General features: G+C 71.9%; 52 protein-coding genes, 1 tRNA gene and 1 pseudogene (2 of these 54 only partly in view). 18 read left to right on the top strand and 36 right to left on the bottom strand.

Annotated elements, in window-relative coordinates:
• Positions 1-219 carry the final stretch of a DUF2786 domain-containing protein gene (locus DV20_RS14695; protein ID WP_043780450.1) on the top strand. It extends 936 nt beyond the left edge of the window, so only the last 219 of its 1,155 coding nucleotides appear in the window; the start codon falls outside the window, past its left edge; its stop codon occupies positions 217-219.
• A gap of 3 nt (positions 220-222) precedes the next feature.
• Here the strand turns inward: DV20_RS14695 and DV20_RS14700 are convergent, their stop codons facing one another.
• Entirely contained in the window at positions 223-1,410 is a 1,188-nt protein-coding gene (locus tag DV20_RS14700; protein WP_043780451.1) for a DUF6986 family protein, read from the bottom strand.
• Positions 1,410-2,987 (bottom strand): malate synthase A, encoded by a 1,578-nt coding sequence (aceB, locus tag DV20_RS14705; protein WP_043780452.1) that lies wholly within the window; start codon positions 2,985-2,987, stop codon positions 1,410-1,412. Before aceB ends, DV20_RS14700 begins: the two co-directional genes overlap by 1 nt.
• Positions 2,988-3,099: 112 nt before the next feature.
• Between aceB and DV20_RS14710 the strand changes: the two genes are divergently transcribed.
• Complete coding sequence (locus DV20_RS14710) at positions 3,100-3,876, top strand: IclR family transcriptional regulator (RefSeq protein WP_043780453.1); 777 nt, start codon at positions 3,100-3,102, stop codon at positions 3,874-3,876.
• 73 nt (positions 3,877-3,949) lie between these two features.
• Positions 3,950-4,270, top strand: a complete 321-nt coding sequence (locus DV20_RS14715; protein ID WP_043780455.1) for a hypothetical protein — start codon at positions 3,950-3,952, stop codon at positions 4,268-4,270.
• A gap of 4 nt (positions 4,271-4,274) precedes the next feature.
• Here DV20_RS14715 and DV20_RS14720 read toward each other — a convergent pair whose 3' ends face one another.
• Entirely contained in the window at positions 4,275-4,775 is a 501-nt protein-coding gene (locus DV20_RS14720) for a GNAT family N-acetyltransferase (protein ID WP_043780456.1), read from the bottom strand.
• Between the two features lie 136 nt (positions 4,776-4,911).
• On the opposite strand from DV20_RS14720, the gene DV20_RS14725 reads away from it, so the two are divergent.
• Complete coding sequence (locus tag DV20_RS14725; protein WP_043780458.1) at positions 4,912-5,385, top strand: hypothetical protein; 474 nt, start codon at positions 4,912-4,914, stop codon at positions 5,383-5,385.
• On the opposite strand, the gene ftsY is transcribed toward DV20_RS14725, so the two are convergent.
• Positions 5,382-6,674 (bottom strand): signal recognition particle-docking protein FtsY, encoded by a 1,293-nt coding sequence (gene ftsY / locus DV20_RS14730; RefSeq protein WP_043780460.1) that lies wholly within the window; start codon positions 6,672-6,674, stop codon positions 5,382-5,384. The genes DV20_RS14725 and ftsY overlap by 4 nt on opposite strands.
• Positions 6,675-6,813: 139 nt before the next feature.
• Here ftsY and DV20_RS14735 point away from each other — a divergent pair, with 139 nt between their 5' ends.
• The 4 genes from DV20_RS14735 to DV20_RS14750 all read left to right on the top strand — a co-directional run bounded on the left by DV20_RS14735 (position 6,814) and on the right by DV20_RS14750 (position 10,506).
• Entirely contained in the window at positions 6,814-8,034 is a 1,221-nt protein-coding gene (locus DV20_RS14735) for an anhydro-N-acetylmuramic acid kinase (protein ID WP_043780462.1), read from the top strand.
• 39 nt (positions 8,035-8,073) lie between these two features.
• Positions 8,074-9,639, top strand: coding sequence for a sodium:solute symporter (locus DV20_RS14740; protein WP_043780465.1), 1,566 nt, complete (start codon positions 8,074-8,076; stop codon positions 9,637-9,639).
• Between the two features lie 86 nt (positions 9,640-9,725).
• Complete coding sequence (locus tag DV20_RS14745) at positions 9,726-10,226, top strand: DUF3455 domain-containing protein (RefSeq protein WP_043780468.1); 501 nt, start codon at positions 9,726-9,728, stop codon at positions 10,224-10,226.
• Positions 10,227-10,278: 52 nt separating this feature from the next.
• Positions 10,279-10,506, top strand: a complete 228-nt coding sequence (locus DV20_RS14750) for a hypothetical protein (RefSeq protein ID WP_043780470.1) — start codon at positions 10,279-10,281, stop codon at positions 10,504-10,506.
• On the opposite strand, the gene smc is transcribed toward DV20_RS14750, so the two are convergent.
• The 9 genes from smc to kdpF all read right to left on the bottom strand — a co-directional run bounded on the left by smc (position 10,499) and on the right by kdpF (position 23,010).
• The gene (smc, locus tag DV20_RS14755) at positions 10,499-14,101 is read right to left on the bottom strand and encodes a chromosome segregation protein SMC (protein WP_043780472.1); all 3,603 of its coding nucleotides are present in this window, start codon (positions 14,099-14,101) and stop codon (positions 10,499-10,501) included. The genes DV20_RS14750 and smc overlap by 8 nt on opposite strands.
• A 181-nt stretch (positions 14,102-14,282) precedes the next feature.
• Complete coding sequence (locus DV20_RS14760; RefSeq protein ID WP_043780943.1) at positions 14,283-14,570, bottom strand: acylphosphatase; 288 nt, start codon at positions 14,568-14,570, stop codon at positions 14,283-14,285.
• Between the two features lie 53 nt (positions 14,571-14,623).
• Positions 14,624-15,349: a hypothetical protein gene (locus DV20_RS14765; protein WP_051736008.1), complete on the bottom strand. Its 726-nt coding sequence runs from the start codon at positions 15,347-15,349 to the stop codon at positions 14,624-14,626.
• Positions 15,350-15,362: 13 nt separating this feature from the next.
• Positions 15,363-16,061 (bottom strand): response regulator, encoded by a 699-nt coding sequence (locus DV20_RS14770; protein WP_043780473.1) that lies wholly within the window; start codon positions 16,059-16,061, stop codon positions 15,363-15,365.
• Positions 16,058-18,601: a sensor histidine kinase gene (locus DV20_RS14775; RefSeq protein ID WP_043780476.1), complete on the bottom strand. Its 2,544-nt coding sequence runs from the start codon at positions 18,599-18,601 to the stop codon at positions 16,058-16,060. Before DV20_RS14775 ends, DV20_RS14770 begins: the two co-directional genes overlap by 4 nt.
• 4 nt (positions 18,602-18,605) lie before the next feature.
• Positions 18,606-19,196, bottom strand: a complete 591-nt coding sequence (locus tag DV20_RS14780; protein WP_043780477.1) for a potassium-transporting ATPase subunit C — start codon at positions 19,194-19,196, stop codon at positions 18,606-18,608.
• A gap of 6 nt (positions 19,197-19,202) precedes the next feature.
• A complete protein-coding gene (gene kdpB, locus DV20_RS14785; RefSeq protein WP_043780480.1) occupies positions 19,203-21,251 on the bottom strand; it encodes a potassium-transporting ATPase subunit KdpB in 2,049 nt (682 codons plus the stop codon).
• A complete protein-coding gene (gene kdpA / locus DV20_RS14790; RefSeq protein ID WP_043780482.1) occupies positions 21,248-22,909 on the bottom strand; it encodes a potassium-transporting ATPase subunit KdpA in 1,662 nt (553 codons plus the stop codon). The genes kdpB and kdpA overlap by 4 nt, the downstream gene beginning before the upstream one ends.
• The gene (gene kdpF / locus DV20_RS14795; protein ID WP_043780483.1) at positions 22,909-23,010 is read right to left on the bottom strand and encodes a K(+)-transporting ATPase subunit F; all 102 of its coding nucleotides are present in this window, start codon (positions 23,008-23,010) and stop codon (positions 22,909-22,911) included. Before kdpF ends, kdpA begins: the two co-directional genes overlap by 1 nt.
• A 402-nt stretch (positions 23,011-23,412) precedes the next feature.
• Between kdpF and asnB the strand changes: the two genes are divergently transcribed.
• Positions 23,413-25,254, top strand: a complete 1,842-nt coding sequence (gene asnB, locus DV20_RS14800) for an asparagine synthase (glutamine-hydrolyzing) (RefSeq protein ID WP_043780486.1) — start codon at positions 23,413-23,415, stop codon at positions 25,252-25,254.
• Positions 25,255-25,288: 34 nt separating this feature from the next.
• On the top strand, positions 25,289-25,624 hold the full coding sequence (locus DV20_RS44925) for a hypothetical protein (protein WP_152603724.1): 336 nt from the start codon (positions 25,289-25,291) through the stop codon (positions 25,622-25,624).
• Here the strand turns inward: DV20_RS44925 and DV20_RS14810 are convergent.
• Together DV20_RS14810 and DV20_RS14815 are read right to left on the bottom strand one after the other, a co-directional pair.
• A complete protein-coding gene (locus tag DV20_RS14810; protein ID WP_043780490.1) occupies positions 25,575-26,054 on the bottom strand; it encodes a GNAT family N-acetyltransferase in 480 nt (159 codons plus the stop codon). The genes DV20_RS44925 and DV20_RS14810 overlap by 50 nt on opposite strands.
• A complete protein-coding gene (locus tag DV20_RS14815; RefSeq protein ID WP_043780491.1) occupies positions 26,051-26,554 on the bottom strand; it encodes a hypothetical protein in 504 nt (167 codons plus the stop codon). The genes DV20_RS14810 and DV20_RS14815 overlap by 4 nt, the downstream gene beginning before the upstream one ends.
• A 62-nt stretch (positions 26,555-26,616) precedes the next feature.
• Between DV20_RS14815 and DV20_RS14820 the strand changes: the two genes are divergently transcribed.
• Entirely contained in the window at positions 26,617-27,198 is a 582-nt protein-coding gene (locus DV20_RS14820) for a TetR/AcrR family transcriptional regulator (RefSeq protein WP_043780492.1), read from the top strand.
• A 1-nt stretch (position 27,199) separates the two neighbouring features.
• Here DV20_RS14820 and DV20_RS14825 read toward each other — a convergent pair whose 3' ends face one another.
• Positions 27,200-28,198 (bottom strand): Gfo/Idh/MocA family protein, encoded by a 999-nt coding sequence (locus DV20_RS14825; RefSeq protein ID WP_200876426.1) that lies wholly within the window; start codon positions 28,196-28,198, stop codon positions 27,200-27,202.
• Positions 28,195-29,214, bottom strand: coding sequence for a LacI family DNA-binding transcriptional regulator (locus tag DV20_RS14830; RefSeq protein WP_043780948.1), 1,020 nt, complete (start codon positions 29,212-29,214; stop codon positions 28,195-28,197). The genes DV20_RS14825 and DV20_RS14830 overlap by 4 nt, the downstream gene beginning before the upstream one ends.
• Positions 29,215-29,327: 113 nt before the next feature.
• On the opposite strand from DV20_RS14830, the gene DV20_RS14835 reads away from it, so the two are divergent.
• From DV20_RS14835 to iolD, 7 genes are read left to right on the top strand one after another with little or no spacing between them, the layout of a single operon-like run.
• A complete protein-coding gene (locus DV20_RS14835) occupies positions 29,328-30,206 on the top strand; it encodes a TIM barrel protein (protein ID WP_043780493.1) in 879 nt (292 codons plus the stop codon).
• Between the two features lie 26 nt (positions 30,207-30,232).
• Positions 30,233-31,246, top strand: a complete 1,014-nt coding sequence (locus DV20_RS14840; protein WP_043780951.1) for a sugar ABC transporter substrate-binding protein — start codon at positions 30,233-30,235, stop codon at positions 31,244-31,246.
• Complete coding sequence (locus DV20_RS14845) at positions 31,243-32,286, top strand: ABC transporter permease (RefSeq protein WP_043780494.1); 1,044 nt, start codon at positions 31,243-31,245, stop codon at positions 32,284-32,286. The genes DV20_RS14840 and DV20_RS14845 overlap by 4 nt, the downstream gene beginning before the upstream one ends.
• Entirely contained in the window at positions 32,283-33,062 is a 780-nt protein-coding gene (locus DV20_RS14850) for an ATP-binding cassette domain-containing protein (protein ID WP_043780495.1), read from the top strand. The genes DV20_RS14845 and DV20_RS14850 overlap by 4 nt, the downstream gene beginning before the upstream one ends.
• Entirely contained in the window at positions 33,059-33,988 is a 930-nt protein-coding gene (gene iolC / locus DV20_RS14855; protein WP_043780497.1) for a 5-dehydro-2-deoxygluconokinase, read from the top strand. The genes DV20_RS14850 and iolC overlap by 4 nt, the downstream gene beginning before the upstream one ends.
• The gene (gene iolB, locus DV20_RS14860) at positions 33,985-34,875 is read left to right on the top strand and encodes a 5-deoxy-glucuronate isomerase (RefSeq protein WP_043780498.1); all 891 of its coding nucleotides are present in this window, start codon (positions 33,985-33,987) and stop codon (positions 34,873-34,875) included. Before iolC ends, iolB begins: the two co-directional genes overlap by 4 nt.
• Before the next feature lie 38 nt (positions 34,876-34,913).
• A complete protein-coding gene (gene iolD / locus DV20_RS14865; protein WP_043780499.1) occupies positions 34,914-36,776 on the top strand; it encodes a 3D-(3,5/4)-trihydroxycyclohexane-1,2-dione acylhydrolase (decyclizing) in 1,863 nt (620 codons plus the stop codon).
• Here iolD and DV20_RS14870 read toward each other — a convergent pair.
• The 19 genes and pseudogenes from DV20_RS14870 to pcaG form a co-directional block, all read right to left on the bottom strand.
• Positions 36,761-37,714 (bottom strand): PD40 domain-containing protein, encoded by a 954-nt coding sequence (locus tag DV20_RS14870; RefSeq protein ID WP_043780500.1) that lies wholly within the window; start codon positions 37,712-37,714, stop codon positions 36,761-36,763. The genes iolD and DV20_RS14870 overlap by 16 nt on opposite strands.
• Positions 37,711-38,940, bottom strand: a complete 1,230-nt coding sequence (locus DV20_RS14875) for an MFS transporter (RefSeq protein ID WP_043780501.1) — start codon at positions 38,938-38,940, stop codon at positions 37,711-37,713. Before DV20_RS14875 ends, DV20_RS14870 begins: the two co-directional genes overlap by 4 nt.
• Positions 38,941-38,948: 8 nt before the next feature.
• On the bottom strand, positions 38,949-40,505 hold the full coding sequence (locus DV20_RS14880) for a discoidin domain-containing protein (RefSeq protein ID WP_043780503.1): 1,557 nt from the start codon (positions 40,503-40,505) through the stop codon (positions 38,949-38,951).
• A gap of 433 nt (positions 40,506-40,938) precedes the next feature.
• Complete coding sequence (locus DV20_RS14885; RefSeq protein WP_043780505.1) at positions 40,939-42,006, bottom strand: NAD(P)-binding domain-containing protein; 1,068 nt, start codon at positions 42,004-42,006, stop codon at positions 40,939-40,941.
• Positions 42,007-42,336: 330 nt separating this feature from the next.
• Positions 42,337-43,560, bottom strand: a complete 1,224-nt coding sequence (locus tag DV20_RS14890) for a GGDEF domain-containing protein (RefSeq protein WP_043780507.1) — start codon at positions 43,558-43,560, stop codon at positions 42,337-42,339.
• 1,018 nt (positions 43,561-44,578) lie between these two features.
• Positions 44,579-45,029 (bottom strand): annotated as a pseudogene (locus DV20_RS45875) (SRPBCC family protein); the annotation flags it as partial.
• Positions 45,030-45,117: 88 nt separating this feature from the next.
• Positions 45,118-45,972, bottom strand: a complete 855-nt coding sequence (locus DV20_RS14900) for an FAD binding domain-containing protein (protein WP_043780511.1) — start codon at positions 45,970-45,972, stop codon at positions 45,118-45,120.
• The gene (locus tag DV20_RS14905; RefSeq protein ID WP_043780512.1) at positions 45,969-48,410 is read right to left on the bottom strand and encodes a xanthine dehydrogenase family protein molybdopterin-binding subunit; all 2,442 of its coding nucleotides are present in this window, start codon (positions 48,408-48,410) and stop codon (positions 45,969-45,971) included. Before DV20_RS14905 ends, DV20_RS14900 begins: the two co-directional genes overlap by 4 nt.
• Positions 48,410-48,934, bottom strand: a complete 525-nt coding sequence (locus tag DV20_RS14910; protein ID WP_043780514.1) for a (2Fe-2S)-binding protein — start codon at positions 48,932-48,934, stop codon at positions 48,410-48,412. Before DV20_RS14910 ends, DV20_RS14905 begins: the two co-directional genes overlap by 1 nt.
• Before the next feature lie 265 nt (positions 48,935-49,199).
• Positions 49,200-50,312 carry an XdhC family protein gene (locus tag DV20_RS14915; RefSeq protein ID WP_043780516.1) on the bottom strand — a complete coding sequence of 371 codons (1,113 nt, stop codon included), beginning with the start codon at positions 50,310-50,312 and terminating at the stop codon, positions 49,200-49,202.
• A complete protein-coding gene (locus DV20_RS14920) occupies positions 50,305-51,417 on the bottom strand; it encodes a vWA domain-containing protein (protein ID WP_043780518.1) in 1,113 nt (370 codons plus the stop codon). The genes DV20_RS14915 and DV20_RS14920 overlap by 8 nt, the downstream gene beginning before the upstream one ends.
• 36 nt (positions 51,418-51,453) lie before the next feature.
• Positions 51,454-51,527 (bottom strand) — tRNA-Arg (locus tag DV20_RS14925).
• A gap of 313 nt (positions 51,528-51,840) precedes the next feature.
• Positions 51,841-53,610 carry a hypothetical protein gene (locus tag DV20_RS14930; protein WP_043780519.1) on the bottom strand — a complete coding sequence of 590 codons (1,770 nt, stop codon included), beginning with the start codon at positions 53,608-53,610 and terminating at the stop codon, positions 51,841-51,843.
• 49 nt (positions 53,611-53,659) lie between these two features.
• A complete protein-coding gene (locus DV20_RS14935; protein ID WP_043780522.1) occupies positions 53,660-54,529 on the bottom strand; it encodes an AAA family ATPase in 870 nt (289 codons plus the stop codon).
• Between the two features lie 18 nt (positions 54,530-54,547).
• Positions 54,548-55,132, bottom strand: coding sequence for a nucleotidyltransferase family protein (locus tag DV20_RS14940; protein WP_043780523.1), 585 nt, complete (start codon positions 55,130-55,132; stop codon positions 54,548-54,550).
• Between the two features lie 372 nt (positions 55,133-55,504).
• Positions 55,505-56,338: an IclR family transcriptional regulator domain-containing protein gene (locus tag DV20_RS14945; RefSeq protein ID WP_043780954.1), complete on the bottom strand. Its 834-nt coding sequence runs from the start codon at positions 56,336-56,338 to the stop codon at positions 55,505-55,507.
• Between the two features lie 10 nt (positions 56,339-56,348).
• Complete coding sequence (gene pcaC / locus DV20_RS14950; protein WP_043780524.1) at positions 56,349-56,750, bottom strand: 4-carboxymuconolactone decarboxylase; 402 nt, start codon at positions 56,748-56,750, stop codon at positions 56,349-56,351.
• Complete coding sequence (gene pcaD / locus DV20_RS14955) at positions 56,747-57,523, bottom strand: 3-oxoadipate enol-lactonase (protein WP_043780526.1); 777 nt, start codon at positions 57,521-57,523, stop codon at positions 56,747-56,749. The genes pcaC and pcaD overlap by 4 nt, the downstream gene beginning before the upstream one ends.
• Before the next feature lie 4 nt (positions 57,524-57,527).
• On the bottom strand, positions 57,528-57,671 hold the final stretch of the coding sequence (gene pcaG / locus DV20_RS14960; protein ID WP_043780528.1) for a protocatechuate 3,4-dioxygenase subunit alpha. It continues 411 nt past the right edge of the window; 144 of the gene's 555 nt are visible here — the last part of the coding sequence; its start codon lies beyond the right edge, outside the window; the stop codon is at positions 57,528-57,530.

A 57,671-nucleotide genomic window follows, 5' to 3' on the forward strand; every position in this document is an offset into this window, starting at 1 on the left:
TACGCCACCCGCATCGGCGAGCGGCTCGAGCAGGCGACGGAAGCGACGATCGCGCAGGCGCCGGAGCTGCTGCCGGTGCTGGCTTCGCACGAGAAGAACGTGGCTGCGGCCTTTAGCACGCTCTTTCCCGAAGTGGTGAACAAATCGGTGACCGTGCGCAGCCACGAAGGCTGGGGCGCGGGCCGGGAAGCCGCCGACCGCGCCCGCCTCGGTGAGTGACCCTCATCCTTCGCGCCTGGCGTACTTCTCCAGCTCCGGCCGCCCGAACGGCAACTCGCCCTCGTCGAGTGCCCCGCAGTCGAGCCCGCGCAGCAGATACACCGCCAACGCCTGCGCGGTCGCCGGTTCGTCCAGCACTCCCCCGGCCTGCTTGTCCGCGTACGCGCGCAACCGCTCCGCCGCCGCCGGGAAACCCGATCGGTAGAACGTGTACGTCGCCGCGAAGCGGGTCGGCAGCTGGTGGGGGTGCAGGTCCCAGCCCTGGTAGAAGCCGCGTTCCAACGACCTGCGCACCAGGCGCAGGTGCTCGGCCCACGCCGTGGGCAGCGCGTCGCCGATCGGGAGCCTGTTCGTCGAGCCGTCCGAGAGGCGGAGGCCGGTTCCCGCCGCCGCGATCTGCATGAGGCCCTTGGCCAGGTCGGCCGCCGGGTGCTCCATGCTCTGGTACGCGGCCGCGATGCCGAGGCCCGCGCTGTAGTCGTACGTCCCGTAGTGCAGGCCCGTGCACCGGCCCGCCGCGGCCTGGACGATCCGCGCCACCGACAGCGTGCCGTCGAGGTCCACAATGGACTGGGACGTCTCGATCTGCACCTCGAAGCGCAGCGTCCCCTCAGCGAGCTCGTACGCGGATTCCAGCCGCGCCAGGACTTCCGCGGCCACCGAGACCTGCTCGACCGCCGTCACCTTCGGCAGCGTGACGACGAAGCCGGGCGGCAGCGGCCCGTTGTCGAGCAGCGCACCGAGGAACACGTCCAGGGTGCGGATGCCCCGCCGGCGCGTCGCCGCTTCGAAGCTCTTGAAGCGGATGCCGCAGAACGGTGTCCCGCCGGTTGTCGCCAGGGTCTGGCCGGCCGCGCGGGCGGCGGCGTCCTCGACGTCGTCCGGTACGCGGCCGAAGCCGTCCTCGAAGTCGATCCGCAGATCCTCGATCGGCTCGGTCAGCAGCTTCGCGCGGACACGCTCGTAGACGTCCGCGTCGGCACCGAGGAGGTCGCCGTGCTCGATGAAGACCCGCATCGCCTGCTTGCCCCAGTCGGCGACCAGGCGTGTCTTGTACCGCGACGCCGGGACGTAGACCGTGTGCACGGGCTGGCGTCCCGGCCGCTCCCCCGGGTACGACGCCGCGACGCGCGCGTCGGCCGCGGCCAGGCGCGCGTCGGCGGCGTCGTAGACGTCCTCGGGCAGCCGCACTACTTGATCTTCTCGTACGCGGGCAGCGTCAGGAAGTCCGGGAACTCCTCGGCCAGCGCGACCTGCTCGAACAGCTCCACGGCCGGCTCCAGCAGCTCCGGCTTGAGCTCGGCCGCCAGCTGGCCGCGGACGTCGGCCAGCACCCCGCGCACCAGCTCCGCCGTCACGGTGTCCCCGCTGTCCAAAGTGGTCCCGTTCTTGACCCACTGCCAGATCTGCGAGCGCGAGATCTCGGCGGTGGCGGCGTCCTCCATCAGGTTGTGGATGGCCGCCGCGCCGTTGCCGCCCAGCCAGGAGGCGATGTAGCGGACGCCGACGTCGACCGCGGCGCGCAGGCCCGCCGCCGTCGCCCCGCCCGGCGTCGAAGCGACGTCGAGCAGCTGGTCGGCGGTGACGCTCACCTCGTCGCGGGTCCGGTCGAGCTGGTTCGGCTTCTCACCGAGGACCTTGTCGAACTCCTCCTTGCACAGCTCGACCATGCCCGGGTGCGCGACCCAGGAGCCGTCGAAGCCGTCGCCGGCCTCGCGCGACTTGTCCGCGTGGACCTTCTCGAAGGCACCCTTGTTGACCTCGGGGTCCTTGCTCGGGATGAACGCGGCCATGCCGCCGATCGCGAAGGCGCCGCGCTTGTGGCAGGTGCGCACGAGCAGCTCGGTGTAGGCGCGCATGAACGGCGCGGTCATGGTGACGGAGTTGCGGTCCGGCAGCACGAACTTCTCACCCGCGTCGCGGAAGTACTTGATGACGCTGAACAGGTAGTCCCAGCGGCCGGCGTTGAGGCCCGAGGCGTGCTCGCGCAGCTCGTAGAGGATCTCCTCCATCTCGAACGCGGCCGGGATGGTCTCGATCAGCACGGTCGCGCGGACGGTGCCGTGCTCGATGCCGAGCGTCTTCTCGGCGTGGGTGAAGACGTCGTTCCAGAGCCGCGCTTCGAGGTGGCTCTCCATCTTCGGCAGGTAGTAGTACGGGCCCTTGCCGCGCTTCAGCAGCTCGGCCGCGTTGTGGAAGAAGTGCAGGCCGAAGTCGACGAGCGCGCCGACGCCCTCGCGGTCGCCGAACTTCAGGTGGCTCTCGGGCAGGTGCCAGCCGCGCGGGCGGACCACGATCGTCGCGTGCTCGACGTCGTCCTTCAGCGCGTAGCTCTTGCCGCCGCTTTCCAGGGTGATCGTCTCGCGGATGGCGTCGTAGAGGTTGACCTGGCCGGAGACGACGTTCTTCCAGTGCGGGGTGTTGGCGTCCTCGAGGTCGGCGAGCCACACCTTCGCGCCGGAGTTGAGCGCGTTGATGGTCATCTTGCGGTCGGTCGGCCCGGTGATCTCCACGCGGCGGTCCCGCAGCGCGGGCGGCGCGCCGGCGACCTGCCAGTCGCCTTCGCGGATCTCCTTGGTCTCCGGCAGGAAGTCGAGCCGGCCGGTGGTCCGGGCCTCCTCGCGGCGCTTGCTCCGCGCCTGGAGCAGCTCGTCGCGGCGGCCGGCGAAGGCGTCGTGCAGGCCGGCGAGGAAGGCGAGCGCCTCCGGCGTGAGGATCTCGTCGCCGCGCTCGACCGGGTCGCCCAGCACCTGGACTTCAGAAGACATGGGGAAACACCTCGAGGGTTCGGATCTTTGGATAACGGCCCTACGGTTTTCTACCAGCCGGACTATAGTTTCTGCATAGCGGAAGCTCAACGCCGACGTAAGGAGGGCCACCGTGCCGGCGGAGAAGAACGGTCGCGACGGCGGCGTCCAGTCCCTGCAGCGCGCCTTCGAGCTGCTGGAACACCTCGCGGACACCGGCGGCGAAGCGAGCCTGTCCGAGCTGGCGACGCTGTCCGGGCTGCCGATGCCGACCATCCACCGGCTCATCCGCACCCTGGTCGACCTGGGGTACGTCCGCCAGAACACGAACCGCCGCTACGCGCTGGGCGCCCGGCTCATCAGGCTGGGCGAGAACGCGAGCATGCAGTTCGGCGCCTGGGCCCGGCCGCTGCTGGCGGAGCTCGTCGAGGAGGTGGGCGAGACGGCCAACCTGGCGGTCCTGGAGCGCGACGAAGTCGTGTACGTGGCGCAGGTGCCTTCGAAGCACTCGATGCGGATGTTCACCGAGGTCGGGCGGCGATTGCTGCCGCACGGGACCGGCGTGGGCAAGGCGATGCTGGCGCACCTGCCCGCGTCGGAGGTGCGTTCGCTGCTGGAGCGGACCGGGATGCCGGCGTACACCGAGCACACGTTCACGGACCCGGACGCGCTGGCGGTCGAGCTCTCGCGGATCGCTTCGCAGGGGTACGCGCTCGACGAGGCGGAGCAGGAGCTGGGCGTGCGGTGCGTGGCGGTCGCGGTGCCGGGGGCGCCGGTGCCGGCGGCAGTGTCGGTGTCCGGGCCGTCCGGGCGGCTGACCGCCGAGGCGGTGGCACACATCGCCCCGGCGGTGCAGCGGGTGGCGGACGCCCTGGGGGCCAGCCTGTCCCGGACGCCGCTATCAGTATGACTGAGAGTGATAGTCGATGACGGAAAGTGACCCTGCTGCGGAGGGCTCAGCGGCCGCCGGTAAAGTACGCGGCATGGCCAGCCTCGAAGACCTCGAAGCCCGCGTGACCGCGTTGGAGGAACAGGTGCGACACACCCGGCAGGACGCCGCGGCCGCCCGCGTGCTCGCCGGCACGGCGGACCGCGACGTCTCCGAGTTCAAGCAGACCCTCAACGGGCACACCAAGGTGCTGAACGCCGTGCGTGAAACGCAAATCGAGCACGGTCAAGACATCTCGGGGCTCAAGACCGAGGTCGCCGACCTCAGGGCCGAGATGCGCAGCGGGTTCACCAAGGTGAACATCGGCCTCGAGCAGATGAGCCGGTTGCTTCAGCAGGTCATCGACAAGAGCTGACCGCTCAGCTCAGCTCCCCCGCCAGCAGGTCCATCAGCAACCCGTCGTGCCAGGTGCCGTCCGGGGCGCGTTCGTAGTTGCGCAGCACCCCGACCGGCCGGAAACCCACCTTCGTGTACACCCCGATCGCGGTCTCGTTCGACGCCGCCGGGTCGATCGTCAGCCGGTGGTGGCCCTGGGCGAACAGGTGCCGGGCCAGCGCCCGGATCGCGTCCGTGCCGATGCCGCGGCCGTGGAAGGCCGGGTGCACCGAGATGTCGATGCCCGCGTGGCGGTACTGCGGGTCCGGCTCCTCGCAGCTCTGGATCAGGCCGACGACTCCGCCGTCGAACTCGATCACGTAGACGGAGCGTCCCTCCTCGACCTCGTACAGGCCTTCGGTCTCGCGATCCGGGTCGCCCCACCAGCGGGCGACCTCCGGAGTGGCCAGGATTTCGCGCACCCGCGTGCGGTCCGCTGGTCCGATCGGGCGCAGCCGCACCCGATCGCCGTGGATGGCGGTCATGATGGGTCCTCTCTCGTAGCGAATGACGGCTTCGGGGCGTCTGTCACGAGGAGGGGCGCGCGTACGTCAACCGGGCATGCCCGGATTCTGCGCCGGCGCGCGGCCGCCCGTCATCCGAATATCGCCGGAGGGCCGCATGGACCCGTACCCCGGCGGCGCACTGAACTGGCTCGCTCAGGGCGCCGCTTCGAACCTGCTGGACCGGCTCGTGGACCGCGCGCTCGACGGCTCGCCGCAACCACCCACGTGGCCGCGTCCGGCGAAGACCGCGCCGGGAACGGTCGAAATCACGGTTCGCCACCACACCGTCGCGAAGGTGCGGACGCCGGTGATCCTGACGCTGCAGGAAGACGGCAGCCGGACGGGCACGGCGTTCTCGGTGGTGCTGGGCCACACGGCCCGCATCGCCGTCCCGGGCGGCCGCTACTTCGGCGCGGCGATGGTGGTGGACCCGGCCCGGCGCACGCTCCAGGGGATCGGCTGGTCCCGGCTCACGGTGGCGGCCCGCGGAACGTCCCCGTGCCTCATCCCGGCCGGACGGCCGTCGGAGCCGGTGATGCTGCAGCTGGGCCTGCGCAGGCCCGACGGGACGCCGCTGTTCCGGATCTAGCCCAGCAGGGCGTCCACGAAGGCGCCCGGCTCGAACGGCGCCAGGTCGTCCGGCCCCTCGCCCAGCCCGACCAGCTTCACCGGGACGCCCAGCTCCTTCTGGACCTGGAACACGATGCCGCCCTTGGCCGTGCCGTCCAGCTTCGTCAGCACGATGCCCGTCACGTCGATGACCTCGGCGAACACCCGGGCCTGCATGAGCCCGTTCTGGCCCGTCGTCGCGTCCAGCACGAGGAGCACCTCGTCGACCTTCGCCTGCTTCTCGACGACGCGCTTGACCTTGCCCAGCTCGTCCATCAGGCCGGTCTTCGTGTGCAGGCGGCCCGCCGTGTCGACCAGGACCGCGTCCACGCCCGTGTCCACGCCGCGCTTGACCGCGTCGAACGCCACCGCCGCCGGGTCCGCGCCTTCCTTGCCGCGGACGACCTCCGCGCCCACGCGCTCGGCCCACGTCTGCAGCTGGTCGGCCGCCGCCGCGCGGAACGTGTCCGCCGCGCCCAGCAGCACGGTGCCGCCCTGGGCCACCAGGACGCGGGCGAGCTTGCCCGTGGTCGTCGTCTTGCCCGTGCCGTTGACGCCCGCCACCAGCACCACCGCGGGCTGCTTCTTGCCGTCCACGGTGTGCGGCAGCGCCCGGACCGCGCGGTGGCCGTCGGTGGACAGCTGCGCCGTCAGCACCTCGTGCAGCACTTCGCGCGCCTCGGCCGACGACCGCACCGCGCGCCGGGAAAGCTCGTCGCGAAGGCGCTCGACGATCTGGTTCGTGGTGGCCGCACCGAGGTCGGCCATCAGCAGCGTGTCTTCGACGTCCTGCCAGGAGTCCTCGTCGAGGTCGCCGGCCCCGAGCAGGCCCAGCAGGCTCGTCCCGAACACCGAGCGCGACTTCGACAGCCGGCCGCGCAGCCGCTCCATGCGGCCGGTCGCCGGGTCGATCTCCTCGACGACCGGAGCTTCCGGCGGCGCTTCGGGCAGCTTGACGTCGCGGACCGTGCGCTGGGGCGAGTCGCGCGGCACCGCCGCGTCGTCGCCCACCGCGGGCTGGCCGTCGGTCTCCGGCCGGTCCTCGACCGGGTGCTCGACGGGGGCCTCTTCCACCGGGGCCGCCGTGCCGCCGGGCGCGAGCGCGATGCCCCCGCTGGCGGCGTACGAACCGCCCTTCGGTTTCTCCTCGACCTCGCGCCGGGCGTCCAGGCTGATCCGCCGCCTGCGGGCGACCAGCAGGCCGGTCACCAGCAGGGCGACCAGCACGACGACGGCGACGACTACGAACAGGAACCAGGTGCTCGACACGGGCCCATCCTTTCATCCGCGCTCCGGGGCACCGGACACCCCGTCCGCACAGCCAATTCATCACAACCTGGGTCCCGATTGGGCCAAGACTTCACCACGTGGGTTGCGTCACCCGGAACGCTCCACTAAACCCCTCCGGATGGGGAGAAAAGGCAGCCACGGCTTCCGGGTGATCGGCCTGATTTCGGGCACCTCGATCGACGGGATCGACGTGGCCGCCGCGGACCTGCACGCCGAAGACGGCACGGTGGTGCTGACGCCGCTCGGCGAGCTCGACGTCCCCTACCCCGAACCGCTGCGCGAGGCCCTGCTCGCCGCACTTCCGCCGAACCCGTGCACCGCCGGCGAGCTGACGAAGCTGGACACCGGCGTCGGCCGGGCGTTCGCCGACGCGGCCGCGCGCGGAGCCGGGGAGCTCGCCGGCGGCCGCGCGGACCTCGTCGCGTCGCTGGGCCAGACGATCTACCACTGGGTCGACGACGGCCACGTCCGCGGCAGCCTCCAGCTCGGCCAGCCCGCCTGGATCGCCGAAGCCACCGGGCTGCCCGTGTGCGCCGACCTGCGCGCCCGCGACGTCGCCGCGGGCGGCCACGGCGCACCCCTGGCGAGCACCCTCGACCGGCTGTGGCTGCGCGGCCTGGCCGAGGACACCGGCCGTCCGGTCGCCGCGCTGAACCTCGGCGGCATCGCGAACATCACCGTCGTCGCCGAGGGCGAACCGCTGATCGCCTACGACACCGGGCCGGCCAACGCCCTGCTCGACCTCGCCGCCCACCGCGTCTCGGGGCAGCGCAGCGACGTCGACGGCCGGCTCGCCCTCACCGGGTCGGTGCGCGCCGACCTGCTCGGCCGGCTCCTGGCCGACCCGTACTTCGCCGCCCCGCCGCCGAAGTCCACCGGCAAGGAGCACTTCAACGCGGACTACCTCGACGCCGCGCTGGCCGGCCTGGACCCGGTCGGCGCCGGTGACCTGCTCGCGACGCTGACCGAGCTGACCGCCGTCACCGTGGCCGGGGCGTGCCGCCGCCACGGCGTCACGACCGTGATCGCCTCCGGCGGTGGCGTCGCGAACCCGGCGCTGATGACGGCGCTGATGACGGCGCTGACCCGCGCCGTGGGTTCGGCGGTGCTCAAGACCAGCGACGACCTCGGCCTGCCCGGTGCCGGCAAGGAGGCGTACCTGACGGCGTTGCTGGGCTGGCTCACCTGGTGCGGCGTGCCCGGTACGGTGCCGTCGGCGACCGGCGCCCGCGGGCCGCGCCTGCTCGGCGCGCTGGTCCCGGGCCGTGACCCCCTGATCCTTCCCGCCCCGCTGGGGGGCGCCGTGACGCGGTTGCGAGTCGCGGAGAAGGCCGGATGACCGAGGCCGGACGACAAGGCCCACGAGTAGGAGTGATCCATGCGCGGTGTTGACCTCGCCATCATCGTGATCTACCTGGCGGCGATGCCGCTGATCGGCGTGCTCGTCGGCCGGAGACAACGGTCGGCGGCCGACTACTTCGTCGGCGAGCGCAGCCTCCCGTGGGGTGCGGTGATGCTGTCCGTGGTGGCCACGGAGACCTCGACGCTGACCGTGATCAGCACGCCCGGGCTGGTCTTCGGCAACGCGTTCCTGTTCCTGCAGCTGGCCTTCGGCTACATCATCGGCCGGACGATCGCCGCGTTCGTGCTGCTGCCGCGGTACTTCCGGGGCAACCTCGTGAGCGCGTACGCGTTCCTCGGGAAGCGGTTCGGCTCGGGGCTGCAGGGCACCGCGTCGGTGACGTTCGTGATCACGCGGCTGCTCGCCGAGGGGGTGCGCCTGTTCGCCGGCGCCATCCCGATCAAGGTGATCCTGGCGCACTACGGCATCCAGCTGGACTACTGGGTGATCGTCGTCATCCTCACCGCGCTGACGCTGGTCTACGCCTACATCGGCGGGATCAAGGCCGTCGTCTGGGTCGACGTCATCCAGCTCTCGCTGTACCTCGGCGGCGCCGCGGTGGCCGCGATCGTGCTGCTGAACAAGCTGCCGGCCGACTGGGCGTCGCAGGCGTCCGCGGACGGCAAGTTCATGCTCGTCGACTTCACGAAGAACCTGCTGACCAGCCCGTACGCCTTCGTGACGGCGGTGCTCGGCGGCGCGGCGCTGTCGATGGCCTCGCACGGCGCCGACCAGCTGATCGCGCAGCGGCTGCTGGCCACGCGCAGCCTGCGCGACGGCCAGAAGGCGCTCATCGGCAGCGGCGTCATCGTCACCGTGCAGTTCGCGCTGTTCCTGCTGGTCGGGGCGATGCTGTGGGTGTTCAACGGGCGGAAGTCCGTGGCGCAGCTGGGCCTGCAGAGCCCGGACGACGTGTTCTCGCGGTTCATCATCGACGACCTGCCGGTCGGCGTGTCCGGCCTGCTCATCGCCGGGGTGCTGGCCTCGACGATGGGCGCGCTCGCCTCGGCGCTCAACGCGCTTTCGACGTCCACTGTGGCCGATCTGTACCAGCGGTTCACCAAGCGTTCGCCGGAGGACTCGAAGCTGCTGCGGCACGGTCGCATGTGGACGTTGATCTGGGCGGTGGTGTTCGCGGTGTTCGCCTCGCTGTTCTCCACCACGAAGAACTCGGTGATCGAGCTGGGTCTCGCGATCACCGGGTACACCTACGGCGCGCTGCTGGGGTCGTTCCTGCTCGGCCTGCTGGTCAAGAAGGCGCGGCAGGTGGACGCGATCGTCGCGTTCGTCGTCACGGTCGTGGTGATGGCGTTCGTCATCCTCGGGGTGAAGTTCAACGCGAAGACCGGCGGCCTGATCGGTGTCGACTTCAGCAAGGCGGCCGGGGACAAGGTGGCGCTCGCCTACCCGTGGTACACGCTGATGGGCGTGGTCATCACGCTGGTCGTCGGCGGATTGCTCTCGCTGCGCCACCGGACGCCGGACCCGAAGGCGGCCGAGGCCGAAGCGGCCGGCGAGGCGGAAGAAGAAGTCGCCGCCTGATCCTTCTGAACCGTTTCCGGCGGGCGCCCGTGTCGAAAGGCGGGAGCCCGCCGAGAAGCGGCGGGAGGATTTCGAAGGTGGATTCCATGAAGCGGATGACGGTGGCGCTCGCGATCGGTGCCCTCCTGGTCGGCGGCGCGGCGACGGCTTCGGCCACCCCGGCGCACTCGACGGTGCCGGACGCGATCAAGGTGCCGGCGGGCAACCGGGCACTGGCCACTTACCCGGCCGACGGCGTGCAGATCTACGGCTGCACCAACGGCGCCTGGGCGCTGATCCAGCCCGCCGCGGTGCTGTCGAAGCACGGGAAGCCGGTGGCGCTGCACAGCAAGGGCCCGGTCTGGACGTCCATCGTGGACGGCAGCACGGTCGGCGCGGCGGCGGCGGCCAACGCCCCGCGGGACGGCGCGATCCCGGAGCTGCTGCTCAAGGCGAACCTCAACACCGGCGACGGCGTCTTCGGCGAGGTGACCTACATCCAGCGCCTGAACACCCGCGGCGGCGTCGCCCCGGCCGGCGGGTGCGCCGACGGCGCCCAGACGGCGGTCCGCTACTCGGCCGACTACGCCTTCTGGGTCGCCGGATAAGCGGATGTGGCGCCCTCCCCGCTCCCGTACGCTGGGCGCGGGGAGGGATCACATGGGGTTCTTCATCGGGATCGGCGCTGTCCTGGCCGTCGTGCTCGTCATCGCGCTGGTCATGGACCGGTCCGACCGCAAGCGCGGGGTCAAGCGCGGCATGCTCACCCCGCGCGGGCGCCGGCCGCGGATCGGCGACGCGCAGTGGATGGGCAGCGACCTCAGGCACTACGAGCCGCGGGTGCGCGGCGAAGAAGGCCGGGCGCCCCGCGAAGACGACGTCAGCTGACCGGGACCGGCTCTTCCTCGGTCGTGCGCAGGCGCTGCGAAATCACCTTGGTGATGCCGTCGCCCTGCATGCTCACGCCGTAGAGGGCGTCGGCGATCTCCATGGTCGGCTTCTGGTGGGTGATGATGATCAGCTGCGACGAGTCGCGCAGCTGCTCCAGCAGCCCGATCAGCCGGCGCATGTTGGTGTCGTCGAGGGCCGCCTCGACCTCGTCCATCACGTAGAACGGTGACGGGCGGGCGCGGAAGATCGCGACCAGCATGCCCACCGCGACCAGCGACTTCTCGCCGCCCGACAGCAGCGACAACCGCTTGACCTTCTTGCCCGGCGGGCGCGCCTCGACGTCGACGCCGGTGGCCAGCAGGTCGTCCGGCTCGGTGAGGACCATGCGGCCCTCGCCGCCCGGGAAGAGCACGCCGAACACCGTCTCGAACTCGCGGGCCACGTCCTCGTACGCCGAGGCGAAGACCTCGAGGATCTTCTCGTCGACCTGCCGGATGACGGCTTCGAGGTCCTTGCGGGTGTCCTTGAGGTCCTCCAGCTGCGTGGAGAGGAACTTGTACCGCTCCTCCAGCGCCGCGAACTCCTCCAGCGCGAGGGGGTTCACCTTGCCGAGCAGCGACAGGTCCTTCTCGGCGCGCTTGGCCCGGCGAGCCTGGGTGTCGCGGTCGTAGGGCATCGGCGGCGGCGGGGTGACGTCCTCGCCGCGCTCCTTGGCCGCCTCGTACTCGGCCATCTCGCCCGCGCTGGGCGGGACCGGGACGTCCGGGCCGTACTCGCGGACGAGGTCCTCCAGGCCGATGCCGAAGTCCTCGGCGATCTTGGCCTCGAGGGTCTCCAGCCGCAGCCGCTGCTCGGCGCGCAGCACCTCGTCGCGGTGGACGGCGTCGGTCAGCTTCTCCAGCTCGCCGGTGAGCTCGCGGACCTTGGCGCGGACACCGGTCAGCGCCTGCTCGCGGCTCTGGCGGCGGGCCTGGACCTGGTCGCGTTCGGTCGCGGCGCGCTGCACCGAGTGCTCGATGCGCTCCAGCGCGAGCTCGCCGGCGTTGACGACGGCGTTGGCGATCTCGGCGCCGCGCTTGCGGGCCGCGGCGGCGCGCTCGGCGCGCTCACGGGCCTGCTGCTCGGCGTACGCGGCGCGGCGGAGCCCTTCGGCCCTGCCGGCGATGCTGCGCGCCCGCTCTTCGGAGGTGCGCTGGGCGAGCCGCGCCTCCATCTCCTCCTGCCGGACGACGGCGAGTTCCTCGACGGCGGCGTCGCGCTCGGCGGTGTCCGGGTCGTCCTCGACCGGCTGCTCGGCGACGGCGGCGAGCCGTTCCTCCAGCTCGGCGAGCTGGGCCAGCGCCTGGACGCGGCTCTGCTCGACCTTCGCACGCTGCCCCGTCAGCCGCTCGACCTCGGCCTGGGCCTGGCGGGCGGCCTGCTGCATCCGGTTGAGGCGCTCCGAGGACCGGGCGCGCCGGACCTTCGCCTCGCCGAGGGCGTCCTTGGCCTGCGAGACCTCTTCGCGCCGCGCCTGCTGCTCGGCGCGGGCGCCTTCCAGCTCGGCCGCGTACCGCTCCAGGGAGCGCTCGGCCAGGCGGAGCCGCTCGGCGGCTTCGTCCACGGCGGCCTGGACCTCGATCACGCTCTCGCGCTTGCCCGAACCGCCGATCGCCCAGCGCGCGCCGAAGACGTCGCCCTCGGCGGTGACCGCCCGGACCTGCGGGTGCGCCGCGACGAGCTGCCGCGCCGAGTCGAGGTCACCGACGATGGCCAGCTTGTCCAGCGCCTGCTCGACGGCGGCCCGCAGCTGCGGCGGTGCCGTGACGACGTCCCGCGCCCACCGCGCGCCTTCCGGCAGCGGCGGCCACGCGGAGGTGTCCACAGTGGACTCCGGACCGCCGGGCAGAATGCCCGCGCGCCCGGAATCGGTGTCCTTGAGGTACTTCAGCGCGCGCAGGGCCTCTTCGCCGCCCGAGACGGCGACCGCGTCGGCCACCGGCCCGAGGGCCGCGGCCAGCGCGACTTCGTGGCCCGGCTGGACGGTGAGCAGTGCGGCGACCGAGCCGAGCAGGCCCGGCAGTTCGTGGGACGCGCCGAGCAGCGCGCCCGCGCCGTCCTTGCGCTTGAGCCCCATCGACAGCGCCTCGACGCGCGCCTTCTCCGACGCGATCTCGCGCTCGGCGGCCCGCTCGGCCTTGACCAGCTCTTCGACGCGGGCCTTGGCCGCGTTGTTGGCCTCGACGGCGCGGTCGTGGCGGTCCATCAGGCCGGCGTCGTCGGATTCCTCCACGCCGCCCTCGGTCTTGGCCATCTCCAGCTCTTCGACGGCGAGTTCGGCGCGCTCGGCGGCTTCGGAGATGGAGACGCTGAGCCGGTCGATTTCGTCGGTGGTGGCGCCGTTCTTGCTGCGCAGCGCCTCGACCTGGCCGGTCAGCTTGGCCATGCCCTCGCGGCGGTCGGCGATGGCGCGGACGGCGGCCCAGTGGGCGCGCTCGGCGGCCTGGACGCGCTGCTCGAGGTCCTCGCGCCGCAGCACCGTCTGGGCGAGCAGCTCGCGGGCCTCCATGACGGCCTCGTTGAGCTCTTCTTCCTGCTCGGCGACGCGCTCGGCCTCTTCGAGGAGCTCTTCGGGGTCGCGGCCGCCGGTGTTCGTCGTGACGTCGGCGGAGAGGTGCCGCTGGCGCTCGACGGCCAGGCGGACGGTGCCGCGCAGGCGCTCGGCCAGGGCCGACAGTTTGTACCAGGTCTCCTGGGCGGTCTGCAGCAGCGGCGCGTCCTCGGCGAGCGAGGCCTCCAGCTCGGCTTCTTCGGCGGAGACGATCTCGAGCGTCTGCTCGACCTCGGCGCGGCGCGCGCGGGCCGTCTTCTCGTCGGCCTCTTCGCGCGCGATGGCCTCCCGCTGGGTGACCAGGTCGTCGGCGAGCAGGCGCAGGCGCGAGTCGCGCAGCTCGGACTGGACCGACTGGGCCTTGCGGGCGATCTCGGCCTGCTTGCCCAGCGGCTTGAGCTGGCGGCGCAGCTCGGTGGTGAGGTCGCCGAGGCGGTCGAGGTTGCCCTGCATGTTGGCCAGCTTGCGCAGGGTCTGTTCCTTGCGCTTGCGGTGCTTGAGGACGCCGGCGGCCTCTTCGATGAAGGCGCGGCGCTCTTCGGGCTTGGACTCGAGGATCGCCGAGAGCTGGCCCTGCCCGACGATGACGTGCATCTCGCGGCCGATGCCGGAGTCCGACAGCAGTTCCTGGACGTCCATCAGGCGGCAGCGGTCGCCGTTGATCTCGTACTCGCTCGCGCCGTCGCGGAACATCCGGCGGGTGATCGAGACCTCGGAGTACTCGATGGGCAGCGCGCCGTCGGCGTTGTCGATGGTGAGGGTGACCTCGGCGCGGCCGAGCGGGGCGCGGCCCGCGGTGCCGGCGAAGATGACGTCCTCCATCTTGCCGCCGCGCAGGTCCTTGGCGCCCTGGGTGCCCATGACCCAGCGCAGCGCGTCCAGCACGTTGGACTTGCCCGAGCCGTTCGGGCCGACCACGCAGGTGATGCCCGGTTCGAAGCGCAGCGTGGTGGCCGAGGCGAAGGACTTGAAGCCCTTGAGCGTCAGGCTTTTCAGGTGCACGTGCTGCTGACCCCTCTGGCCGCGGGTACGGGCGGTTCAATCGTCCCAGGCTACCTGGGGGCCTCCGGGGCCCGGCGGACGCGCCCCTCCTCGGCGCGCCTAGCACATCCGGGACCGCGCCGGCAACACCACGCGCCGCGCCGGCCCCGGACGGAGCAGGGCTCGCGTCACCGCTGGACTGTCACCGCTCGACGAAGCCCGTGAGCCCCCCTTTCGGGTCGGACCACCGCTCGGCGACGTGCTCCACACTTCCGGGTGATTCTCCCGACCGTAACGCCGCCAACAGCCGCTGACAGTGGTCCCGGCTACCTTCCGCTATCACCTCGACACGGCCGTCGGCGAGGTTGCTCGCGCTCCCGACCAGGCCGAGTTCCAGCGCCCGGCTGCGCGTCCACCAGCGGAAACCGACGCCCTGGACCCGGCCGCGGACCCACGCCGTCAGCCGCGTGGGGGTTTCTTCCTCACTCACGCTGATCCTCCCTTCCGGGTCAACCGACCGCGCACAGTAACGGATCAAGGGCACTACCTGGGCGAATACCCGCACGCCGGTGATAATCTCCCCGCCGAGGTCGCTCCCCCGCCGTGGCTGTGCTCTGAAAAGACTCGCCCGATTCCGGCCTCAGCACCGCGCCTCCCCGAAATCCCCAAGGAGCCCCGTATGCCCCGCCCCGACGGGTCGGATTCGAGCTCTCGGATCACCAGGATCGACACCGCGCCGCCCAGGAGCAGCAAACCGAACCGCACCGGGTACGTCGTGCTCGGGGTGGCCGGGCTGGTCGTCGCGACCGCGTTCGCCGCCGTGGCCGAGCTCGCCGGACCGGCGCCCGCCTCCACCGCGGGCGGCACGGGCGGCCCCGGCGGCCAGGGCACCATCCCGGCCGGGGTGCAGACGCTGCCGGCGTCGCCGTCGCCGACCGACCCCTCGACCTCCAGCGGCGCTCCGACCACGTCGAGCCCGGCGTCGTCGAGCACGCCGACGACCGTGGTGTCGGTCAGCCCGGACGGCAAGACGACCACCACGGTGGTCTCCCAGCCTTCGCCGCCCCCGCCGCCGCGCGGCGACACCGGCGGCAACCCGCCGCCGTACACGCCGCCCACCTCGTCGACGAAGCCGTCGCTTCCCTCGAGCCCGGCTCCCACACCGACGTCGACCCCGCCGTCGAGCTCGCCCACGACGGAACCCTCGCCGCCCGGCGGCGGTTCCAGCTCGGCCGGCGCCCCCTCGTCGAGCACGACCGGGACCAGCACCCCGGCGTAGGCGCTAGACCTCGAAGCGGTACCCCATCCCGGGTTCGGTCAGCAGGTGCCGGGGCCGGGAGGGTTCCCGCTCCAGCTTGCGCCGCAGCTGGGCCAGGTACACCCGCAGGTAGTGCGACTCCGTCTCGTACGACGGGCCCCACACCTCGTGCAGGAGCTGCTTCTGCGCCACCAGCCGGCCGCGGTTGCGGACCAGCAGCTCCAGCACGCCCCACTCCGTCTTCGTCAGGTGGACCTCCACGCCGTCGTGGCGGCGGACCCGCTTCGCCGCCAGGTCGACGCTGAACGACGCCGTGTCCACCACCGCGTCCGCGCCGTCCGCGCCCGCCACCGCCGACCGGCGGACCGCCGCCCGCAGCCTCGCCAGCAGCTCGTCCATGCCGAACGGCTTCGTCACGTAGTCGTCGGCGCCCGCGTCGAGGGCCTCGACCTTGTCCGCCGAGTCGCCGCGGGCCGAAAGCACGATGATCGGGACCGTCGTCCAGCCGCGCAGGCCCGCGATCACCTCCGTGCCGTCGAGGTCGGGCAGGCCGAGGTCGAGCACGACGACGTCGGGCTTGGTCTCCGCGACCGCCTTGAGCGCGGCCGTGCCGTCGTGCGCGGTGATCACCTTGTAGCCGCGGGCGGTCAGGTTGATCCGCAGTGCCCGCACGATCTGCGGCTCGTCGTCCACCACCAGCACGGTGGCGCCCGGGTCGCTCATCGCACCCCCTCTTGTTCCGGCTCGACACTGAACGCGGGCAGGGACACGACGATCGTGAGCCCGCCGCCGGGGGTGTCCTCGGCGCGGATCGTGCCGCCCATCGCCTCGGTGAACCCCTTCGCCACCGACAACCCGAGTCCGACGCCCGGGGTCGTGTCCCGGTCGCCGCCGAGCCGCTGGAACGGCGCGAACGCCGAATCCGCGGCTCCCTTCCGCAACCCCTTGCCGTGGTCGACGATCCGCAGCTCGACCCGGCCCGAGTGCGCGCTGGCCCGCGCGGACACCGGCGCGGCACCGCTTCGGCCGTCACCGTGGCGCAGCGCGTTGTCCAGCACGTTCGCCACCACCCGTTCCAGCAGGCCGGGGTCGGCCAGCACCGGGGGCAGCCGGTCGTCGACCGCCACCTCCACCGCGTCCGAGCCGTCCACAGTGGACAAAGCGTGCGCGACGACCTCGTCGTAGCCCACCGGGCGCAGGTGCGGGCGGACCGCGCCGGTGGCCAGCCGCGACGAATCGAGGAGGTTGTCGATCAGCCCGGCGAGCCGGTCGGCGGACAGCTCGATGGCCTCCATCAGCTCGGCGGTGTCCTCCTCGGACAGATCCAGGTCCGCGGCACGCAGGCTGCCGATCGACGCCTTGATCGACGTCAGCGGTGTCCGCAGGTCGTGCCCGACCGCCGAAAGCAGGGTGGTGCGCAGCTCGGTGGCCTCGGCCTTGCGCTCGGCACGCGCGGCCGCGGCGGCGGCCCGCTGCTGCCGCAGGGCCAGGAACGCCTGCCCCGCCACGGTTTCCAGCACCCGCCGGTCGGTCGCGGGCAGCGCCCGGCCGCGCAGGGTCAGGTGCACGTCGGCGGTGACGGCGATGTCGGCGTCGGCCTCGTCCGGGTCGGCGCACGGGTGCTCCCCCGCGGTCGCCACGCACTGCCACACCCCGTCCTGCTTCTCCAGCAACGTCGCCGACGTCAGCGCGAAGTTCTCGCGGACCTTCGCCAGCAGCCGCTCGATCGGGTTCGCGTGGGTGAGCACGGTCTTGGCGTAGGAGGCCAGCAGCGCCGCCTCGGTCCGGGCGCGCGCCGCCTGCGCGGCCCGGCGCGCGGCCTGGTCGACGACCAGGGCGACCAGCACCGCGACCACGACCATCGCGATCAGCGTCACGAGGTTCTGCGGGGTGTGCACGGTGAGGGTGTGCAGCGGCGGCGTGAAGAAGAAGTTGAGCAGCCCGGCGCCGAGCACGGCCGCGGCCAGCGCCGGCCCGAGGCCGCCGACCAGTGCGACGACGACCGTGGCGAGCACGTAGGCGATGACGTCGGTGGCGAAGTCCAGCCCGCTGGGCACGAAGACGCCGGCGACGGTGACCAGCACCGGCAGCAGGACGCTCAGCACCCAGCCCGCGACCAGCCGCGAGAGCCCCAGCGGGCTGACGCCGAGCCGGGTCCGCAGCCGGCCGCCCGCCTCGGCGTGGGTGACCATGTGCACGTCGATCGGCCCCGACCGCCGGACCACGGAAGCGCCGATGCCCTCGTCGAACAGCCGTGCCACGCGGGAGCGCCGTGAGGTGCCGATCACCAGCTGGGTCGCGTTGACGCCGCGGGCGAAGTCCAGCAGGGCGGCCGGGACGTCGTCGCCGACGACCGTGTGGAACGTCGCGCCCACCTCCTCGGCGAGCTTGCGGTAATGGGCCATCGCGCCCGGGCCGATGCCGGCCAGTCCGTCGCCGCGCAGGATGTGCAGCACCTGCAGCTCGGCGCCGGCCCGGGTGGCGATCCGGCTGGCGCGGCGGATGAGCGTCTCGCTCTCCGGGCCGCCGGTGATCGAGACGACGACGCGTTCGCGGGCCTCCCAGGTGTCGGTGATCGACTGCTCGGCGCGGTAGCGCTGGAGGGCGACGTCGACCTGGTCGGCCACCCACAGCAGCGCCAGTTCGCGGAGGGCGGTGAGGTTGCCGGGGCGGAAGTAGTTGCCCAGCGCGGCGTCGATCCGCTCGGCCGGGTAGACGTTGCCGTGGGCGAGCCGCCGCCGCAGGGCCTCCGGGGTGATGTCGACCAGCTCCAGCTGTTCGGCGCGGCGGACGACCTCGTCCGGGACGGTCTCCTGCTGGGTGACGCCGGTGATCCGCTCGACGACGTCGTTGAGGCTCTGCAGGTGCTGCACGTTGACCGTGGACAGCACGTCGATGCCCGCCGCCAGCAGCTCGTCGACGTCCTGCCAGCGCTTGGCGTTGCGCGAACCCGGCACGTTCGTGTGCGCCAGCTCGTCGACGACGGCGACCTCGGGCGCGCGGGCCAGGACGGCGTCGAGGTCCAGCTCCTCGAAGGCGCGGCCGCGGTGCCCGGCTTGCCGCCGCGGGAGCACCTCCAGTCCGTCGAGGAGCTCGGCGGTCTTCGCCCGGCCGTGCGTCTCGACCAGCGCGACGACGACGTCGGTGCCGCGGTCCCGGCGCCGCCGGGCTTCGCCGAGCATGGCGAAGGTCTTGCCGACGCCCGGAGCCGCGCCGAGGTAGATCCTCAGCTCCCCTCGGCGCGGCTTGTCAGCGGTGGTCACGGTGTCAGTGTGCCCCTCCGGCCGCGGCTCGCACGGCCAAGTTGAGCGGGAGCACAGTCACGCCGGGGACGCCGATCCCGGCCCCGCTCGTGTTCTGCGCGATCAGCTGCTTCACCCGGTCGAGGGGCAGTCCCGTGGTCCGGGCGACCCGCGGTGCCTGGAGGTCGGCGTAGGCGGCGCTGATCGCCGGGTCGAGGCCGGAAGCCGACGCCGTCACGGCGTCGGGCGGTACCTGATCGGGCGTCACCCCTTCGCGCTTCGCGATGGCGTCCTTGCGCTCCTCGATGGTCTTCACCAGGTTCTCGTCGTACGGGCCCTTGTTGGACGCGCCGGACGGCACGTCGGGGGTGGCCGCCGAGGGGCGGGTGTGGAACCACGGGTCGCGCGCCGGGTCGGCGGGCACCGGGTCGACGCCGATGAGCGACGACCCCACGGCCTGGCCGTTCCGCGTGACGATCGAGCCTTCGGCGTTCCCCGCCAGGCCGGGGATCCGGGCGACGGCCCACACGGCCAGCGGGTACAGGATGCCGAGGAGGACGGTCATGACGAGCAGGACGCGCACCGCGGCCCAGGTCTGTTTGACGAGCGTGTTCACGAGGAGTCACCCGATTCCGGGGATGAGGCGCACGAGCAGGTCGATCAGCCAGATCCCGAGGAACGGGCTGACGATCCCGCCGAGGCCGTAGACGAGCAGGTTGCGGCGCAGCAGGGCCGCGGCCGACGACGGCTTGTACCGCACGCCGCGCAGGGCCAGGGGGATCAGCACGACGATGATCAGCGCGTTGAAGATGACGGCGGAGAGGATCGCCGACTCCGGCGTGGCCAGGTGCATGATGTTCAACCCGCCGAGCTGGGCGAAGATGGCGGTGAACATCGCGGGCAGGATCGCGAAGTACTTGGCCAGGTCGTTGGCGACGCTGAAGGTGGTCAGCGCGCCGCGGGTGATCAGCAGCTGCTTGCCGATCTCGACGATCTCGATCAGCTTCGTCGGGTCGCTGTCGAGGTCGACCATGTTCCCGGCCTCCTTGGCGGCCGAGGTGCCGGTGTTCATCGCGACGCCGACGTCGGCCTGCGCGAGCGCCGGGGCGTCGTTGGTGCCGTCGCCGGTCATCGCGACCAGCCGCCCGCCTTCCTGCTCCTTCTTGATCAGGGCCATCTTGTCTTCGGGTTTCGCCTCGGCGAGGTAGTCGTCGACGCCGGCGTCCGCGGCGATGGCCTTCGCCGTCAGCGGGTTGTCGCCGGTGATCATCACCGTCTTGATGCCCATCGCGCGCAGCTCGGCGAACCGCTCCTTCATGCCCGGCTTGACCACGTCGGACAGCCGGATCACGCCCCGCACCACGGTGTCTTCGGCGACAACCAGCGGCGTGCCGCCCTGGGCGCTGATCTCGTCCACCACCCGCTCGGTCTCGTCGGGGAAGTCGCCGCCGTTCTCGCGCACCCAGGCACGGACGGAACTCGCCGCCCCCTTGCGGATCCGGCGAGTCCCGATGTCGATGCCCGACATCCGGGTCTGCGCGGTGAAGGGGACGAACTCGCCGGGCTCGTCCTGGGCCGCGTGGTCCGCCGTCAGCTCGACGACGCTGCGCCCCTCGGGGGTCTCGTCGGCCAGGCTGGCCAGCCGGGCGGCGCGGGCGAGTTCGTCCATCGTGGACGTGCCCACGGGGATCAGTCCGGTGGCGCGGCGGTTGCCGAAGGTGATCGTGCCGGTCTTGTCGAGCAGCAGCGTCGAGACGTCGCCCGCGGCCTCCACCGCGCGGCCGCTCGTCGCCAGGACGTTGCGCTGCACCAGGCGGTCCATGCCCGCGATGCCGATCGCGGACAGCAGGGCACCGATCGTCGTCGGGATCAGGCAGACCAGCAGCGCGGTCAGCACGATCACCGACTGTTCGCGGCCGGAGTAGCGGGCCATCGGCTGCAGCGCGACGACGGCGAGCAGGAAGATGATCGTCAACGTCGAGAGCAGGATGGTCAGCGCGATCTCGTTCGGCGTCTTCTGCCGGGAGGCGCCTTCCACCAAGGCGATCATGCGGTCCACAAAGGACTCGCCCGGCTTGGTGGTGATCCGCACGACGATCCGGTCGGAGAGCACCGTCGTGCCGCCGGTGACGGCGCTGCGGTCGCCGCCGGACTCGCGGATGACCGGGGCCGACTCGCCGGTGATGGCCGACTCGTCGACGGTCGCGATGCCCTCGACGACGTCGCCGTCACCCGGGATCACCTGGCCGGCCTCGACGACGACCAGGTCGCCGACCTTCAGCTCGGCTCCCGGGACCTGTTCTTCGGAGCCGGTTTCGGTGAGCCGGCGGGCGACGGTTTCCTTCTTCGACCGCCGCAGGCTCTCGGCCTGGGCCTTGCCGCGGCCTTCCGCGACGGCCTCGGCGAGGTTCGCGAACAGCACCGTGAACCACAGCCACACGGCGATCAGGATGGTGAACACGCTCGGGTCGGTGACCGCGAAGACGGTGGTGAGCGCCGAGCCCGCCCAGACCACGAACATCACCGGGTTGCCGAGCTGGTGCTTCGGGTTCAGCTTCCGCAGCGCTTCCGGCAGCGCGGTCCAGAGCCGGCGCGGGCTGAAGACGCCGGCGCCGACCCGTCCGGGCGGTTCGGCGGGGGTCACCTGCGGTCGTTCTTCGGTGACGGTCATGCGAGTGCCTCCGCGATGGGCCCGAGCGCGAGCGCCGGGATGAACGTGAGGGCCGCGACGAGCACCACCGTGCCGGTGAGCAGGGTGGCGAACAGCGGCCCGGTGGTGGGCAGGGTGCCGGCGGTTTCGGGCACCCGGCGCTGGGCGGCCAGGGAACCGGCCAGGCAGAGCACGGCGAGGATCGGCACGAGCCGCCCGAACGCCATGGCGACGGCGAACGACGACTGGAACCAATCGCTGGTGGCGGTCAGGCCGCCGAACGCGCTGCCGTTGTTGTTGCCGGTCGACGCGTAGCCGTAGAGGACCTCGGACAGCCCGTGCGCGCCGGTGTTGCCCAGCGCGCCCGCCGTGCCCGGCAGCAGCAGGGCGATCCCGGAACCGAGGAGCACGACCGCCGGCATCGCCAGCATCGCGATCGCCGCGCAGGTGACCTCGCGCTTGCCGAGCTTCTTGCCCAGGTACTCCGGGGTGCGCCCGACCATCAGTCCGGCCAGGAACATCGCGATGATCGCCAGCACGAGGATGCCGTAGAGGCCGGTGCCGACGCCGCCGGGCGAGATTTCGCCGTAGAGCATGTTCAGCAGCGCGCCTCCGCCGCCGAGCCCGGACAGGCTGTCGTGCGCACCGTTGACCGCGCCGGTCGACGTGCCGGTGGTGGTGTCGGCGAACAGCGACGTCAGCCCGATGCCGAAGCGCTGCTCCTTGCCTTCCAGGCTCGCGCCCGCGGCCAGCGCCGCCGGGTTGTTCGCGCGGGCTTCGGAGAACCAGATGATCGCCAGCGAGGCGGCCCACAGCAGGCCCATCACGCTGAGCAGGAGGTACCCCTGGCGGCGGTCGCCGACGAGCGTGCCGAACGCGCGGGTCAGGCTGACCGGGATGACCAGGATGAGGAACAGCTGGACGAGGTTCGACCAGGCGCTGGGGTTCTCGAAGGGGTGCGCGGAGTTGGCGTTGAAGATGCCGCCGCCGTTGGTGCCGAGTTCCTTGATGGCCTCCTGGCTCGCCGCCGGGGCCAGTGCGACGGTGCCGGCGCCGCCGTCGGGGCCGGTGACGGCGACGCCGGCCTTGAGGCTCTGCACGACACCGAGCGCGACCAGCACGATCGCGAACACGAACGCCACCGGCAGCAGCACGCGGACCGTGCCGCGGGTGAGGTCGACCCAGAAGTTGCCGAGCCGGTCGGTCTTCGCCCGGACGAAGCCCCGCGTCACCGCGATCGCCACGGCCAGGCCGACGGCCGCCGACAGGAAGTTCTGCACGGTGAGCCCGGCCATCTGCACGAAGTGGCCCATCGTCTTCTCGGGGACGTAGGACTGCCAGTTCGTGTTGGTGACGAACGAGACCGCCGTGTTGAAAGCGACGCCCGGGCTCACCGAACCGCGGCCCAGGCTCCACGGCAGGAGCGGCTGCAGCCGCTGCAGCAGGTAGAGCAGCACGACCGAGACGAACGAGAAGCCGAGCACGCCCGCGGCGTAGGTGGGCCACCGCTGCTCGGAGTCCGGGTTGACGCGGAAGAGGCGGTAGAGGCCCTTCTCGAGCTTGAGGTGCTTCTCGGTGGAGAAGACGCGCGCCAGGTAATCGCCGAGCGGCCGGTGGACCACGGCGAGGGCGGCGAGGAGCAGGCCGAGCTGGATGAGCCCGGCCATGGTGTCGGACATCAGAATTTCTCCGGCCTGATCAAGGCGACGAACAGGTACACGAGCAGCCCCAGCGCCAGCAGCCCGCCGACGACGTTGGCCGCGGTCCCCGCGCCGCTCACAGCTTCGCCAGTCCACGCAGCGCCAGCGCGAGCACCACGAAAACGCCGATCAGCAGGACGGCGTAGAGCAAGTCGGCCACAGGCACCTCTCAAGACGGGTCACCGGGTTCGGTGACCGGAGGGGTTCACTGTGCGTCTCCGGGAGGCCCTTCCGAGGCCCGGCTGATGGCGCCTTGATGCGTTCCTGACGCGCCTTTACGCGCCCTTGATGGCCGGTGGCGGCGGTCACGCAAACGTTTGCCCGGTTCTCACGGCAGGTGGTTGGCCAGTGACAAGCGACACACCGCGTGACCGAACAGGCGCGGAACGTGCAATTCGGGCAGACAAGATCTTCGGGCCGTGTTACACCTGTGTTACCGATAGTTGTATCGGCTAAGCAAATCTCGGGAGAGGGGTTTCTCCATGTGCGGTATCGCCGGCTGGGTGTCCTACGACGCCGACCTCACCCGCCGCCGGGACGTGGTCGACGCCATGACCGGCACGATGGCCTGCCGCGGCCCGGACGACTCCGGGACGTGGGTGCGCGAGCACGTCGCGCTGGGGCACCGGCGGCTGGCCATCATCGACCTGCCCGGCGGCCGTCAGCCGATGACGGTGTCCACGCCGAACGGCGCGGTGGCGATGGTCTACAGCGGTGAGGCCTACAACTTCACCGAGCTGAAGGACGAGCTGACCCGGCTCGGCCACCGGTGGGAGACCGACAGCGACACCGAAGTCGTCCTGCACGCCTACCTGCAGTGGGGCGACGAGGTCGTCGACCACCTCAACGGCATGTACGCCTTCGCGATCTGGGACGAGCGCGACGACCGCCTGGTCATGATCCGCGACCGGATGGGCATCAAGCCGTTCTACTACTACCCGACGGCCGACGGCGTGCTGTTCGGCTCGGAGCCGAAGGCGATCCTCGCCAACCCGCTGGCGAAGAAGGTCGTCGACACCGACGGCCTGCGCGAGCTGATGGCGTTCACCAAGCGGCCCGGCTGGTCGCTGTGGAAGGGCATGGAGGAGGTCCGGCCGGGCACGATCGTCACCGTGTCCCGCGAAGGCGTCCGCACCCGCACGTACTGGAAGCTCGACGCGAAGCAGCACACCGACGACCAGGAGACGACGGTCGCCCGCGTGCGCGAGCTGATGACCGACATCGTCAACCGGCAGCTCGTCGCCGACGTCCCCCGCTGCGTCCTGCTCTCCGGCGGCCTCGACTCGAGCGCCGTCACGGGCCTGGCGGCCGCGCGGCTGGCGGAGCAGGGCGAACAGCTGCGGACGTTCTCCGTCGACTTCTTCGGCCAGGAGGAGAACTTCAAGCCGGACGAGATGCGCGACACGGCGGACTCGCCCTTCGTCCGTGACGTCGCTTCGCTGGTGGGTTCCGCGCACCAGGACGTCGTCCTCAACCCGGCCGAGCTGACCGACCCCGAGGTGCGGCGCGCGGTGCTGCGGGCCCGGGACATCCCGGCCGGCCTCGGCGACATGGACACGTCGCTGTACCTGCTGTTCAAGGCGATCCGCGGCGAGTCGACGGTGGCGCTGTCGGGCGAGTCGGCCGACGAGGTGTTCGGCGGCTACCGCTGGTTCTTCGACGAGACCGCGGTCAACGCGGACACGTTCCCGTGGATCGCGTTCCGCAGCGCGATGCTGACCGACCGGACGTCGATCTACACGCCCGAGCTGATGGGCAAGATGGACCTGGAGTCCTACGTGCGCGACCAGTACCGCTCCGCGGTCGCCGAGGTCGAGCACCTGGACGGCGAGTCCCCGCTCGAAGCCCGCATGCGGACCATCTGCCACCTGCACCTCACCCGGTTCGTGCGGATGCTGCTCGACCGCAAGGACCGCGCGTCGATGGCGGTGGGCCTGGAGGTCCGCGTGCCGTTCTGCGACCACCGGCTGGTGGAGTACGTGTACAACACGCCGTGGTCGCTGAAGACGTTCGACGGCCGGGAGAAGAGCCTGCTGCGGCACGCCACCAAGCACGTGCTGCCCGAGTCGGTCGCGCAGCGGGTGAAGAGCCCGTACCCGTCGACGCAGGACCCGGGCTACGCGGCGGCGCTGCAGCAGCAGGCCAAGGAGGTGCTGGCCGAGCCGGGCCACGCCGTCTTCGGCCTGGTCGACCGGACCTGGGCGCACCGTGTGTCCGAAGTGGACTCGGCGGCCATGGCCCCGGCCGACCGGATCGGCCTCGACCGGCTGCTCGACCTCTACCACTGGATCGAGATGTACTCCCCCACGCTCGAGCTGTCTTGACCTCGAGTGCCCTTGAGGTGTGAGCCTGGGCGGCATGAAGGTGCTGCTGTTCGGCCGCAACCCGGCCACGGTCTCGAGGGTGACGGCGGCGCTGTCCGCGGCGGGTCTCGCCGCGGACGGCGTCGCTTCGGAGGAAGCGGTTCTGGCGCGCCTGGGCACCTGCGAGGCACTGGTGCTGGGCGCGGGCGTGGCGGGCGCGCTGCGGGAGCGCGTCACGGCCGCGGCCGTGCGACACGGCGTCCGGTGGGTGCAGGGGCCCCACATCCTCCCCGAGCGGGACGCGCTGGAGTACGTGCGCACCGAGATCCTGCCGCTGCTGGCTACCTCGGCCCGAGGGGCAGGGTCGCGGCGACCTCGTCGCCTTCGGTGACGAGGTCGGCGCCGAGCCCGGACAGCAGGGCGCGGGCGCCGTGGTTGCCCGCCGTCGTCGAGGCGACGAACCGGGCGGCGCCACTCTCCCGGGCCTCGGCCAGCAGCAGCGCCGTCACCTGACGGCCGATCCCCCGGCCGCGGGCGTCGCGGCTCAGCCAGATGCCCGCTTCCACCGCGTCGCCGCGGGGCTCCAGGCGGGCCGCGCCCGCGGCCACACCGTCGACGTCGATCACCCACGTGCGTTCCACGGCCGTCGCCGGAGCCAGCGACCGGGCCCGGTGGAACGCCAGGAACGCCGCGCGGCGAGCGGGAGTCCAGCCGGGCGGGTCGTCGACCGGCGGCATGACGTCCAGGGGATCGGCCCCGGCCACGGCGGCCTCCAGCAACCGGGCCAGTGCGGTCTCGTCCAGCGGGGTCAGGCGGATCATGCCCCCAGTTTCGCCGCCGGGCGAGGGCGGCGCGAACGGATTTTCCCCAGGCCGCGCAGGAACCGGACGTACGGCGACCAGCGGACCGGCCGCTCGACCCGCCCGGTCAGGGCCAGCTCGGCCCGGTCGAGGAGCTGCTCCAGCAGGGCGTCGTGCAACGGGCGGAAGAACAACGGCCAGGTCAGCCGGGCCCAGCCGTGCAGCGACGCCTCCAGGACGTGGGTGAGCGCGTCGCCGTCGATCGTGAACCCGTGGTGGCCGTGGACGCCCGCCGGGGCGGTGAAGCGGAAGCGCAGCCGGTCGGCGCCGGCCTCCTCCAGCACGTAGCCGACGGGTCCGTGCCCGGCCGGCGTGCCGGGGACACGGGGACCTTCGAGGCGGGTCGGCGGCCAGTCCGCCACCGGCCAGAGCCGGTCGTCCGGGGTGCCGACGGTGTCCAGCAGTTCGACCAGCCCGGCCCGGTGTCCGGGGAAGCGGCGGGTGTGCACGTTGCGGACCATGGTGAAGCCCTCCCAGTTCTGGAGACTGTCCTCCAGAACTATTAGAGCATAATCTCTACAACATGGGCCGGCCCGCGACGCACACCACAGCACAGTTCCTCGACGCCGCGGCGGCGTTGTTCGCCGCCGGGGGCGCCCGCGCGGTCACGATGGCCGCGACGGCGAAGGCCGCCGGCGCGCCGAACGGCTCGATCTACCACCGCTTCCCGGACCGCCCGGCGCTGCTGGCCCAGCTCTGGCTCCGCAGCCTGCGCGGCTTCCAGGCCACGTTCACGGCGGCCCTCGGCGACGCGGCCGACGTCGAAGCGGCGGTCGCGGCCGCGACGAGCGTCGTCCGCTGGTGCCGCAAGCACCCCGAGGGGGCCCGGGTCCTCGACGCGGGCAAGCAGGCGTTCGGCCCGGCCGACTGGTCGGCCGAAGCGGTCACGGCCCTCAACGAGGCCGAACAAGAACTGCACGACGTGCTGAAGCGGGCGACCCTGAACCTGCCGCCGCTCACCGGCGCCACGGACGAGGAGGTCGTGCTCGCGCTGGTCGAGATCCCGCGCGCGGTCGTCCACCGCTACCTCTCGACCGGCCGGACTCCCCCGCCCAAGGCGGTGACCCTGGTGGAACGCACGGTCCGCAAGCTGCTGCGGCCGTGATTCAGCGGCGGACCTCCGCCAGCTTGACCGGACGCCGTTCGCGCCGCGAAACCTCGCAGGCCTCCGCGATGTAGAACGCCTCGAGCGCGTCCGCCGCCCCGCAGGGTGACGGCGCCCGGCCCGCGACGACGTCCAGGAACGCGCGCAGCTCCGTCGTGTACGCCGGGCGGAAGCGCTCCATGAAGCCCGGGTACGCCGGCCCCGGCAGCGGCGCCACGCCCGGCTCCACCGACCGCAGCGGCGCCCGGTCGTCCAGGCCGACCACCACCCCGGACACCGAGCCCAGCACGTCGAGGCGCACGTCGTAGCCCGCGCCGTTGTAGCGGGTCATCGACACCGTGGCGAGGGTTCCGTCGTCCAGGGTCAGCGTCGCCGCGGCCGTGTCGACGTCGCCCGCGTCGCGGAAGAACCGCTCGCCGCGGTTGGCGCCGATCGCGTACACCTCGTCGACCTCGCGGCCGCTGACCCAGCGGATGATGTCGAAGTCGTGGACGCCGCAGTCGCGGAACAGCCCGCCCGAGTGGGCCACGTACTCCGCCGGCGGGGGCGCCGGGTCGAACGTCGTCGCGCGCAGGGTGTGGAGCCAGCCCAGCTCGCCGGACGCGACCGCCGCCCGGGCCGCCGCATACCCCGCGTCGAAGCGGCGCTGGAAGCCGATCTGGACGGGGACGTCCGAGGCGCCGATGCGGTCGATCACCGCCAGCGTGCCGGGGATGTCCGCGGCCACCGGCTTCTCGCAGAACACCGGGAAGCCCGCGTCGACGGCCGCGATGATCAGGCCGGGGTGGGCGTCCGTGGCCGCCGTGACGACCAGGCCGTCGAGGCCCGCGGCGAACAGCTCGTCGAGGGAGGCCGATTCGACGCCGAGCTTCGCGGCGGCGGAGGCGGCTCGCGCGGGGTCGACGTCGGCCACGACGACCGACTCGACCTCCTCGAAGCCCTTCAGCGTCTCCGCGTGCGCGGTGCCGATCCGGCCGGTGCCCGCCAGTCCCAACCTCATCGTGGTGCTCCTCCTGTCGCAGAAACCTCGGCGGTGGTCGCCCGGACCACCAGGGACGGGTGCAGCAGGTGCCGGACCGGCTCCGTGCGCTCCCCGCGGACGCGCTCGATCAGCGCTTCGAAGGCCAGCCGGCCCATTTCCGTGCGCGGCTGGTCCACTGTGGTCAGCGAGAGGTGCCGCAGGGCGGCCAGGGACGTGTTGTCGTAGCCGACGACCGAGACGTCCTCGGGCACGCGCAGCCCGGCTTCCTCCAGGGCCGAGATCGCCCCGACGGCGTTGAAGTCGTTGCCCGCCACCAAACCCGTCGGCAGGTCGGGCCGCGAGTACGTCGCCAGCAGCTCCCGCACGGACTTTTCGCCGCCGGTGTCGGTGTGCTCGCTGCGCACCACGATCGGCTCCAGCCCGTGCCGCCGCATCGCCGCCTGGAACCCGCGCCGCCGCTGGGCCGCCCCGGCCGCGCCCCCGCCGTCCAGGTGGGCGATCCGCCGGTGCCCGAGCCCGACGAGGTGGTCGACGGCCAGCTCCGACCCCGCTTCGCCGTCGTCGTTCACCGTGTCCACTATGGACGACCGGCTCGTCCGCGAGACCAGCACGACCGGGCACTGCTTGGCCGCGACCTGGATCGACGCCGCCGGCACCACCGGCGAAAGCAGGATGATCCCCGCCGGGCGGAAGGAAAGCAGGTTGTGCAGGGCGTTCCACTCGCGGGTGGGACTGCGGCCCCCCGTGTTGAGGATCAGGTCGAAGCCCGCGGCCTGCGCGGCCGCGTCCAGCCCCTCGACGACGTCGGCGAAGAACGCGTTGCGCAGGTCGTTGACCATCACGCCGAGCACCGTGGACGTCCGGCTGGCCAGCGACCGCGCCATCACGTGCGGCTGGTAGCCGAGTTCTTCGGCCGCGCGCAGCACGGCCGCGCGCCGCGCGTCGGAAACCTTCGGCGAATTCCGCATCACCAGGGAGACCAGTGCGCGGGAAACTCCCGCCCGCGCGGCGACGTCCTCCATGGTCGGACGCATGAGGAGCACCCCCTGATCTCGGAAAACTCGGCCTTGACTTTGCTGTGACGGACGTTACAAGATTAGAGCGCTCTAATCAATAGAGCGCTCCAACGGACCAACGGAGGCCCCTTGTGACAGCGACGATCCGCGTGGCCGCCGCCCCGATCTCCTGGGGTGTCTGCGAAGTCCCGGGCTGGGGCCGGGTACTGGACGCGCCGACCGTGCTCGGCGAGATGGCGGCCCTCGGTGTCCAGGCCACCGAGCTGGGCCCGCCCGGGTACCTCCCCCGCGACCCGGCCGAGCTGCGGACGCTGCTGGGCGGCTACGGCCTGACGCTCGTCGGCGGCTTCCTCGCCGTCGTCCTCCACGAGAACCAGCGGCAAGCACTGCGCGAGGCCGAGGAATCCGCCGCGCTGTTCGCCGCCTGCGGGGGCGACGTCCTCGTCGTGGCCGCCGCGACCGGGCTCGACGGCTACGACGAACGCCCGAAGCTCACCGACGGCGAATGGGCGACGCTCGTCGAGACCGCGGGCAAGATCCGCGACATCGCCGCCGCCCACGGCCTGCGCACCGTGCTGCACCCGCACGTCGGGACGCACGTCGAGCAGCAGGCCGAGGTCGAGCGGTTCCTCGCCGATTCCGATCTCGGGTTGTGCCTCGACACCGGGCACCTGATGATCGGCGGGACGGATCCGGTGGAGCTGGCGAAGCGGTATCCCGAGCGGGTGGGGCACGTGCATCTGAAGGACGTCCGGGAAGACCTGGCGGCCGAGGTCCGCGCGGGACGGCTCGGCTACACGGACGCGGTCGGGCGGGGCATCTACACCCCGCTCGGCGAAGGCGACGTGGACGTGGCGGCGATGGTGCGCTCCGTCCAGGCCGCCGGCTACGACGGCTGGTACGTCCTCGAACAGGACACCGCCCTCGGCGAGGAGAGCCCCGACGACCTGCCCCGCCGAGACACCGAGCGCAGCCTGGCCCACCTCGCGAAGATCACCGACTCCCTCTGAAACCTGGTCCCAAAGGAGTGACTGTGTTGTCCGTCAAAAAGGGGTTCTCCCTCAAGAAGCTGGCCGGGGTGGCGGCGATCGCCGCCGCCGGTCTGGTCCTGTCCGCCTGCAGCGGCCCGACCGCCGACAACTCCAACAACAGCAGTCCCAGCTCGGCGACCGTCGCGGCCCCCAATGCAAGCGGCCCGCTGAAGGTCGCCGTGGTCACCCACGGCAGCGCCGGCGACGCCTTCTGGAACGTCGTGAAGAACGGCGCCGAGCAGGCCGGCAAGGACCTGAACGTCGGCGTCGACTACTTCGCCGACGGCGACCCGGGCAACCAGGCCCGGCTGATCGACAACGCGGTCGCGCAGAAGGTCGGCGGCCTGGTCGTCTCGATGGCCAACCCGCAGGCCCTGCAGACGTCGATCCAGAACGCGGTCAAGGCCGGCATCCCGGTCGTCACCATCAACTCCGGCGAGGACTTCAGCGCCCAGTTCGGCGCGATCGCGCACGTCGGCCAGAGCGAGGGCCTCGCCGGACAGGGCGCCGGCCAGCGGCTCAAGGCGGCAGGCAAGACCAAGCTGCTGTGCGTCATCCACGAGGCCGGCAACATCGGCCAGAACCAGCGCTGCGACGGCGCGAAGCAGACCTTCGGCAGCGTGACGACGCTGCAGGTCGACATCTCCAACCCGACCGACGCGCAGGCCCGGATCCGCGGCGCGCTGCAGTCCGACCCGTCGATCGACGCCGTGCTGGCGCTGAACTCCCAGGTCGCTGCCCGCGCCGTCGCCGCCGCGAAGGAAGCGAGCTCCAAGGCCCAGGTGGCCACCTTCGACCTGAACGCCGACGTCGTCACGGCCATCAAGGACGGCAGCATCCTCTTCGCCATCGACCAGCAGCAGTACGAGCAGGGCTACCTGCCGGTCGTGTTCCTCAAGCTGTACAAGGAAAACGGCAACACCATCGGCGGCGGCAAGCCCGTCCAGACCGGCCCCGGCTTCGTCGACAAGACCAACATCGACACCGTGGCCCCGTACGCGCAGCGCGGCACGCGATGACCGCAGCGATCCAAGCGCAACCCGACGAACGCATAGCGCACAAGAGCCTCGTCGACCGGCTGGTCGTCCGCCCCGAGATCGGCGCACTGCTCGGCGCGGTGCTGGTCTTCGTGTTCTTCTCCGTGGTCACCGGCCAGTTCCTCAGCCCGCTGGGCGTGGCGACCTGGCTGGACGACTCCTCGACGCTGGGCATCATGGCCGTCGTGGTCGCGCTGCTCATGGTCGGCGGCGAGTTCGACCTCTCCGCGGGCGTGCTGACGGCGTCGACGTCACTGGTCACGGCGATCCTGGCGACGCAGGCGGGCTGGAACGTCTGGCTCGCCCTACTGGCGTCGCTGGTGTTCGCGCTCGGCATCGGCGCGTTCAACGGCTGGCTGGTGATGAAGACCGGACTGCCGAGCTTCATCGTCACGCTGGGGTCGTTCCTGGCCCTGCAGGGGCTCAACCTCGGCGTGACGCGGCTGGTCACCAACACCGTCCAGGTTTCGGGCATGCGCTCGACCAGCGGTTACGAGTCGGCCGGCGGGCTGTTCGCGTCGACGTTCACCATCGGCGGCACCGAGTTCCAGTCCTCGATCGTGTGGTGGATCGTCGTCACGGCGATCGCCGCGTGGCTGCTGGTGCGGACCCGGTTCGGCAACTGGATCTTCGCGGTCGGCGGGTCGCAGGTGTCGGCCCGCTCGGTCGGTGTGCCGGTGGTGCGCACGAAGATCCTGCTGTTCATGGGCACCGCGCTGGGCGCCTGGCTGGTCGGCTCGATCAACATCCTGCGCTTCGCCAGCGTCCAGGCCAACCAGGGCATCGGGCTGGAGTTCCAGTACATCATCGCGGCGGTGATCGGCGGCTGCCTGCTCACCGGCGGGTTCGGCTCGGCGGTGGGCGCGGCGATCGGCGCGCTGATCTTCGGCATGGCGCGGCAGGGCATCGTGTTCGCGCAGTGGAACAGCGACTGGTTCATGCTGTTCCTCGGCGTCATGCTGCTGGCCGCGGTCCTGGTCAACAACGCCTTCCGGCGCCGCGCGGAGAGGGTACGCCGATGAGCTTGCTGGAAGTCAGGGACATCGGGAAGACCTACGGCAGCGTGATCGCGCTGCGCGACGTGTCCACGGTGGTCAACGCGGGCGAGGTCACCTGCGTGCTCGGCGACAACGGCGCCGGGAAGTCCACGCTGATCAAGATCCTCGCCGGCGTGCACCAGCACGACCGGGGCGAGTTCCTCGTCGAGGGCGAGCCGGTGCGGTTCTCGTCACCGCGTGAGGCCTTGGACCGCGGCATCGCGACGGTGTACCAGGACCTCGCCGTGGTGCCGCTGATGAGCGTCTGGCGGAACTTCTTCCTCGGCTCCGAACCGACGACCGGGTTCGGCCCGTTCCGGATGCTCGACCGCAAGAAGGGCCGCGAGACGACGAAGAAGGCGCTGTCCGACATGGGCATCGACCTGCGGGACGTCGAGCAGCCGGTCGGGACGCTCTCCGGCGGGGAACGCCAGTGCGTCGCGATCGCCCGTGCGGTGTACTTCGGCGCGAAGGTGCTGATCCTCGACGAGCCGACGGCCGCTCTCGGTGTCAAGCAGGCCGGGGTCGTGCTGAGGTACGTCGCCCAGGCGCGTGACCGCGGCCTCGGCGTCGTGCTCATCACGCACAACCCGCACCACGCCTACCCGGTCGCCGACCGATTCCTGCTGCTCAAGCGGGGTGCCCCGCTCGGGCACTACGAGAAGTCCGAGATCGACATCGGCGAACTCACCCGGCAGATGGCGGGCGGTGCGGAACTCGAAGCCCTCGAACACGAACTGCGGCAGGTGGAGAAGGCGTGACTCTCGAAGCGCTGACGATCGGCCGGGTCGGTGTCGACCTCTACCCGGAGCAGAGCGGCGTGCCGCTGGCCGGCGTCAGCACGTTCGCGAAGTCGCTCGGCGGGACGGCGACCAACGTCGCGGTCGCCGCCGCGCGGCTCGGCCGGCGCACGGCGGTGCTCACCAAGGTCGGCCCGGACGGCTTCGGTGACTACGTCCGGCAGGCGCTCGAGGGCTTCGGCGTCTCGCCGGACTTCGTGGGTACCTCGCCGGACCTGCAGACGCCGGTGGTGTTCTGCGAGCTGAACCCGCCGGCGGACCCGCCGCTGCTGTTCTACCGCTCCCCGATCGCCCCCGATCTCACGCTCACCGACGAAGACGTGCCGTGGGACGTCGTCGCGTCGGTGCCGCTGCTGTGGGTCACCGGCACAGGCGTCTCCGCCGAGCCCGCCCGGGCGACCCAGCGGAAGATCCTCGAAGCCCGGGGCCGCCGTGAGCACACGGTCCTGGACCTGGACTACCGGCCGATGTTCTGGCCCTCGGTCGAGCAGGCCCGGGAAGAGATCGGCGGGATGCTGGACCACGTCACCGCCGCGGTCGGCAACCGCGCCGAGGTCGAGGTCGCCGTCGGCACCGCGGACCCGGACACGGCCGCGGACCGGCTGCTTTCGCGCGGTCTTCGGCTGGCCGTGATCAAGAAGGGCGCCGAAGGTGTCCTGGTGGCGACGCCGGAGGGAAGGTCGACCGTGCCGCCGCAACGCGTCGAGGTCGTCTGCGGCCTCGGTGCCGGCGACGGCTTCGGCGGGGCGCTGATCCACGGCCTGCTGTCCGGCTGGGACCCGGTGCGGATCGCGGAGTACGCGAACGCGGCGGGCGCGCTGGTGGCGTCCCGCCTGGCCTGCGCCGACGCGATGCCGACCGCGGCCGAAATCGAGGAGCTGCTGTGAGCGAGCTGCACCGTCCACTCGGGACCCTGTCCGACGGCGCCGACCCGGTCCGGCTGACCCCGGACACCGCCGGGTGGCGGTACTCCGGGCTGCGGGTGCTCTCCCTGGCCCCCGGCGAGACGCGGGTCCTGCACACCGGCGAGTTCGAGGCGTTCGTGCTGCCCCTGGCCGGTTCCGCGACCGTCCGGGTCGACGGGCGGGTCTTCGACCTCCGCGGCCGCGACTCGGTCTTCACGCGGGTGACGGACTTCGCCTACGTGCCCCGGGACGCCGAAGTCGAGTTGTCGACAAGGGACGGCCTTGAAGTCGCGCTGCCGATGGCGCGCTGCACCCGGCGTCTCGACCCGGAGTACGGGCCGGCCGAGGACGTGCCGGTCGAGGTCCGCGGCGCCGGGCAGGCGACGCGGCAGGTGACCAACTTCGGCGTGCCCGGGGTGTGGGACCACGCCGACAAGCTCAACGCGTGCGAGCTGATCACGCCGGACGGCAACTGGTCGTCCTACCCGCCGCACAAGCACGACGAAGCGAGCGAGTGCGAGGTCGTCAACGAGGAGATCTACTACTTCCGCATCGCCGGCCGCGACGGCGTGACGCCGTCCCGCGAAGGCTTCGGCCTGCACCGGACGTACACGAGCGACGGCGAACTGGACGAGGACGTCGCCGTGCGCGACCACGACGTCTTCCTCATCCCGCGTGGTTACCACGGGCCGTGCGTGGCCGCGCCGGGCTACCCGATGTATTACCTGAACGTCCTGGCCGGACCGGCTCCGGAACGTTCGATGGCGTTCTGCGACGACCCCGCGCACGGCTGGGTCCGCGACACGTGGGCGACGCAGGACCTCGATCCGCGGTGCCCCGTCACGAGTCACGAAGGGCGTGTGCAGTGAACAGCTTCAGGGGTCCGGGGGCAGAGCCCTCGGCCGGGGTGCGGGGGCTCGGCCCCCGCAAAACACAGCAGTTGACGACGGCTCAGGCGCTGGTCCGCTGGATCCTCGCCCAGCGCTCGGAAACCCTCGACGGGCGCGAAGTCCCGCTGTTCCCCGGCGTCTTCGCGATCTTCGGCCACGGCAACGTTCTCGGCCTCGGCACCGCGCTGGAGGAACACCGCGGCGACATCCCGGTCTGGCGCGGGCACACCGAGCAGGGCATGGCGCTGGCCGCGGTCGGCTACGCGAAGGCCACGCACCGGCGGCAGGTGGGTGTCGTGACGTCGTCGATCGGGCCGGGTGCGCTGAACATGGTGACCGCGGCCGGCGTCGCCCACGCGAACCGGCTGCCGGTGCTGCTGCTGCCGGGCGACACGTTCACCAACCGGGCGCCGGACCCGGTGCTGCAGCAGATCGAGCCGTTCGGCGACGCGACCGCGACGGTGAACGACGCCTTCCGCGCGGTCTCGCGCTACTTCGACCGGATCAGCAGGCCCGAGCAGCTGCTCTCGACGTTGCCGCAGGTCGCGCGGGTGCTCACGGACCCGGCCGACGCCGGGCCGGTGACCCTGGCGCTGCCGCAGGACGTCCAGGCCGAGACCTACGACTTCCCGGAGACGCTGTTCGAGCCGGTGACGCACCGCCCGCCGCGCCCGCGCCCGGACCGGCGTTCGGTCACCGAGGCGGCCGGGATCCTGCGGGCCGCCCGCCGCCCGCTGCTGGTGCTCGGCGGGGGCGTCCGGTACTCCGGCGCCGGGCAGCGCGCGCTGGAGTTCACGGAACGGCACGGGATTCCGCTCGTGGAGACCACGGCGGGCCGGACGCTGGTGCCGCACGGGCATCCGCTGCACGCGGGGCCGCTGGGCATCACCGGCTCGACGTCGGCGAACGTCGTCGCGGCGGCCGCCGATGTCGTGCTGGCGGTGGGGACGCGGCTGCAGGACTTCACGACGGCGTCCTGGACGGTCTTCTCGCCCGGCGTCCGGCTGGTGTCGCTCAACGCGGCCCGGTTCGACGCGGTGAAGCACGGCGCGCTGTCGGTCGTCGGGGACGCCGACGCGGGCCTGACGGACCTCGCCGCCCAGCTGGAGAGCTGGCGCGTGGACCCCGCGTGGACCTCGCGCGCCGTGGGCGAACGGGCTTCCTGGGACGCGCACATCGACTCACTCCGGTCCGCCGCGGCGGAGCTCCCGTCGTACGCGCAGGTCGTCGGCGTGGTCAACGACCTCTCGGCGGCCGGCGACTACGTCATGACGGCCTCGGGCGGGCTGCCGGGCGAGCTGATCGGCGGCTGGCGTGGGTCCGGCTCGATCTCGATGGACGTCGAATACGGCTTCTCCTGCATGGGCTACGAGCTGGCCGGCGCGTGGGGAGCCGCGATCGCCCACCCGGGCCTGGTGACGACGCTGCTGGGCGACGGCTCGTACCTCATGCTGAATTCGGAGCTGTTCTCGGCCGCGTTCGCCGGTCACCCGTTCGTCGCCGTCGTCTGCGACAACGACGGGTACGCCGTGATCGCGCGGCTGCAGGAGGGGCAGGGCGGGAAGCCGTTCAACAACTTCTACGCCGACTGCACGACTTCGCACGCTTCGCCGCCGCGGGTCGACTTCGCGCGTCACGCGGAATCGCTGGGCTGTGTGGTCTTCACCGCGTCCGATCAGGACTCTCTGCGTTCTGCGTACGCCTCGGCTCGCGAGGCGGCCGTCGCGGAGCAGCGTCCGGCGGTGGTCGTGGTGAAGACTCAGCCGTCGAGCTGGACCGAAGCCGGGGCCTGGTGGGAGGTCGGCGTGCCCGAGCACCTGGCCGGGCGCGAGGACTACGAGCGCGGGAAGGGCGGCCAGGTGCGTTACCTCGGGTCCTGAGTGACGGCCGGCGACGCGGCTCCGGCCACCAGTTGCCGCGGCGAGCCGGAGCCGTCCGCCGGGACCGCCCAGACGGCGTTGCCCAGCCCGTAGAGGATCGTGTGGCCGTCCTGCCAGAGCGCCTGGTCGTCGACGCTGCCGGTCTCGGCGAGCTCGGTCTCCGTCAGCGTCCCGAGGTCCAGGACGGCCAGCCGCCACACACCGTCGGCGACCTTCTTCTTGAAGGCGACCCGCTTGCCGTCCGGGGACAGCGACGGGCATTCGACGTTCTCGCGGACGGCCTTGCCCCGGTAGCGCCCGTAGTCGGCTTCGACGAGGTACGTCCGGCCCTTGCTGCCGAGGGTGGCGTAGAAGCGGTTGCCGTCGGGGGCGAAAGTGATGCCCCAGTAGTTGACGTCGTGGGCGAAGTACCGCTTGCCGTCGACGAACACCGGGAGTTCCTCGATCGTCTTGACCAGCCGTCCGGTCTCGACCTCGTAGAGCCCGGCGCGGGTCGAGAAGCCGGTCTGCGCGTAGGAATCGCCGGTGACGAACAGCGTCCAGTAGACGCGCTTGCCGTCCGGCGAAACGCGCGCGCGGCTCGGGGTGCCGGGCAGGGCTTCGGTGTGGCGGACGGCGAGGTGCTCGTCGAGGACGAGGACGTCGGTGATCGCCGGGAGCGTCCCGGGGCGGACAGCCAGGCACACCGCCGTCCGCTTCGCCACCGCGAACCGGTCGCACTTCAGGTCGCCGAGCCGCGGTTTCGCCCGCGGATCGCCGAGCGGGACGGCGCCGACGCGGCCGGTGGCCGTGTCACGGAACAGCAGCTGCCCGGGGGCCAGGGTCAGCGCGGCGGCGGGTTCGGCGTCCGCGGTGCCGTGCCGCGCGCTGACGGTGTAGGTGACGGCGGCGGCGATGAGCAGGGCCGTGCCGGTGAGGGCGAGGACGAGTTTCTTCACGGACGCACCGGTTTCACGAGAGCGGCGGCGAGTACGACGGCGGCCAGGCCACCCGCGGCGACGAGCACCGCGGGCCGCAGGTCCCACAGCGTCCACGCCAGTCCGAAGAGGACGGAGGAGAGCATCCGGGCCACGGCCTGGCCCGTCTGCACCACGGCCAGCCCGGTGGCGCGCAGGGCGGCCGGGACGAGCGGGCCGGCGGCGGCCATCAGGACGCCGTCGGTGGCCGCGTAGAACACGCCGTGCAGGCCGAGCGCGACGACGGGGAGCGCCGCGTAGGCCGGGCCGCAGAGCAGCACCAGGGCCAGGCACAGGGCCACGTGCCCGCCGAGGAACACCGGCCAGCGGCCGACGCGGTCGGCGAGCTTGCCGAGCGGCACGGCCAGCAGCAGGTAGACCCCGGCCGTGCCCAGCGGCAGCAGCGGGAAGTACGTCGCCGCGATCTCCCAGCGGCGCTGCAGGACCAGGTAGACGAACGAATCGCCGACCGTCACCAGGCCCAGCAGGGCCGCCCAGAGCGCGACGCGCCGGAAGTCCCGCTGCTTCAGCAGGCCGAACGCGGCCCGTGCCGACACCGCCGCGCGGTCCACGCTGCCCGGCCGGTCGCGGACGAACAAGGCCAGCAGCAACACGGCGATCGCCGCGACGCAGAAGCTGGTGAAGAACACGCTGGAGTAGCTGCCGAGGCTCACGGCGAGCACCGCCATCGCCACCAGCGGGCCGAGGAACGCGCCGACGGTGTCCATCGCCCGGTGCACCCCGAACGACCGGCCGAGGGCCGCCGGCTCGCTGCTGAGCGAGATCAGCGCGTCGCGCGGGCCGGTGCGCAGCCCCTTGCCGGTGCGGTCGGCGGCGAGGACCAGGCCGATGGCCGTGACCGACGAACCGGCCGCGACCAGGCCGAGCTTGCACACCGCGGACAAGCCGTACCCGAACCCGGCGACGGCCTTGAGCCGCCGCCACCGGTCGGCGAGGTGCCCCCCGAACACCCGCACGACCGCGGTGGCACCCGCGTAGAGCCCGTCGAGCAGCCCGAACTGCAGCGGGTTCAGGCCGAGACCCAGCACCAGGTAGAGCGGGAGGACGGCGGTCACCATCTCCGACGAGACGTCGGTGACCAGGCTGACCATCCCGAGCGCCACGACGTTGGCGGACACCCGCTTCAGCGCCGGCTTGCGGTCGGTCCCGGACGCCACGTCCGAGGTACGGCTTGCCGCGATGTACATGCCCGCGCCTACTGGTGGCAGGTGTAGGTCGGGCTGCTGTCGAGGACCTTGCCGTCGACGCCGATGAGCTGCGTCTGGAACGAGGTGTCCGTCATCGACAGCTTCAGGACGCCGAAGGTCTTCAGCAGCTTGGCGGTGGTGGCGTGCGCCGGGCTCAGGTTGTACAGGTTCGCGCCGCCGCTGCCGCCGACGATCTCGACCGGACCGTTGGCATCGGCTTTGCCGTCGGCGTTCTGCGGCACGAACCGCTCGTAGTCGTGGTCGTGGCCGTTGAGGACGAGGTCGACCTTGTTGGCCACCATCAGGTTCCACAGCTCGATGCTGTCGGTGTTGTCACCGTGGTCGCCGGAGCTCCACCGCGGGTGGTGGTAGTACGCGGCGACGCAGCCCTTCCTGTTGTTGGCGAGGTCCTGCTTCAGCCAGGTGATCTGGGGCGGCTCGGCGAAGTCGTCGTGGGTGACGAAGTCGTTGGAGTCGAGGGCGATGAAGTGCCAGTTGCCCATTTCCCAGCTGTAGTAGCGCTGGCCCTGCGGCTTGGCGATGGCGCCGAAGTACTGGTCGTAGCCGGTGAACCCGGAGTAGGACTCGTGGTTGCCCGGAATCGGGTGCGTGATGCTCTTGAACTTGCCCCAGGTCTTGTCGTAGTAGTTCTTGAAGTCGGACAGGGTGGGCTCGTCGTACTGGTTGTCGCCCATGGTGATCACGGCCGCGGGGTTCATGGTCTCGACGAGCTTCGCGGTTTTGGGGTGGACGCAGCTCGAGCTGCTCGCGGTGCACTGTTCGGCGATGTCGCCGGCCGCGGCGAGGACGAAGCCCGCGCTCCCGGCCGCGGTCTTGACCGTGATCGGCGTGCTCGCGGGCGAGGCGTTGCCCGCGGCGTCGCGGGCGCGGACGGCGTAGGTGTAGCTCGTGGCCGGGGTGAGCCCGGTGTCGGTGTAGGACGTCGTCGCGCTGGTGGCGACCTTGGTGCCGTCGCGGAGGATGTCGTACCCCGTGACGCCGACGTTGTCGGTGGCGGCGCCCCAGGTCAGCAGGACGCTCGTGGCGGTCGCCGTCCCCGCGGTGAGGCCGGCCGGGGTGGACGGGGCCTGGGTGTCGCCGGAGGTGTCCGTGGTGCCGAACACCTGCATCTCCCAGAAGGAGTAGCCGTAGCTCGTGCCGCGGGTGAGGCCGACGAAGCGCACGAAGCGGCCGTGGGCGGTGAGGCCGCCGAGGTCGTCGATCTTGCCGTCACCGGCGTCGACGGTGGCGGCCGTGGTGAACGACGTGCCGTCGTCGGAGACCTCGATCCGGTACTTCTTCGCGTACGCGGCTTCCCAGTTGAGGACGACGCGGTGGATGCTCGCGGACTGGCCGAGGTCGATCCGCAGCCACTGCGGGTCGGACCCCTCGGCGCTGGCCCAGCGGGTGGTGGTGCTGCCGTCGACGGCCTTCGCGCCGGTGTACGACGAGCTTTCGACAGTCGAAGTAGCGACGGATTTTCCCTGCGACAGCAGGACATCGGCGGCCTCGGTGGTGGCGGCCGCGGCGATCGCCGACGGCAGCAGCACCACGGCGGCGATCACCGGGGTGAGTCGGGCTAGAGGACGTAGTCGGGTGGACGGCACGTCGCGCTCCTTACGGGCCTGGCGGTGGCGGGCGGGCTGCGGCGTCGAGGTGGAACTGTTAGGAAAGTTTCCTAACTAAGCGGACTGTAACGAGGGCCTGAGCCGGCTGACAAGACGTGTCTTGCCCTTGAATCGGTCAAGAGGGTGAGTTTTCCCCGGTTTTCGCTGCTCAACGGCTGTGCCAGTGAGCGGCACACTGCTCCGCGCCCCGGGACTGCCGATTCTCAGCCGGCCTACGAAGGCGCCTGACGGGCCGGCTCGATCGAGTTTGAGTTACGGCGCAACGGGTTCAGCAAGATCACCCGATCCAGCGATCGGCGTTCGCACACGTGTTCGGTAACTTGGTCCTATGGCTCCTGACCCCCACGCCGGCACCGTCCGGCGAAGACCCTCACCCCTGCGAGCGCAGCAGTTTCCGGATTTCCGCCACCGCGGCCCGGCCGGCCCGGTTGGCCCCGACCGTGCTCGCCGACGGCCCGTACCCGACCAAGTGCAGCCGCGGTTCGAGCACCACCCGCGTGCCGTCCATGCGAATCCCGCCACCGGGTTCGCGGACGTGCAGCGGCGCGAGGTGGTCGATCGCCGCGCGGAACCCGGTGGCCCACAGGATCACGTCGGCGTCGAACCGCTCGCCGTCCGCCCAGACGACCCCCTCGGGCGTGATCCGCTCGAACATCGGCCGCCGGTCGAGGATCCCGGCGGCCCGGGCGACCCGCACCTCCGGCGTCACGGCCAGATCGGTCACGCTGACAACGCTTTCGGGCGGCAGCCCGGCCCGAACCCGCTCATCGACCTTGGCGACGGCGTTGCGTCCCCAGTCCTCGCTGAAGGGCTCGTCGCGCCAGACGGGCGGCCGGCGCGTGACCCAGACCGTCGCCCGGGCGAGCGGGCCGAACTCCATGAGCAGCTGCACGGCGGAAGCCCCACCCCCGACCACGACCACCCGCCGGTCACGGAAGTCTTCCGGCCCGGTGTAGTCGGCGGTGTGCAGCTGCCGCCCGGCGAAGGTCTCCTGGCCGGGGTAGTGCGGCCAGAAGGGCCGGTCCCAGGTCCCGGTGGCACTGATGACGGCCCGCGCGGCCCACGACTCGGCGGGGCTGGAGACCACCAGCCGCTCCCCCGCCCGCGTCACGGACTGGACGTCGACGGGCCGCACCACGGGAAGGTCATAGACGCTTTCGAAGCGCGCGAAGTATTCGGAGACGACTTCGGAGGCGGGACGGGTGACGTCCGGGCTGCCGAAGGCCATCCCGGGAAGGTCGTGGATGCCGTGCACCTTCCCGAGAACCAGCGACGGCCACCGGTACTGCCAGGCACCCCCGGCCCGCTTCCCGTGGTCGAGCACAACGAACCCGCTCCGGTTGGCGAACCCGGCTCGCCGCAGGTGATAGGCGGCGGACAACCCGGCTTGCCCGGCCCCGACGACGACAACGTCCGTTTCGTGATCCGCGCCGCTCATATGAAGTCCAACGACCTCGGCAACGCGGTATTTCGCGCCCTACATCACAGCGGCCGAGCCACTCACGGTCCGTGCCGGCGCCGACCACCTCGGCCCCTCACTCGAATGGCGCGGTGAGCGACTCATCGATCCACCTCGCACTCACGTTGCCACCGCCAGCCAACCCAGCCGCCCGCATTGGCCCGGCTCAGCGGACCTCCCCGGCCCACCGCCAACCACTCGGCCATCCGCCAGCCACCCCAACCCCCACGCAGCGGCCCAGGTCCCAGCCGCCTCCCGCACCCCACCGCCAACCACCCGGCCATCCGACGGCCCGGCGTTCCGCACCGCCTACACCGCGACCCGGTTCCGACCGGCCTCCTTGGCCCGATAAAGCGCCGCATCGGCGGTGCGGAGGACGTCATCGAGCGTCGGCCCCGCGTCGGGATGCCGTGCGACCCCGATCGACACCGAAAGGCCACTCACCCGGACCGTTCCGCTGCCCGTCGAGATCACCACGTTCAGCTCGCCCACCGCCACCCGCACCCGTTCCGCAATCGCCAGCACGTCCGCGTTGCCGATGGCCGGCAGCAGCACCACGAATTCCTCACCACCGAACCGGCCCACCGTGTCGCCCTGGCGCACCGAACCGGAGATCGCCACCGCGACCGCCGCCAGCACGTCGTCGCCGGTCAGGTGGCCGTACGTGTCGTTGATCCGCTTGAAGTGGTCCAGGTCGATCATCAGGACCGCGAACCCGCCGGCGGTGCCGCGGCGCTGGGCGCGGGCGTGCTCGCGGGTCGCCGACTCGTGCCAGCCCGCCGTGTTGAGCAGTCCCGTCTTCTCGTCCGTGACGGCCGCGACCTGCAACTGCTGCTTCAGCAACAGGTACCGGTGCAGCAGCAACAGCGGCGCCACCACGAACACCACCAGCACCGGCTGCTCGGCCAACGCGAGGGCCGCGAGCCCGCCCAGGCACAGGGTCGCCAGCTCGAACGCGTTGTCCTCCCAGGTGCCGATCAGGTCGGCCGCCGAGCGCTGGCTGGTGTACAGGTAGATGCCGGCCGCCACCAGGCCGACGTTCACCAGCTCGAACACGGCCGCCGCCAGGCACAGCGCGAACAGCCCGCGCGGCGTCTGCAACGGCGTCCCGTGCAACCCCAACACCGCGAGAACGGAGGAAGCAGCGAAACACGAGAGCATCGCCCAAGCCGTGCTCGCGACGAACCGGTGCGCGGGCCGCGTCCGGACCTGCCGCCACACCCGCACCCACAGGTGCGTGTAGAGCACGAGCGCCAGCAACGCCACCCACGCCGGCGGGAGCAGGACGACCCCGGCGAGGTACCAGACGGACGTGACGTTGATGTGCGTCTGCCCGCTCATCCACCGGCGCAACCGCTCGATGCGGCGCGACATCTCCGCCTGGGCCACCCCGAGCGCGACGAGCACGGCGAACCACCCCGGACGCACCGGGCCACCGAACCCGCCGGCCAGCGCGGCCCCGGTCGTGACGACGGCGAGCAGCTCGCAGCCGAGGGCGTAGGCGATCCAGCGGGGCTTCGCGCCGCCCCACATCGCCCATCGCGCGGGCCAGCCCGGCCAGGTGGAAAGCGCTTCCCGGCGCACGGCGGCCTGCGCCCTCAAGAGCCGAGGCCACAGATGTGACGAACCGGCATCGTGACGTACCCCTTGCGCGAAGTTCGGCCGACCAGGTAGCCCAGCGTAGCCGTTCCGGCGAGCCGCGTCGCCAGTCCGGGGGAATTGTGGGCCACGCAAGTGCCCGAAGACCCGCCCAAAGTAGATCGCCGCAGCTCAGCGACTCACCGCCAGGGCACGCCGAACCAGGTGGCTTACTTGCGCAGCGCGCGAACGATCGCCACCAGACCGATCACCGCGCCCACGGCGGCCAGCACCGGGACAACGCGCTTGAGCACCGACGGTCCCGCGTAGTCGAGCAGATCGATCGCCTCGGTCTCCGGAGGCGCCGGCACGCTGTGCAAAGCCGGCCGTTCCGCCGCCGGCTTGGCCTTCGGCTCCGTGTTGATCTCCGGAGTGGTCGGCGCCGCCTTGACCGCCGGCTCCGGCTTGGCCACCGGCTCGGACGTGGCCGCGGGCGCAGCAGCCCCCGCCGCACCCTGATCAGCCACCGGCTTCGCGGCAGGTTCAGCCATCGGCTCAGCGGCGGCGGTCGCAGGGGCAGCCTCAGCCTGCTTCGCGGGGGCACCCGCCGCGGTCCCCTTCGCCGGAGCGCTTCCGGCCGGAGCAGCTTCGGCGGGAGTCCCCTTCGCCGCCGCGCCTCCAGCCGAGCCAGCCACCGCCGAAGTCCCCTCCACCGGCGCACTCCCAGCCGAACCAACTCCCGCCGGAGTTCCCTCCGCCGATGCCCCGGCACCCGACACACCCTGCGCCGGGGCGCTTCCGGCAGCAGCCGCCGCCGCGGGGGCGGACTCAGCCTGCTTCGCCGCGGCAGCCGCCGAAGTCCCCTCCACCGGCGCACTCCCAGCCGAGCCAACCCCCGCCGGAGCCCCCTCCGCCGATGCCCCGGCACCCGACACACCCTGCGCCGGAGCGCCGGCGGCAGCCGCCGCCGCAGGCTGCTTCGCCGGGGCCAGCTTGCCCGACAGGCAGCCCGCGAACGTGTCGAGGATCTTGCCGCCCACCTCGCTGATCAGCCCGCGGCCGAACTGGGCCGGCTTGCCCGTGATCGCCAGGTCGGTGGCCACCGCTCCGTGGGTTCCGCCGTCCGTCTCCGTCAACGTCAACGTCACCGTGGCCGCCGCCGTGCCTGCTCCGCGGGAATCCTTGCCCGAGGCCTTGATCGTCACCTTGTGTGCGGCGTCGTCCTTCTCGAGGAACTCGCCGTTTCCTTTGTACAGCAGGGAGATCGGCCCCAGCTTGACCTTCACCGTTCCGCTGAACCTGTCCCCTTCGACCTTGGTCAGCGAGGCGCCCGGCATGCACGGGGCGACGCGCTCGGGGTCGACGACCGCCTGCCAGACCTCGCCGATCGGAGCCGGGACGGTGAATTCGTGGTCGAGCCGCACGGGCCGACCTCCTCTCTGCCAGTCCTGAAGTTCCAGTGCCCACCCTAGCCGCCACCGGGGTGGCGGCCAGGGGGACGAACCGGAGGTCTCAGGCGCCGGCCGCCGCCGCGATGGCGCGGCCCGTCAGCACCTTCGCCAGGTGGCGGCGGTATTCGACGTCGGCGTTGCTGTCCACCGGCGGATTCGTGCCTTCCGCCGCGTGCGAGGCCGCCGCGGCGATCGAGTCCGCCGTCGCCTGGACGCCGACCAGGGCCGACTCGACGCCCGAGGCGCGGACCGGGGTCGAGCCCATGTTCGTCAGGGCGACGCGGGCCTCCTCGATGACGCCCGCTTCCGTACGGACAGTGACCGCCACCGCGACCATCGACCACGCCTGGGCGACGCGGTTGAACTTCTCGTAGTGCGCCCGCCACCCCGTGTGTTTGGGGATGCGGACCTCGACCAGCAGTTCGTCCGGGGCCAGCGCGGTGGTGAACAGGTCGCGGAAGAACTCCGCGGCCGGCACCGTGCGACGTCCCGAAGGCCCGGCCACCACCAGCGACGCGTCCAGGGCGAGCACCGGCGCCAGCAGGTCCCCGGCCGGGTCGGCGTGGGCGATCGCGCCGCCGAGCGTGCCGCGGTGGCGGATCTGCGGGTCGGCGACCGTGTCCGTCGCTTCCTTGAGCAACGCCGCGTGCGAAGCCACCAAGGCGTCCCGCTGGACGTCGTAGTGCGTTGTCATCGCGCCGATGACCAGTTCGCCGCCCTCTTCGCGGACACCGCGCAGTTCGGCGACGCGCCCGAGGTCGATCAGGGTGGTCGGGGCGGCGAGCCGCATCCGCAGCACCGGCAGCAGGCTCTGGCCGCCGGCCAGCACCTTGGCGTCCTCGCCCGCCGCCGCCAGCGCCTGCACCGCTTCGTCCACTGTGGACGGTCGGACGTAGTCGAAGGGAGCCGGGATCACTGCGCACCTCCGGTGGCGTCGATGGAACCCAGCCCGCCGCCCGCTTCGCCGCGGCCCGGGACGCCGGCGTCGGTGGTGCCGTGCTGGATGGCGTGCCAGACCCGCATCGGGGTCAGCGGCATCTCGATGTCGTCGACGCCGAAGTGCCGCACGGCGTCGATCACCGCATTGACCACCGCCGGGGTGGAGGCGATCGTGCCCGCCTCGCCGACGCCCTTGGCGCCGAGCGGGTTCGTCGTCGACGGCGTTTCCGTGCGGTCGGTGGTGAACGAGGGCAGGTCGGCCGCCGACGGCAGCAGGTAGTCGGCGAACGTGCCGGTCGTCAGCGTGCCGCTTTCGTCGTGCTCGGTGCCCTCGAACAACGCCTGCGCGATGCCCTGCGCGAGCCCGCCGTGCACCTGCCCCTCGACGATCAGCGGGTTCACCGCGACCCCGACGTCGTCGACGCAGACGTAGGAGCGCAGCTTGATCCGGCCCGTCTCGGTGTCCACTTCGGCGGCGCACAGGTGCGTGCCGTGCGGGAACGAGAAGTTCTCCGGGTCGAAGGTCGCGTCCGAGTCGAGCGACGGCTCGACCCCGTCGGGCAGGTTGTGCGCCGCGAACACCGCGAGGGCGACGTCGCCCATGGTCGTGGACGTGTCGGTGCCCTTCACGGTGAACTTGCCGCCGGCGAACTCGAGGTCGTCCTCGGCGCATTCGAGCAGGTGCGCCGCGATCGGCTTGGCCTTGGCGATCACCTTCTCCGCGGCCTTGATGACGGCGATGCCCCCGACCACCAGCGAACGCGAGCCGTAGGTGTCCATGCCCTTGTGCGACGACTGCGTGTCGCCGTGCAGGATCTCGACGTCCTCGAACGCGACGCCCAGCTGGTCGGCGACGATCTGGCTCCACGCCGTCTCGTGGCCCTGGCCGTGCGCGGACGCGCCCGTGGTCACCTCGACCTTGCCGGTGGGCAGCATCCGGATGGACGCGTACTCCCAGCCGCCGGCGCCGTAGTCGAGCGAGCCGAGCACCCGTGACGGCGCGAGCCCGCACATCTCGGTGAACGTCGAGATGCCGATGCCGAGCTGCACCTTGTCCTTCGACGCGCGGCGCTTCTCCTGCTCGGCGCGCAGGCCGTCGTAGTCGAAGAGCTGCTTGGCCTTCTCGGTGGCGGCCTCGTAGTTGCCGGAGTCGTAGGTCAGCCCGCACACGGTCGTGTACGGGAACTCCTCGTGCTTGATCCAGTTCTTCTCGCGCAGCTCCAGCGGGTCCATGCCCAGCTCGACGGCGAGCTCGTCCATGATCCGCTCGATCGCGAACGTCGCTTCCGGACGCCCGGCGCCGCGGTAGGCGTCGGTCAGCGTCGTCGTCGTGTACACGTTGGTGCACGCGAAGTGGTACGCCGGGATCTTGTAGATCGCGTTGAACATGAACGCGCCGAGGATCGGCACGCCGGGGCCGACCAGGCCGTTGTACGCGCCGAGGTTGGCGAGCAGCTCGACCTTGAGGCCGGTGACCTGCCCGTCGCGGGTCGCGGAGATGGTGATGTCCTGGATCTGGTCGCGGCCGTGGTGCGCGGCGAGCATCGTCTCCGACCGCGTCTCGTTCCACTTGACCGGCTTGCCGAGCTTCTGCGCGACGAGCAGCGACATCATCTCTTCCGGCAGGACGCCGATCTTGCCGCCGAAGCCGCCGCCGACGTCCGGGGCGATCACGCGCAGCTTGTGCTCGGGGATGCCGAGCGTCAGCGCCGACATCACCCGCAGGATGTGCGGGACCTGGGTGGCCGACCACATGGTGATCTGCGAGCCGGTCGGGTCGACGACGCAGGCACGCGGCTCCATGAAGGCCGGGACGAGCCGCTGCTGCCGGAAGCGGCGCTTGAGCACGACCTCCGACGAGCTGAGCGCGTCCTCGACGTTCCCGCCGGTGCCGGCCTCGGCGGAGTCGAACTTCCACACCGCGCTCGTGTTGGTGCCGAGGTCCTCGTGGACGAGCGGGGCGCCGTCGGCGATCGCGGCTTCCATGTCGAGGACCACCGGCAGCTCGTCGTACTCGACGTCGATCTCCTCGAGCGCGTCGTGCGCTTCGGCGGACGAGCGGGCGACGACGACCGCGACGCCTTCACCGGCGAAGTTGACCGTGCCGGCGGCGAGCACCGGGCGGCGCGGCGCCTTCATGTCCGGCGTGATCGGCCACGCGCAGGGCATGCCGATCGCGCCGTCCGGGTCGAGGTCACCGGCGGTGTAGACGGCGATGACGCCGGGCGCGTCCTTGGCCGCCGACGTGTCGATCGAGACGATCTTGGCGTGCGCGAACGGGCTGCGCAGGACGGCCATGTGCAGCAGGCCGGGCAGCGTGATGTTGTCGGTCCAGCGGGTGCGGCCGGTGATCAGCCGCTCGTCCTCCTTGCGGCGGCGGGCCTTCCCGACCTCCGGTTCGATCGTGGCGGTCATCAGTCACCCCCCACGCCGACGTGCTTGTCCTCGGCGATGCGCTCGGCTTCGGGGCCGGCGCCGGGGCTCATGTGCTGCGCGGCGTCGCGGACCGCGCGGACGATGTTCTGGTAGCCGGTGCAGCGGCAGAGGTTGCCTTCGAGTCCTTCGCGGACGGCCTGCTCGTCCGGGTCGGGGTTGTCGGCCAGCAGGTCGATCGACTGCATGATCATGCCGGGGGTGCAGAACCCGCACTGCAGCGCGTGGTTGTCGTGGAACGCCTGCTGCACCGGGTGCAGCTTGCCGTCGCGGGCGAGGCCCTCGACGGTGGTGACCTCGCAGCCGTCGGCCTGCACGGCCAGCACGGAGCAGGACTTCACGCTGTGCCCGTCGAGGTGGACGGTGCAGGCGCCGCAGTTGCTGGTGTCGCAGCCGACGACGGTGCCGACCTTGCCGAGCCGCTCCCGCAGGTGGTGCACGAGAAGGGTGCGGGGTTCGACTTCGTCGGTGTACTTCGTCCCGTCGACGGTGACGGTGATGCGCATCAGGCCTCCAAAAGCCGGTTCGGGAACGGCCTGCCCGACAGTGATCGGGCTCACAGACTCCCGAGCGTGCTACGCGACCTTCGCGCCGACAAGTCCTGATGTCACACGTTCAACTACCTGTTCCGCAGATACGCGTCGATGCGGGAGGCAACTCCGTATGTGCGGAAGTCCGGATGGGTGAACTTTGTCGGCCACCTGGATCAGCGTCGTGCGGGGCTCCGCCCCGAGCCGGGGGCTCCGCCACCCGGACCCCCGAAAGCAGCGGTCAGCCGTGAATGCGTCCCGAAAGCTCCGCCAGCCGCTTACCCCCGCCACCCCAGCGCAGCGCGATGATCTCCGCGGCGATGGACACGGCCGTCTCCTCCGGCGTGCGAGCGCCGAGGTCGAGGCCGATCGGCGACGACAGCCTGTCCAGCTCCGCCTCGGTGATCCCCGCTTCGCGCAGCCGGGCGAAGCGGTCGTCGTGGGTCTTGCGGGATCCCATCGCGCCGACATAGCCGACGTCCAGGCGCAGCGCGACCTCCAGCAGCGGCACGTCGAACTTCGGGTCGTGGGTGAGCACCGCGATCGCCGTGCGCTGGTCGATGCGGCCGGCGTCCGCCTCCGCCCGCAGGTAGCGGTGCGGCCAGTCGACGACGACCTCGTGCGCGTCCGGGAACCGGCTGGCGGTGGCGAACACCGGCCGCGCGTCGCACACGGTGACCTGGTAGCCGAGGTAGGCGCCCATGCGCGCCATCGCGGCGGCGAAGTCGATCGCGCCGAAGACCAGCAGCCGGGGCGGCGGCTCGAAGGAGTTGACGAACACCGCCATCCCCTCGCCGCGGCGCTGCCCGTCCGGGCCGTAGTGCAGGGTGCCGGTGCGGCCGCTGGCCAGCAGGCCGCGCGCGTCGTCGGCCACGGCGTCGTCCATCCGCGACGACCCCAGCGAGCCCGCGGTGCGGTCCGGCCAGACGATCATGTGCTCGCCGACCAGGCCTTCGCGTTCGTGCTCGATGATCGTGACGACCGCGACCGGCTCGCCGCCGCGCACCGACGCGACGACGTCGCCGAGCTCCGGCATGGACGCGCGGTCGACGTGCTCGACGTAGATGTCGATGATCCCGCCGCAGGTCAGGCCGACCGCGAAGGCGTCGTCGTCGGTGACGCCGTAGCGCTGCAGCACCGGCCTGCGCTCGGCGACGACCTCCTGCGCGAGCTCGTAGACCGCGCCTTCGACGCAGCCGCCGGACACGCTGCCGGCGACGGTGCCGTCCGGCGCGACGACCATCGCGGCGCCGGGCGCGCGCGGCGCCGAGGAGAAGGTGGCGACCACGGTGCCGAGCCCGACGGTCTCGCCCGCCGACCAGCGGCGGAACACGTCATCCAGTACGTCACGCATCGGCGATCTCCCCGAGCAGTCGTTCCAAGGTGGCCAGGGTGTGCCCGGCCAGGAGCCGGTCGATGTGGGGCAGCGCGGCCACGATGCCCGACTGGACCGGAGCGTAGCCCGCACGGCCGGCGTGCGGATTCACCCAGAATACGGCGTGCGCGAGCCGGCGCAGCTGTGCGAGCTGCTCGCCGAGCAGGGCGGTGTCGCCGCGTTCCCAGCCGTCGGAGAACACGGTGACCACGGCGCGGCGCGCCACGCCGCGTCGTCCCCAGCGGTCGAGGAACGCCTGGAGCGTCTCGCCGAGCCGGGTCCCCCCGGCGAAGTCCGGCACGGCCGAGCCCGCCGCGAGCATCGCGCGTTCCGGGTCGCGCTGCCGCAGCTGGCGCGACACCCGCGTCAGCCGCGTGCCGAGCGTGAACACCTCGACCGACGGCGGCGCGGCCCGCGTGAGGACGTGGGCGAACCGCAGCAGGGCGTCGGCGTACGGGCTCATCGAGCCGGAGACGTCGATGAGCAGCACGACCCGCCGCGGCCGGCGGCCGCGCCGGGCGTGCACGAGCTTGAGGGGCTCGCCGCCGCTGGCCAGCATGGCGCGCAGCGTGCGCGACGGGTCGAGCCGTCCGCGCCGCAACGGCGTCCGCCGGGCGGCCGGGCGCTTCGGGAGGGCGGGCTTCAAGGTGGCCAGCAGCTCGCGGAGGTGTTCTCGTTCGGCGGTGGTGAGTTCGGCGAGGTCGCGGTGGCGCAGGACTTCGTGCGCGCTCGCGGCGACTTTCAGCTGGTCGGCGCCTTCACCGCCCTCGCCGTCCGCGCCTTCGGCCGCGGCGAGCGGGGCGATCCGGGCTTTCTTGGGCGCGGCGGCCGTGGCCCGCCGCGGAGTGGTGGTCTCGATCGAAAACCACTGGCTGAAGGCTTCTTCGTAGCACGGGAGGTCGTCGGGGCTCGAGCAGAGCGTCAGCCGCCCGGCCCAGTACAGCTGAGTGGGTTCGGCGAGGTCGATCTCGGCGACGGCGGTGAGGTACGCCTGCACGCGATGCGCGTCGCAGGCGACGCCGGCTTCGCGCAGCGCGGCGGCGAACCCGGCGTAACCCGCTACCGGATCGGAGACCGTGGTCATGTCTCCATTGTGCGCGCATTCGCGCCGCGGTGTCGGCGTCCCGGCGAGGAGTCGAACCTCGGACCTCGGCGTTCGTAGCGCCGCGCTCTGTCCTGCTGAGCTACCGGGACAAGGGCGGTCTGCGCGCGCCCCTCCCCGGGCAGGCGCGCAGACCGCGCTCTTCGCGGCGGCCGACCCAAGGTAGCGGCGGGTGGGCGCGAAGAGCTCTTCGGAAAGAAAAGGGAAATTCAGCGAACGACGCGGGAGATCGCGCCGCAGGAGTTCCGGTCTTGCCGTCGGGTCACGATCTCCTCCTCTCGGTGGGGCGTGCTGTGCTGTGGTGAAAAGAAGGATGCCCGAGTCCACCGGGAGCGGCAACGCAATTAAGAACGCCCGCCTCGATGGTCCTTTGTGGACCGTCGAGGCGGGCGCCGGGGGCAGCGGTCAGGCGGCGGCCTTGAAGCCGGGCTGGATGTTGGCGCAGCCGCGCAGCCCCGCCGTCTTGTTGAGCTCCAGCAGCGGCGGCAGCGTCTGCTGGGCGTAGGCCTTGAGTTCCGCGAGCTTCGCGTCGTCGACCAGGTCACGCCGGACGTGGTAGCTGACCCAGTTGCGCGAATCGACGGTCAGGTTGCCGATCGGCGGGTTGACGAAGATCGTCACGTATTCGCGGTCGAACCGCGGGTCCTTGTCGAAACCGAGCGTGGTGATCCACGAACCGATGAACGTGATCAGCTCGGGCTTCTCCTGGTTGAAGACGTAGTTGCGGACCCCCGTCACGTCGGACTCGTGCAGGTAGTCGGCGACCTGCTTGTCGCCGAGGCCGGCCAGGTCGAGCACCCGGATGCGGCTGCCCAGCGACGTCCCGCCGAGGTCGATCAAGCCGACCTGGGCGGTGTCGGGCAGCTTCAGGATGTCCGCGAAGCCGTTGATGGACCGGGCGTCGCGCTCGGCCACGATGCAGAAGGCGGTCTTGACGTTGGCGCGGTAGGACTTGCCCTGGTCGTAGAGCCCGCTCACCGAGCTGACCAGCGCCACCACCAGCAGGCAGGCCAGCGCGATCCGGCCGCGCAGCCGCGCCACGGCCAGCGCCTCGACGACCACGATCGCGCCCCCGAACGCACCGAGCGTCCAGACCGGGGTGGCGAACCGCAGCTGCCCCATCCAGTCGTACTCGAGCACGATGTAGGCGGCCACGGTGAGCCCGAACGGCACCATCAGGGCGGCCAGCCCGGTGCGCAGGCGCGACGGCCGGACGAGCAGCACCACCAGGCACGCGACGGCGACCGCGACGACCAGCCAGCCCACGTAGGTGACGATGTCGCCGGGGCGGGCGAGGTCCTCGATCGTCGGCGGCTCCTGCCCCTTCGCGACGGCGGTGTTCGGGACAAGACGGCCGAACTCGAACCAGCGGAAGACCAGGTAAGCCGCGTACGGCACGGCGAAGCCGGCGACGGAGAGGACGACCGCGCGGACGCTGCGCCCGAGCAGCTCCCGCTTGAGGAACAGCAGGACGGCGATCGGGTAGGCGCCGGCGTAGATGATGCCGTCGGGCCGGGTCAGCGCGGCGAGCACGGCGATCAGCCCGGTGCCGACGGCGACCTGGGTGTCGAGGAGCCGGCCGCTGTGGACCGCGCGCACGATGACCACCGCGAGCGCGGCGACCGTGAGGGCGTAGAAGGAGTTCTCCAGCCCGGAGAAGCACCAGATGACGAAGGACGGGATGGCGGCGAGCGCGGCACCGGCGGCGAAGGTGATCAGGGCCGGACGGCGGCTGAGCACCTTCGCGCCGAAGTAGAACAGCACGAGGATGGCGGCGCAGCAGGCCAGCGCGAGCGCCTTCGGGAACAGGATCTGGTCGTTGACGCCGAAGAGCGTCCCGTGGTCGAAGAGACCGACGAGCTTGCCGAGGGCGATCAGGACCATCCAGGTCGGGTTGGAGTACCCCTCGACCGGCGCGGCGCCGGGCTGGAGCACCGGCCCGAAGCCGTCGGCGAGGTTGCGCGAGTAGGCGAAGGTGATGGCCGAGTCGTCGATCAGCCAGTGACCGTAGAAGGTGGCGTGCACGGCGATCAACGCGGTGCCGCCGAGCACCGCGGCCACGGCGGCGAGCTTCCCCCGCCACCCGCGCCGCGCGGTCGCCGGATCGGCCGGGCCCGGCCGATCCGGTTCCGCCGCGGACGGCGGCCTCGTGTCCGTCGTCTCGGCCACGCTCATCCCCAGGTCCTCCTCGCTTCGACCACACCGGGCCCCCGACCCGGGGCGGTCAGGCGAACAAGGCGTCGAGTTTCGCCCTGACCCGGTCGAGGTCTTCGCTGTATTTCAGGACGGCCCCGAGTGTGCGAGCCGCCGTTGCCGCGTCCAGCTCGTCACGCTGAAGAGTGAGGAGAGCACGCGCCCAATCGAGCGACTCCGCTACTCCCGGTGGTTTCAGCAGGTCCATTTCCCGGAGCCGATGCACCGCTTCAGCAATTTGCCGAGCCAGAGCTTCACTTACCCGCGGGATCCTACGGCGCAGGATTTCGACCTCCCGCACCAGGTCCGGGTGTTCGAGCCAGTGGTAGAGGCAGCGGCGTTTGAGCGCGTCGTGCACCTCGCGGGTCCGGTTCGAGGTGAGCACCACCAACGGGGGATGCTCGGCGCGGACTTCCCCGTATTCGGGAATGGTCACGGCGTGCTCGTCGAGCAGTTGCAGCAGGAAGGCTTCGAACTCGTCGTCGGCGCGGTCGATCTCGTCGATGAGCAGGACGCAGGGCGAGCTGATCAGGGCCTGGAGGAGCGGCCGGGCCAGCAGGAACCGCTCGGTGTAGAGCGAACGCTCGGCGGCCTCGACGTCGAGGCGCCCCTCCCCGGCCGCCTCGAGGGCGCGCAGGTGCAGGAGCTGCCGGGGGAAGTCCCACTCGTAGAGGGCTTGGGCGGCGTCGATGCCCTCGTGGCACTGGAGGCGCACGAGCGGCCGTTCCAGCGCGGCGGCCAGCGCCAGGGCGAGCGACGTCTTCCCGGTGCCGGGCTCCCCCTCGCAGAAGAGCGGCCGGCCCATCCGCAGGGCGAGGAAGCCGGCGGTCGCGAGCCCGTCATCGGCGAGGTAACCGGTCGCATCGAGCGCGGCAGCGAGGTCTTCGGGCGAGTCCGTCACGCTGTCGATCGTAGGTGCTCAGCCGGGGCCCGCCAGATCACCGGGCCGGTCGACGTCCCGGCCGCTGCCGAGGTCACCGCACTCGATCAGCACAAGGTCCTCCCGGGTGGCGAGCCAGTCCCGCGCCCCGCGATCACCGTGGCTGGTGGCGGCGATGTCGCGCCACCACCGCCGGCCGAGCAGCACGGGGTGCCCGGGAACGCCGTCGTAGGCGGCCCGGGCGACGACGTCGGCGGAGGCCCGGCCGGCGACGCGGCCGACGATGTCGGCGCCGACCCACGGAAGGTCGACGAGGTGAACGAGCGCGGCGACGGGCCCATCAGCACGTTCGAGGGCGGCGAGGCCGGCGCGCAGGGAGGCACCCATGCCGGTCGCCCAGTCCTGAGCGGTGACGGCTTGGCCGGGCTCGGGCAGGAGGGCACGGACCTGCTCACCGGCGGCCCCGACGACAACCCGGACGGGCGCACACCCGGCGGCGGTGAGGGTGCGGAGGGCGCGAAGGACAAGCGGCTCCCCATCGACTTCGGCGAGGGCTTTGGGACCCCCGAACCGCCGCCCGGCCCCGGCGGCGAGCAGAAGGCCGGCAACCGGCGGCTCAGTCACGGACGCGATCCTTTCCGCTGATTGGCTCGGCTGCGGCGGGCTGCTGCTGCGGCTGGTCCTGGCGCGGCAGCCGGCTCGGGGACGGGCGAGGTCCGTTGCGCGGGCTCGACCGCCGGGGCCCTCCGGCCGACCCGCTCCGCACCGGCGGCCTCCGGCCGACCCACCGCCCAGCAGCACCTTTCGGCCGGCCTGCTCGGCCACCGGCAGCCTCCGGCCGACGCACCGCCCACCGGCAGCCTCCGGCCAGCCAGCCCGCTCGACCGCCGGCACTCTCCGGCCGACCCGCCGCCCAGCGGCACCCTCCGGACGGCCCGCTCGGCCATCTCGGCCCCTGCCTGCTCGGCCACCTCGGCCCCCGCCGGCTGGATCCGCTCAGCCACGGGCTCTCTGGGGGGCTCCGACCGCCAGGTCCGCCTCGATGGCGCGGGCCGTCTCCAGGAGTGGGGGGATCAGGTCTCTCTGCACCGACTCGGCCGTTGTGCGGCTTGCGTGGGTGGACAGGTTCACCGCCGCCACTACGGTTCCGGTGCGGTTGCGGATGGGGGCGGCCACCGAGCGGAGGCCTTCCTCCAGTTCCTGGTCCACCATCGCCCAGCCCTGGGCGGCCACCTTGGCCAACTCCGTGCGGAGGCGCTCGGGGGCCGTCACCGTGTGGGCCGTCAGGGGGTCCAGGCTGGCCACCCGGAAGTACTCCGCCAGCTCCGCCTCGGCGAGTCCCGCCAGCAGGACGTGGCCCATCGATGTCGCGTACGCCGGAAAGCGGGTGCCCACGTTGATGCTCACCGTCATGATGCGGGAGATCGCCACTCGCGCCACGTACACGATGTCGGTGCCCTCCAGTACCGACACCGAGCTCGACTCGTGGACCCGGGCCGACAGGTGCTCCAGGTGCGGCTGGGCCACCTCCGGCAGGGTCATGCTCGACAAGTACGCGTACCCCAGCTCCAGCACGCGGGCCGTCAGGGAAAAGTACTTGCCGTCCGTGCGGACGTAGCCCAGGTCGGCCAGGGTCAGGAGGAACCTTCGCGCCGCCGCGCGGGTGAGGCCCGTCGCGCGGGCCACGTCGCTCAAGGTCAGCTCGGACGCGCCCGCGTGGAAGGCCTTGATCACGGCCAGGCCGCGCTCCAGCGACTGCACGTGGTGGGCACCACGGTGCGCCGGTTCGCTGTCCAGCCGGACCTCGAACTGCGGCCTCGTCACGTCCATGCCCGGCACCCTATCCGGCGTCGGCGGGGCGGGCGCTCGGCTCGCCGAGCTCGGCCAGGGTGCGCTGGGCGATGGCGAACGCCGCGTTCGCCGCCGGTGCTCCGGCGTAGACCGCCGTGTGCAGCAGGACCTCGCTGATCTCCGCTGCCGTCAGGCCGTTGCGGACCGCCGCGCGGACGTGCATCGCCAGCTCGTTGTGCGCCTGCAACGCGGTGAGCGCCGCCAGTGTCACGCAGCTGCGCGTGCGGCGGTCGAGGCCGTCGCGGGCCCACACCGTGCCCCACGCGCCCTCGGTGATGTAGTCCTGGAACGGGCGGCTGAAGTCCGTGGTGCCCGCGACCGCGCGGTCGACGTGCTCGTCGCCGAGCACCTCGCGCCGCACCTTCATGCCCTGCTCGTGGCGGTCCGTCATGCTCGCTCCAAGTGGTCCAGGATCAGCCGGGTGAACTCCGCCGGCCGCTCGTAGCTGCCCAGGTGCGCGGCGTCCGCCACGACCTCCAGCCGCGCTCCGGATATGCCCTCGGCGATCGGCCGCGCGTGCTCGCCCGGCGAGGTGGCCGGGTCTTCCGCGCCCGCGATGACCAGGGTGGGGGCGGTGATCTTCGGGAGCAGCCCCAGCAGGTCCATCCGCTCGATGACGCCGCAGCAGGCCGCGTACCCCTCGGCCGGGACCGCCGCGATCATCGCCCGGAGGAATTCGGCCCGGTCCGGATGCCGCTCGACGTACCCCGGCGTCAGCCAGCGGCTCACCCCCGCGTCGGCCACGGCGGCGGTGCCCTCGGCGCGGACCGTGCGGGCCCGCTCGGCCCACATCGACGGCGGGCCGAGCTTCGCGGACGTGCAGCACAGCACCAGGCTCGCGACCCGGTCCGGCGCGTGGATCCCGAGCCACATCCCCGTCATGCCGCCGAGGGACAGGCCCACCAGGTGCGCCCGCTCGGCGCCGAGCTCGTCGAGGAGCGCCACGACGTCGGCACCCAGGTCTTCGAGCTCGTAGGGCCCCGGCGGGACCGGCGACGCGCCGTGCCCGCGCGTGTCGTACCTGACCACCCGGAAACCGCGCTCCGCCAACGGCGCGACCTGGGGCTCCCACATCCGCAGGTCGCTGCCGAGCGAACCGCCGAACACGACCACCGGCCCGTCCGCGGGTCCGTCCACGACCCGGTGCAGCTTCACGGCGCTCACGGCGTCACACCCGGAAGAAGACGGTCTCGCCGTCTCCCTGCAGCCGCACGTCGAAGCGGTAGCCGTCCTCGGTCTTCGCCGCGATCAGCGTGCCGCGCCGCTCCTCCGGGACCGTCGCCAGCACCGGGTCGCCGGAGTTGTCCTGGTC

Origin of the sequence: Amycolatopsis rifamycinica, assembly GCF_000695625.1 — a bacterium.
In the GTDB taxonomy this organism is placed as follows: domain Bacteria; phylum Actinomycetota; class Actinomycetes; order Mycobacteriales; family Pseudonocardiaceae; genus Amycolatopsis; species Amycolatopsis rifamycinica.

Coding starts and splice junctions, on each gene's coding strand:
- aceB (WP_043780452.1), bottom strand. CDS start 2,987: ATGTCTTCTGAAGTCCAGGTGCTGGGCGACCCGGTCGAGCGCGGCGAC.
- DV20_RS14715 (WP_043780455.1), top strand. CDS start 3,950: ATGGCCAGCCTCGAAGACCTCGAAGCCCGCGTGACCGCGTTGGAGGAA.
- DV20_RS14720 (WP_043780456.1), bottom strand. CDS start 4,775: ATGACCGCCATCCACGGCGATCGGGTGCGGCTGCGCCCGATCGGACCA.
- DV20_RS14725 (WP_043780458.1), top strand. CDS start 4,912: ATGGACCCGTACCCCGGCGGCGCACTGAACTGGCTCGCTCAGGGCGCC.
- DV20_RS14735 (WP_043780462.1), top strand. CDS start 6,814: ATGGGGAGAAAAGGCAGCCACGGCTTCCGGGTGATCGGCCTGATTTCG.
- DV20_RS14740 (WP_043780465.1), top strand. CDS start 8,074: ATGCGCGGTGTTGACCTCGCCATCATCGTGATCTACCTGGCGGCGATG.
- DV20_RS14745 (WP_043780468.1), top strand. CDS start 9,726: ATGAAGCGGATGACGGTGGCGCTCGCGATCGGTGCCCTCCTGGTCGGC.
- DV20_RS14750 (WP_043780470.1), top strand. CDS start 10,279: ATGGGGTTCTTCATCGGGATCGGCGCTGTCCTGGCCGTCGTGCTCGTC.
- DV20_RS14770 (WP_043780473.1), bottom strand. CDS start 16,061: ATGAGCGACCCGGGCGCCACCGTGCTGGTGGTGGACGACGAGCCGCAG.
- kdpB (WP_043780480.1), bottom strand. CDS start 21,251: ATGACCGTCACCGAAGAACGACCGCAGGTGACCCCCGCCGAACCGCCC.
- kdpA (WP_043780482.1), bottom strand. CDS start 22,909: ATGTCCGACACCATGGCCGGGCTCATCCAGCTCGGCCTGCTCCTCGCC.
- asnB (WP_043780486.1), top strand. CDS start 23,413: ATGTGCGGTATCGCCGGCTGGGTGTCCTACGACGCCGACCTCACCCGC.
- DV20_RS44925 (WP_152603724.1), top strand. CDS start 25,289: ATGAAGGTGCTGCTGTTCGGCCGCAACCCGGCCACGGTCTCGAGGGTG.
- DV20_RS14810 (WP_043780490.1), bottom strand. CDS start 26,054: ATGATCCGCCTGACCCCGCTGGACGAGACCGCACTGGCCCGGTTGCTG.
- DV20_RS14815 (WP_043780491.1), bottom strand. CDS start 26,554: ATGGTCCGCAACGTGCACACCCGCCGCTTCCCCGGACACCGGGCCGGG.
- DV20_RS14820 (WP_043780492.1), top strand. CDS start 26,617: ATGGGCCGGCCCGCGACGCACACCACAGCACAGTTCCTCGACGCCGCG.
- DV20_RS14825 (WP_200876426.1), bottom strand. CDS start 28,198: ATGAGGTTGGGACTGGCGGGCACCGGCCGGATCGGCACCGCGCACGCG.
- DV20_RS14830 (WP_043780948.1), bottom strand. CDS start 29,214: ATGCGTCCGACCATGGAGGACGTCGCCGCGCGGGCGGGAGTTTCCCGC.
- DV20_RS14845 (WP_043780494.1), top strand. CDS start 31,243: ATGACCGCAGCGATCCAAGCGCAACCCGACGAACGCATAGCGCACAAG.
- DV20_RS14850 (WP_043780495.1), top strand. CDS start 32,283: ATGAGCTTGCTGGAAGTCAGGGACATCGGGAAGACCTACGGCAGCGTG.
- DV20_RS14875 (WP_043780501.1), bottom strand. CDS start 38,940: ATGTACATCGCGGCAAGCCGTACCTCGGACGTGGCGTCCGGGACCGAC.
- DV20_RS14885 (WP_043780505.1), bottom strand. CDS start 42,006: ATGAGCGGCGCGGATCACGAAACGGACGTTGTCGTCGTCGGGGCCGGG.
- DV20_RS14890 (WP_043780507.1), bottom strand. CDS start 43,560: ATGTGGGGCGGCGCGAAGCCCCGCTGGATCGCCTACGCCCTCGGCTGC.
- DV20_RS14905 (WP_043780512.1), bottom strand. CDS start 48,410: ATGACCGCCACGATCGAACCGGAGGTCGGGAAGGCCCGCCGCCGCAAG.
- DV20_RS14910 (WP_043780514.1), bottom strand. CDS start 48,934: ATGCGCATCACCGTCACCGTCGACGGGACGAAGTACACCGACGAAGTC.
- DV20_RS14915 (WP_043780516.1), bottom strand. CDS start 50,312: ATGCGTGACGTACTGGATGACGTGTTCCGCCGCTGGTCGGCGGGCGAG.
- DV20_RS14920 (WP_043780518.1), bottom strand. CDS start 51,417: ATGACCACGGTCTCCGATCCGGTAGCGGGTTACGCCGGGTTCGCCGCC.
- DV20_RS14930 (WP_043780519.1), bottom strand. CDS start 53,610: ATGAGCGTGGCCGAGACGACGGACACGAGGCCGCCGTCCGCGGCGGAA.
- DV20_RS14945 (WP_043780954.1), bottom strand. CDS start 56,338: ATGGACGTGACGAGGCCGCAGTTCGAGGTCCGGCTGGACAGCGAACCG.
- pcaC (WP_043780524.1), bottom strand. CDS start 56,750: ATGACGGACCGCCACGAGCAGGGCATGAAGGTGCGGCGCGAGGTGCTC.